The organism is Ekhidna sp. (genome assembly GCF_039960695.1).
In the GTDB taxonomy this organism is placed as follows: Bacteria; Bacteroidota; Bacteroidia; order Cytophagales; family Cyclobacteriaceae; genus Ekhidna.
Map to the genome: position 1 here is coordinate 1 of NZ_JBDVKP010000015.1, position 57,671 is coordinate 57,671.

Annotated in this window: 45 protein-coding genes (1 of these 45 running past the window's edge); 16 read left to right on the forward strand and 29 right to left on the reverse strand. The window is 40.7% G+C overall.

Annotated elements, in window-relative coordinates:
• Positions 1 to 248 precede the first annotated feature (248 nt).
• Positions 249 to 1,733 carry an NAD(P)/FAD-dependent oxidoreductase gene (locus ABJG98_RS09545; RefSeq protein ID WP_348279280.1) on the forward strand — a complete coding sequence of 495 codons (1,485 nt, stop codon included), beginning with the start codon at positions 249 to 251 and terminating at the stop codon, positions 1,731 to 1,733.
• Between the two features lie 52 nt (positions 1,734 to 1,785).
• Here the strand turns inward: ABJG98_RS09545 and ABJG98_RS09550 are convergent, their stop codons facing one another.
• Both ABJG98_RS09550 and ABJG98_RS09555 read right to left on the reverse strand, forming a co-directional pair.
• Complete coding sequence (locus ABJG98_RS09550) at positions 1,786 to 2,418, reverse strand: FMN-binding negative transcriptional regulator (protein ID WP_348279281.1); 633 nt, start codon at positions 2,416 to 2,418, stop codon at positions 1,786 to 1,788.
• Between the two features lie 84 nt (positions 2,419 to 2,502).
• Positions 2,503 to 3,078: a Crp/Fnr family transcriptional regulator gene (locus tag ABJG98_RS09555; protein WP_348279282.1), complete on the reverse strand. Its 576-nt coding sequence runs from the start codon at positions 3,076 to 3,078 to the stop codon at positions 2,503 to 2,505.
• Between the two features lie 152 nt (positions 3,079 to 3,230).
• Here ABJG98_RS09555 and ABJG98_RS09560 point away from each other — a divergent pair, with 152 nt between their 5' ends.
• The gene (locus ABJG98_RS09560) at positions 3,231 to 3,368 is read left to right on the forward strand and encodes a hypothetical protein (protein ID WP_348279283.1); all 138 of its coding nucleotides are present in this window, start codon (positions 3,231 to 3,233) and stop codon (positions 3,366 to 3,368) included.
• A gap of 133 nt (positions 3,369 to 3,501) precedes the next feature.
• Positions 3,502 to 4,551, forward strand: coding sequence for an endonuclease/exonuclease/phosphatase family protein (locus ABJG98_RS09565; RefSeq protein ID WP_348279284.1), 1,050 nt, complete (start codon positions 3,502 to 3,504; stop codon positions 4,549 to 4,551).
• Between the two features lie 84 nt (positions 4,552 to 4,635).
• Here the strand turns inward: ABJG98_RS09565 and ABJG98_RS09570 are convergent, their stop codons facing one another.
• The gene (locus ABJG98_RS09570) at positions 4,636 to 4,764 is read right to left on the reverse strand and encodes a hypothetical protein (RefSeq protein ID WP_348279285.1); all 129 of its coding nucleotides are present in this window, start codon (positions 4,762 to 4,764) and stop codon (positions 4,636 to 4,638) included.
• A 10-nt stretch (positions 4,765 to 4,774) separates the two neighbouring features.
• On the opposite strand from ABJG98_RS09570, the gene ABJG98_RS09575 reads away from it, so the two are divergent.
• Positions 4,775 to 9,142: a T9SS type A sorting domain-containing protein gene (locus tag ABJG98_RS09575; RefSeq protein ID WP_348279286.1), complete on the forward strand. Its 4,368-nt coding sequence runs from the start codon at positions 4,775 to 4,777 to the stop codon at positions 9,140 to 9,142.
• A gap of 8 nt (positions 9,143 to 9,150) precedes the next feature.
• On the opposite strand, the gene ABJG98_RS09580 is transcribed toward ABJG98_RS09575, so the two are convergent.
• The 6 genes from ABJG98_RS09580 to ABJG98_RS09605 form a co-directional block, all read right to left on the reverse strand.
• Complete coding sequence (locus ABJG98_RS09580) at positions 9,151 to 9,432, reverse strand: hypothetical protein (RefSeq protein ID WP_348279287.1); 282 nt, start codon at positions 9,430 to 9,432, stop codon at positions 9,151 to 9,153.
• Positions 9,433 to 9,466: 34 nt separating this feature from the next.
• Positions 9,467 to 10,807: a cell envelope integrity protein CreD gene (creD, locus tag ABJG98_RS09585; protein WP_348279288.1), complete on the reverse strand. Its 1,341-nt coding sequence runs from the start codon at positions 10,805 to 10,807 to the stop codon at positions 9,467 to 9,469.
• 49 nt (positions 10,808 to 10,856) lie between these two features.
• On the reverse strand, positions 10,857 to 11,147 hold the full coding sequence (locus ABJG98_RS09590; RefSeq protein ID WP_348279289.1) for a transcriptional regulator: 291 nt from the start codon (positions 11,145 to 11,147) through the stop codon (positions 10,857 to 10,859).
• The gene (locus tag ABJG98_RS09595; RefSeq protein ID WP_348279290.1) at positions 11,144 to 11,758 is read right to left on the reverse strand and encodes a hypothetical protein; all 615 of its coding nucleotides are present in this window, start codon (positions 11,756 to 11,758) and stop codon (positions 11,144 to 11,146) included. The genes ABJG98_RS09590 and ABJG98_RS09595 overlap by 4 nt, the downstream gene beginning before the upstream one ends.
• Before the next feature lie 129 nt (positions 11,759 to 11,887).
• On the reverse strand, positions 11,888 to 12,760 hold the full coding sequence (locus ABJG98_RS09600) for a hypothetical protein (RefSeq protein WP_348279291.1): 873 nt from the start codon (positions 12,758 to 12,760) through the stop codon (positions 11,888 to 11,890).
• A 39-nt stretch (positions 12,761 to 12,799) separates the two neighbouring features.
• The gene (locus ABJG98_RS09605; RefSeq protein WP_348279292.1) at positions 12,800 to 13,435 is read right to left on the reverse strand and encodes a CDGSH iron-sulfur domain-containing protein; all 636 of its coding nucleotides are present in this window, start codon (positions 13,433 to 13,435) and stop codon (positions 12,800 to 12,802) included.
• Positions 13,436 to 13,469: 34 nt separating this feature from the next.
• Here ABJG98_RS09605 and ABJG98_RS09610 point away from each other — a divergent pair, with 34 nt between their 5' ends.
• A complete protein-coding gene (locus ABJG98_RS09610) occupies positions 13,470 to 13,625 on the forward strand; it encodes a hypothetical protein (RefSeq protein WP_348279293.1) in 156 nt (51 codons plus the stop codon).
• 71 nt (positions 13,626 to 13,696) lie between these two features.
• On the opposite strand, the gene ABJG98_RS09615 is transcribed toward ABJG98_RS09610, so the two are convergent.
• Positions 13,697 to 16,351 (reverse strand): ABC transporter permease, encoded by a 2,655-nt coding sequence (locus ABJG98_RS09615; RefSeq protein WP_348279294.1) that lies wholly within the window; start codon positions 16,349 to 16,351, stop codon positions 13,697 to 13,699.
• The gene (locus ABJG98_RS09620) at positions 16,352 to 16,684 is read right to left on the reverse strand and encodes a PadR family transcriptional regulator (RefSeq protein WP_348279295.1); all 333 of its coding nucleotides are present in this window, start codon (positions 16,682 to 16,684) and stop codon (positions 16,352 to 16,354) included. It abuts the gene before it with no gap.
• 192 nt (positions 16,685 to 16,876) lie between these two features.
• On the opposite strand from ABJG98_RS09620, the gene mdh reads away from it, so the two are divergent.
• Positions 16,877 to 17,815 carry a malate dehydrogenase gene (gene mdh / locus ABJG98_RS09625; RefSeq protein ID WP_348279296.1) on the forward strand — a complete coding sequence of 313 codons (939 nt, stop codon included), beginning with the start codon at positions 16,877 to 16,879 and terminating at the stop codon, positions 17,813 to 17,815.
• Positions 17,816 to 17,926: 111 nt separating this feature from the next.
• Complete coding sequence (gene ppk1 / locus ABJG98_RS09630; protein ID WP_348279297.1) at positions 17,927 to 20,026, forward strand: polyphosphate kinase 1; 2,100 nt, start codon at positions 17,927 to 17,929, stop codon at positions 20,024 to 20,026.
• A 31-nt stretch (positions 20,027 to 20,057) separates the two neighbouring features.
• On the opposite strand, the gene ABJG98_RS09635 is transcribed toward ppk1, so the two are convergent.
• The 8 genes from ABJG98_RS09635 to ABJG98_RS09670 form a co-directional block, all read right to left on the reverse strand.
• Entirely contained in the window at positions 20,058 to 21,158 is a 1,101-nt protein-coding gene (locus tag ABJG98_RS09635; RefSeq protein WP_348279298.1) for an alkene reductase, read from the reverse strand.
• Between the two features lie 85 nt (positions 21,159 to 21,243).
• On the reverse strand, positions 21,244 to 21,627 hold the full coding sequence (locus tag ABJG98_RS09640) for a hypothetical protein (RefSeq protein ID WP_348279299.1): 384 nt from the start codon (positions 21,625 to 21,627) through the stop codon (positions 21,244 to 21,246).
• Positions 21,628 to 21,957 (reverse strand): PadR family transcriptional regulator, encoded by a 330-nt coding sequence (locus ABJG98_RS09645; protein ID WP_348279300.1) that lies wholly within the window; start codon positions 21,955 to 21,957, stop codon positions 21,628 to 21,630.
• 1 nt (position 21,958) lies between these two features.
• Entirely contained in the window at positions 21,959 to 24,577 is a 2,619-nt protein-coding gene (locus ABJG98_RS09650; protein ID WP_348279301.1) for an ABC transporter permease, read from the reverse strand.
• A 240-nt stretch (positions 24,578 to 24,817) separates the two neighbouring features.
• Entirely contained in the window at positions 24,818 to 25,828 is a 1,011-nt protein-coding gene (locus ABJG98_RS09655) for a hypothetical protein (protein ID WP_348279302.1), read from the reverse strand.
• A gap of 86 nt (positions 25,829 to 25,914) precedes the next feature.
• Positions 25,915 to 28,569 carry a carboxypeptidase-like regulatory domain-containing protein gene (locus ABJG98_RS09660; protein ID WP_348279303.1) on the reverse strand — a complete coding sequence of 885 codons (2,655 nt, stop codon included), beginning with the start codon at positions 28,567 to 28,569 and terminating at the stop codon, positions 25,915 to 25,917.
• A 6-nt stretch (positions 28,570 to 28,575) separates the two neighbouring features.
• On the reverse strand, positions 28,576 to 29,454 hold the full coding sequence (locus ABJG98_RS09665) for a FecR domain-containing protein (protein ID WP_348279304.1): 879 nt from the start codon (positions 29,452 to 29,454) through the stop codon (positions 28,576 to 28,578).
• A gap of 2 nt (positions 29,455 to 29,456) precedes the next feature.
• Positions 29,457 to 29,972 (reverse strand): RNA polymerase sigma-70 factor, encoded by a 516-nt coding sequence (locus ABJG98_RS09670; protein WP_348279305.1) that lies wholly within the window; start codon positions 29,970 to 29,972, stop codon positions 29,457 to 29,459.
• A 107-nt stretch (positions 29,973 to 30,079) separates the two neighbouring features.
• On the opposite strand from ABJG98_RS09670, the gene ABJG98_RS09675 reads away from it, so the two are divergent.
• A complete protein-coding gene (locus tag ABJG98_RS09675; protein ID WP_348279306.1) occupies positions 30,080 to 30,529 on the forward strand; it encodes a hypothetical protein in 450 nt (149 codons plus the stop codon).
• A 51-nt stretch (positions 30,530 to 30,580) separates the two neighbouring features.
• On the opposite strand, the gene ABJG98_RS09680 is transcribed toward ABJG98_RS09675, so the two are convergent.
• Positions 30,581 to 31,417, reverse strand: a complete 837-nt coding sequence (locus tag ABJG98_RS09680) for a M57 family metalloprotease (protein ID WP_348279307.1) — start codon at positions 31,415 to 31,417, stop codon at positions 30,581 to 30,583.
• Between the two features lie 248 nt (positions 31,418 to 31,665).
• Here ABJG98_RS09680 and ABJG98_RS09685 point away from each other — a divergent pair, with 248 nt between their 5' ends.
• From ABJG98_RS09685 to ABJG98_RS09700, 4 genes are all read left to right on the forward strand, one after another.
• The gene (locus ABJG98_RS09685; RefSeq protein ID WP_348279308.1) at positions 31,666 to 34,440 is read left to right on the forward strand and encodes a S8 family peptidase; all 2,775 of its coding nucleotides are present in this window, start codon (positions 31,666 to 31,668) and stop codon (positions 34,438 to 34,440) included.
• A 169-nt stretch (positions 34,441 to 34,609) separates the two neighbouring features.
• Positions 34,610 to 35,221: an RNA polymerase sigma factor gene (locus tag ABJG98_RS09690; protein WP_348279309.1), complete on the forward strand. Its 612-nt coding sequence runs from the start codon at positions 34,610 to 34,612 to the stop codon at positions 35,219 to 35,221.
• Positions 35,211 to 36,014 (forward strand): hypothetical protein, encoded by an 804-nt coding sequence (locus ABJG98_RS09695; protein ID WP_348279310.1) that lies wholly within the window; start codon positions 35,211 to 35,213, stop codon positions 36,012 to 36,014. The genes ABJG98_RS09690 and ABJG98_RS09695 overlap by 11 nt, the downstream gene beginning before the upstream one ends.
• Positions 36,015 to 36,045: 31 nt before the next feature.
• A complete protein-coding gene (locus ABJG98_RS09700; protein ID WP_348279311.1) occupies positions 36,046 to 37,179 on the forward strand; it encodes a hypothetical protein in 1,134 nt (377 codons plus the stop codon).
• Positions 37,180 to 37,236: 57 nt separating this feature from the next.
• Here the strand turns inward: ABJG98_RS09700 and ssb are convergent, their stop codons facing one another.
• Complete coding sequence (gene ssb, locus ABJG98_RS09705; protein WP_348279312.1) at positions 37,237 to 37,572, reverse strand: single-stranded DNA-binding protein; 336 nt, start codon at positions 37,570 to 37,572, stop codon at positions 37,237 to 37,239.
• Between the two features lie 289 nt (positions 37,573 to 37,861).
• Between ssb and ABJG98_RS09710 the strand changes: the two genes are divergently transcribed.
• Complete coding sequence (locus tag ABJG98_RS09710) at positions 37,862 to 38,101, forward strand: CDGSH iron-sulfur domain-containing protein (protein ID WP_348279313.1); 240 nt, start codon at positions 37,862 to 37,864, stop codon at positions 38,099 to 38,101.
• Here ABJG98_RS09710 and ABJG98_RS09715 read toward each other — a convergent pair whose 3' ends face one another.
• Positions 38,102 to 38,524, reverse strand: a complete 423-nt coding sequence (locus ABJG98_RS09715; protein ID WP_348279314.1) for a hypothetical protein — start codon at positions 38,522 to 38,524, stop codon at positions 38,102 to 38,104. It lies immediately after the preceding gene.
• Between the two features lie 302 nt (positions 38,525 to 38,826).
• Between ABJG98_RS09715 and ABJG98_RS09720 the strand changes: the two genes are divergently transcribed.
• The 3 genes from ABJG98_RS09720 to ABJG98_RS09730 all read left to right on the forward strand — a co-directional run bounded on the left by ABJG98_RS09720 (position 38,827) and on the right by ABJG98_RS09730 (position 44,463).
• A complete protein-coding gene (locus tag ABJG98_RS09720; RefSeq protein ID WP_348279315.1) occupies positions 38,827 to 42,672 on the forward strand; it encodes a S8 family serine peptidase in 3,846 nt (1,281 codons plus the stop codon).
• Between the two features lie 100 nt (positions 42,673 to 42,772).
• Positions 42,773 to 44,011 carry an amidohydrolase family protein gene (locus ABJG98_RS09725; RefSeq protein WP_348279316.1) on the forward strand — a complete coding sequence of 413 codons (1,239 nt, stop codon included), beginning with the start codon at positions 42,773 to 42,775 and terminating at the stop codon, positions 44,009 to 44,011.
• Entirely contained in the window at positions 44,011 to 44,463 is a 453-nt protein-coding gene (locus tag ABJG98_RS09730) for an isoprenylcysteine carboxylmethyltransferase family protein (protein ID WP_348279317.1), read from the forward strand. The genes ABJG98_RS09725 and ABJG98_RS09730 overlap by 1 nt, the downstream gene beginning before the upstream one ends.
• 405 nt (positions 44,464 to 44,868) lie before the next feature.
• Here ABJG98_RS09730 and ABJG98_RS09735 read toward each other — a convergent pair whose 3' ends face one another.
• The 7 genes from ABJG98_RS09735 to ABJG98_RS09765 all read right to left on the reverse strand — a co-directional run.
• A complete protein-coding gene (locus ABJG98_RS09735) occupies positions 44,869 to 46,305 on the reverse strand; it encodes an alpha-amylase (protein WP_348279318.1) in 1,437 nt (478 codons plus the stop codon).
• 190 nt (positions 46,306 to 46,495) lie between these two features.
• Complete coding sequence (locus ABJG98_RS09740) at positions 46,496 to 47,782, reverse strand: M20/M25/M40 family metallo-hydrolase (protein ID WP_348279319.1); 1,287 nt, start codon at positions 47,780 to 47,782, stop codon at positions 46,496 to 46,498.
• Positions 47,783 to 47,862: 80 nt separating this feature from the next.
• Positions 47,863 to 51,315, reverse strand: a complete 3,453-nt coding sequence (locus tag ABJG98_RS09745; protein ID WP_348279320.1) for an amidohydrolase family protein — start codon at positions 51,313 to 51,315, stop codon at positions 47,863 to 47,865.
• 195 nt (positions 51,316 to 51,510) lie between these two features.
• Positions 51,511 to 51,915 (reverse strand): TerB family tellurite resistance protein, encoded by a 405-nt coding sequence (locus tag ABJG98_RS09750; protein WP_348279321.1) that lies wholly within the window; start codon positions 51,913 to 51,915, stop codon positions 51,511 to 51,513.
• A gap of 118 nt (positions 51,916 to 52,033) precedes the next feature.
• Positions 52,034 to 53,884, reverse strand: a complete 1,851-nt coding sequence (locus ABJG98_RS09755) for a glycoside hydrolase family 13 protein (protein ID WP_348279322.1) — start codon at positions 53,882 to 53,884, stop codon at positions 52,034 to 52,036.
• A 62-nt stretch (positions 53,885 to 53,946) separates the two neighbouring features.
• Positions 53,947 to 55,563 carry a RagB/SusD family nutrient uptake outer membrane protein gene (locus ABJG98_RS09760; protein ID WP_348279323.1) on the reverse strand — a complete coding sequence of 539 codons (1,617 nt, stop codon included), beginning with the start codon at positions 55,561 to 55,563 and terminating at the stop codon, positions 53,947 to 53,949.
• A 10-nt stretch (positions 55,564 to 55,573) separates the two neighbouring features.
• Positions 55,574 to 57,671, reverse strand: the 3' portion of a protein-coding gene (locus ABJG98_RS09765; RefSeq protein ID WP_348279324.1) for a TonB-dependent receptor. It continues 938 nt past the right edge of the window; only the last 2,098 of its 3,036 coding nucleotides appear in the window; its start codon lies beyond the right edge, outside the window; the stop codon is at positions 55,574 to 55,576.

Genomic DNA, 57,671 nt, shown 5'->3' on the forward strand with positions numbered 1-57,671 from the left:
TGGCTTGGATCATCGAAGTTTGAATGACTGTAGCGGAAAGCGGGACAAAGGGGCAACTCTGCGAAAGCGCACCAAAGGGAGTCCGAACAGTAGTTTGAAGTATTGCAGTTGCTTCGGCAGTTGCAGTATTAAAAGGGTGAAAATCAATCATGATTCTTCACCCTTTTTGTTTTTTATACCATCTGTAAAAGTCCTGACTTAATAAATCCATCAAATTCTTATCTTTAGGGAAACAATCGCCTAGCCAAATGAAGAAATTTGACGTGTGTGTCATCGGTGGTGGTCCTGCCGGATACGCAGCAGCCATGAGAGCCATTGATTTCGGGAAAAGTGTAGCACTCATAGAAAAAGACAAACTCGGAGGAGCGGGAATCCATCAGGGAGCTTTATGGAGCAAGACCTGGTGGGAAATATCACGTGAAGCACGAATGATCAATCTGCATGGAAATGCACTGAATGTGGGAAGTACCGATTTCAGTTTTGAGAAAGTAAAAGGAGAAGTGTCTGCCGCTGTAGGTGAGCGAGTAAACCTACTCACACATCACATGGAAAATATTAATCTGGGATTCGGTGAAGATTTATTTGAATATATCCATGGTACAGCCAGTGTGAAAGGAAAAAACACAGTGGAGGTATCTGGAAATGGTCAGAATCAGACATTGGAAGCAGATTATATTGTTCTTGCCACAGGCAGTGTACCTAGGAAGCTTCCTCACTTACCCATTGATGAAGAAAACGTGTTTACTTCAGATGGTCTCAGCAATTTGACCAAATTCCCCAAGTCAATTGTAATCGTTGGCGCAGGAGTAATTGGATGTGAGTTTGCCACGATTTTCTCAAATTTTGGGCATACCAAGGTGCATTTAATCGATAAAGGCGATCGAATATTGCCGTTCGAAGACGTAGATGTAGTGAAAGTGATTGAGAAGAACCTTGAGAAAAAAGGTGTTCTTGTTCACAGAAACTCTAAGCTCATCGAAATGAAAGTAGATGAAGGTGAAGTCGTGTATATATTAGAATACAACGATGGAACCAAAGAAAGCTTCAGAGTTGAAAAAGGCCTGATTTCAATCGGGAGAGTACCTCAATACGATCAATTGCTGGATGAAAGCCTTGGAGTAGAAGTTGACAATAGGGGCATTAAGGATGACCTCACTCAAACTTCTGTTTCCAATATTTATGCCGTTGGAGATATTACAGCAGATATTTCCCTGGTCAATGTGGGTGAATTGGAAGGCAGATACGCCATCGAACGAATTTTTGGTAAGCCTGAGCAACCATTGATCTATAAAAACATCTCTACAATTATGTTTCTGGACCCGGAAGTTGCCGGAGTAGGAATGAATGAAATACAAGCACAGCAGGCAGGATTACAGTACAAGACTGTGAGCTTAAACTATGAGACGATCTCAAGAGCAATTGCCATGCGAAACACAGAAGGATTCATCAAAGTACTTGTTACCAATGATGATGAAATGAATATTCTGGGTATGCGTGTAGTAGGAGAGCATGCTTCAAGTGCCATTCAGGCAGTGGCGTTGCTTATTTCTCAAGATAAGAGCATAAAAGAACTGGCGGAGTTGATCCATCCGCATCCATCCATTATCGAAGGAATTCAGGAGTGTGGGAGAATATTAATGGGTAAGCCACTTTTTAAGCCTCGTGTACTCAGAGGTGCGATTAGATGTCAGGTATGGGATGGTAAGAGCTATAAGGATCTAGTGAGCGGCTAGGGTCTTTTTGGTTATTTCTAAATTCATCATGCCAGCCACCTGGTGGTTAGAATCAATGAAATAGCTCTTTTGTTCTTTTCTCCATCTCATGTGCAATAATGCGAGCATCCTCGTCTTGCTCTTTAAGCTTGTCAATAATGTTATGATAGCTTTGAGCATCCCTGTCTTGACTTAGCTTAAAAACATTATCTATTTCCTGCACATCAATTTCAAATGCCACAATTGCATTCATTACCAATTGCTTAAACTTCTTTGGAAGGTTGTCGAAGATTGTGGTTGAAGCCGTGTTGTTTTTTTCAAAGTGTAGAGAAGTTTTTCGAAGCATATCTTCAAGTGCTGCACCTTCAAGAAATCGAATACTACCTCGTGCATGAACACTCATATAATTCCATGTAGACGCCGTATACGGGTCACTATACCATGTGCCACTTACGTAGGTGTGCTTGCCATTGAAAACAACAAGTACATTGCTATTTTGTAAGAATGCCTTATGATGATCAGTATTTTTCATGATATGACCAGTTAACGTTTTGCGGCCATCTTTTTCTTCCATGAAAATAGGCACCTGTGTTGATATGGGTCTATTTTTACTGTCACAGCCCATCAGAAATGCAAATGGATACTGATTGACAAATTCTTTAATGATTTGTTCGTTCGGTTCTTTATGGTAGGGGAGGTCATACATATGTGCTTTGGGTTTAGTTTGAACAACTAATGGTCAGGGACAAAACTTGGGATGTTTTATTGGAAAAAAGTTATCCTATGGCAACTAATGATTTCTTGCAATTCGTTTGCGAATTCTGCTTAGAGATGTTGGCGTGATCCCTATAAATGAAGCAAGATATTTTTGTGGGATTTTTTTTAAATATTCAGGCTTGTCTAACAAATCCAAATATCGCTTCTCTGCTGAATCTTTTTGAAGTGCAGTGAACCTACTGATGAGGTTGAGGATTACATCTTCCCAAAAGTTCCTCATCATCTCCTGCATTTTAGGTTGTTTTTGGTAAAGTTGGTTGAGTTCTTGTTTCGAAAGGTATAGAACTTCACTGTCCTCGATTGCCTGGAGGGAGTATTCAGATGGACTTTCGTTGATGAAACTGTAGATTTCGATGGCTGAAGATTGTTCAAAAGCAAACCAAACAGATATTTCAACCCCATTTTTTAAATAATAAAGACGAAGACAGCCTTTTTGGACGAGCACAAGGTCTTTACAAATATCACCATGTCTAAATAGATAGCTATTTTTCCCAATTGTTTTGTTCCTAAACTTATTCGAAATATGTTCGAACTCATCATCCGTTAGGTTGACATACTGAGATATGAATTTTTTTAGGTAAGTACTCATAAATGCTTAAGAAAGGATATCCTTTCTTACAGTTCCAAGATTCAAACTAGCAAGTCAATTCAGGGATGTTTTGTACGCATTGGCTGCTTCAGATAAAAGTACTGCACATGATCCGAACACACAATTGGCATAAGTGAACTTAGTCTCATATAATGAAGAGGCAAAAGCTGCAAACTTACTTTAATGTAAGCCGATCAGAAGCAGGAAAAGAGAAGATATCTACCGATGTGAATGTTAGAAGCCGCTATTACCCGAAAGTACTTCATGAAGTGCGGGATAGTATCTTCTAAAATACCACGTTAGTATTTGGCAGCCAAAAACTTATAATCGTCTGATTATTAGCTAAATATGTGTAATAAATATTTGCTTTAGCGAATATGTATAAATGTAGAATATTGGGTCTCTTCGCTTAATTTCACATCAATGAAAATTCTCCTCATCACGCTCAGTATCATTTTTATAATTTCTGTAATGGCGCCTTTGTCCAAAAGGGAGCAGTGGTGGATTCGTGGATTTGATTTTCCATACGTTCAGTTTACTGTACTTGGATTTTTTTGTGTGATTGAGTGGAGCCTGATACACCAACCCTATGGGTGGTTAGAAGTGTTTATTTGTGGAATTACCTTCGTTCTATTTATATACAGATTGTCTGTCATCTATCCATATACCAAACTCAAACGTCCATCAATACCCTGGAGCCAAGATGGAAATGAAAAGATCCGAGTGGTTTCAGCTAATGTATTGATGTCCAAAAACAACTATGAAGGATGTATGGATGTAATTGAAACGCATGACCCGGATATACTTTTTCTCGTTGAAGTAGATGCTAAATGGAAAAATGCACTCAATGAAAAATTAGGCAAAACATTTCCGTTTCAAATTCTAAAACCATTGGACAATACGTATGGTATGATACTATATTCTAAATATAAGCTCACCGATTCTTCCATTCAGTTCTTAGTAGAAAAAGATGTGCCCTCCATTCATACTAAAGTAGAGTTGCCGGATGGAGATGTCATCCAATTTTATGGTTTGCATCCGAAACCACCAGCACCTGGAGAAAACGATGTATCAACTCCAAGGGATGCGGAGCTGGTAACGGTAGGTAAGTTGGCACAAAAATCTAAGCAACCTGTTATAGTTGCCGGTGACATGAATGACGTAGCTTGGTCCCATACCACACGACTGTTCATGCGGGTTAGTGGGTTACTTGACCCTCGAATGGGAAGGGGTTTTTTTAATACTTTTCACGCAGGTCGTCCATTGTTGAGATGGCCGCTGGATCACTTTTTCTTTAGTCATCATTTTAGGATAGCTAGATTGGAAAGACTAAAGAATTTTCACTCAGATCATTATCCTATTTTAGTAGATATTACACTAAATCCTTCTGTTCATGCATTGACTTCAAAGGAACATGCTACCCACGAAGATCTGACTGAAGCAAGAGAAAAATTGGATAAAGTTGATGACTGAAAATTAGATACCATTACGTTAATTCTGTTGTAAATTCTTATGTGTAGAAGTTTAATCTTCTGTCTGAATTTCAGTATTTTAACTTTATATAAACTCACCCACAGCTATGATTTCACTTAATTCCACCAGCTTAAGTGATGCATTTCCGTCCTTATCTACCGCATATTCGGTATTACGACTTGGATTTACATTGCTTTTTCTGACTCTTTTCAATCATTCCACTATGTCTCAGGTTCTTGTCAATGAGGTAATCACTGATCCTCAGATTGATTGGAGTACTAATGGCTTTGACGGAACGGATGGTAGTGCTACAATAGACACAAACGACGATTGGATCGAGTTGTATATCAATACAAATGGTATTGACCTCACAGGGTGGACCATTGAAATGAACGACGGGACCGATGCATCTGGCACAATTGCGGCTGGTGGAGCCTTCGTGACGATGAATTATATATCAGGAACAGGAGGCTTATTTACGGACACAGATGCTGGGGATTACATCGTTTTGGGCCAGCCCAATGGCAGCACGATGGATGAGACTGTAACCATCATTTTAAGAGATGATCTATCCGCAATCGTAGATCAGGTAATTATAGCCGCCGGATCAGGGACCATGTTTACTGGAGCAGCAACTGGCATAACTGACGAGTCTGTTTGTAGAATTCCAAATGGCCAGGACACTGACGTTGAAGCAGATGATTTTGTCCTTACCCAGGCAACTCTTGGTACAGACAATTCTCCAATAGGTACAGTCTTGGTAAATGAGGTAATTACAGACCCACAACAAGATTGGCAAGGAGGCGGATTTAGCACCACACCTGGCGTAATAGGAGGCAATACTCAAGGAACAGACGAATGGATTGAATTATATATTGGCACAACGGGTCTCAACCTAACCAAGTGGATAATTGATGTAAATGATGGAGCTTCATTTTCAGGAGATCTTACAAGTAGAGACGTGACGGGCAATGGAGCTTTTCAAGAAATCACCTATTCTGGTTCTGGATCATTCACAAGCACTGTAGCAGGCGACTACCTGGTGCTAGGAAACCCTCAGGGCAGCGAAGCAATGAATAATGAAGTTACCGTAACCCTTACTGATCCCTATGGAACGACTATCGATGTAATTGAAATTGCCAGCGGCTCGGGAACAGGTTTTGATGGGAACGCAAGCGGCTTGGACGATGAATCTGTCTGCCGGATTCCTAATGGCCAGGATACGGATGTAGAAGCAGATGACTTTGTACAAACACGCGCTACGATCGGAGCCAATAATTCTCCTCAAGGAACTGTGTTGATCAACGAGGTGGTTGCGCAGCCTCAGCAAGACTGGAGTGCAAGTGGATTTACAGATGCAGAGCCCGGGGGAACAGCAGGAACAAATGATGAGTGGATAGAGCTATACATAGGAAGCTCAGGATTAAACCTGATCAAATGGATTATTTCAGTGCAAGATGGTACAGATTTCAGTGGAGATTTGACTACTTCGGGTGCATTCACAGTAGTGAATTATGTAGGTGCTGGCAGCTTTAATAATACAGTTGCCGGAGATTACTTAATTCTTGGAAATCCAACAAGCACGGAATCTATCAATAACAATGTATACATCACATTGACTGATCCATATGGAACATTGGTTGATGATGTTGAAATTGGGGATGATGAAGAAGGAGACGGGAATGGAGATGGTGCTCCGGATGGAGTAGATGACGGTGGGTCTACAGATATTTCAGATGAATCGATTTTCCGTGTTCCGCTTGCGGAAGATACAGATAACGACATTGCAGATTTCAGAAAGGGGCTTGCCTCTTTAGGAACGGAAAATGGAATCATATATGTTGACGCTTCTGCACCGGATGATACGGGCTTTGGTCGGTCTGGAGATCCGAAACAACTCATTCAATCTGGAATAAACATTGTGGTTGAAGATGGACGTGTGATTGTAGCCTCTGGAACTTATAGCGAAAATTTAACCATCTCTAATCCACTATCGCTTGAAGGTGCAAATGTAGGCTTAGATGGCAATGATCCAACGCGTGGACCCGAATCCATTATCGAGCCTTCTTCTCAATCCAATGTCCTGGAGATTGATGCTGACAGTGTGACGATCGATGGTTTTCAAATAGGTACAAATAATGCTGATGCAGCTATTTATGCCGATGGCAATTCGTATCTGAATATTCAATTCAATGTGATAAATGCAGATTCTGTAGGTATTGGAGTAGCTACTTCAACAGCAGGATACTTGAACATCACAAGTAATCTTATAACAGCAGCCGATTTCACAACCGGATCTGCGAATCTAACCTCATCACTTACCCTGACCGGACTTACTGGTGATGTGGATGTGAACCTCAGTGATAATGAGCATAGTGGAAGTGCACTAGGCATCTTTATTTTTAATTGCCTGAGCACAAATGTGCTCAGCATCGCTAATGATACCACTACAAGTTCCATTCGTGGAATTTCAGTTTTTAGCTATGATGGAGCCTCTACACGCGCTTCCAGCTCGATTACGGTTGATGGCTTTTCAGTATCCAGTTTTTCAGAACCGGGTGGAGGCATTACTAATTTCCCTGAAACTGGTATCTATTTCTATTCAGATGGATCGAGCGACAATACACACTTGATTACTGCAACAATAAATAACTCCAGCTTTTCTGACGTTGAAAATACCACTTCAGATTATGCGGGAATCATATGTGGTGATTTTTCAAGCACAGACTATACTGAGTATCTGCAAGATATCACCATCACCGAGTGCACGTTTGATAGTAATGAAAATAGAGGTGTATTCGTCAGAGGTCAGAATGCAAGAGCCAACATTGCAAGATCTACTTTCACAAATAATGGACATGATCCCACTGGAACTGGTGGAAATTATGGATGGAATCTGGCTGTACGGAATGATGCAGAAGTTACGGTAACCAATACTTTTTTTACCAGCCCATCTACTCAGACCACTTCAGGAACAGCATTTGAGTTCAGAGGGATGCATTTGCAGACGGGTGGTTCATTGAGTATCACAGATTCAAATTTTGATAATAACAGCAACCCTAGAGGATTATTTGCAACGACTTCCGGTATTGATCTTTCGGGAAATTACTTTGGTACGACAGTCGCTGCAGACATTGACACCTTGGTACAGTCCAACGACTTCACGCCCTATCTGGAAAGTGGCACAGACACTAATCTGGGATTAGCTGGATTTCAGGGTGATTTTGATGCATTGACAGTAGTTTCGGATGAAATTGGAGCGAATCAGACATCCGGAGCTCGATTACAAGAAGGGCATGACTTATTGAATACAGGAGGAACACTAACTATTCTGCAAGATGATTATATCGAAACGCTAACTGTCTCGAAAAACCTGTTCGTAGATCCTGAAGCTTCCACCACCATCGATGATGTCACGCTTAATGGAGGAAATTTAGGCGTACTGGCTGACCTGGAGATCAACAACGTGCTAACGCTTACCAGTGGAAGATTGGATATTGACCTGGACGATGGAGACAAATCTGATGACCCTACTTTGACACTCAATAGTGCCGTGGCGGGTTCATTTGGAAGTAACACACATATTGAAGGAAAAACAGAAACGGCAATAGGAGCTGCTGGTACATATGTATTTCCAACAGGTGATGCTGGTGCCTACAGACCCACAACGCTGACGCCTACCAACGCAACTACTTTTTCTGTAGCGCACATTGCTGAAACAGCCCCAGTGGGAGGAGGGACATTTGGCGATATGGTAGACTTGCATGGAGAAGTAAGCGCTGAGTTAGGTGGCTCTATTGAAAGTACGCTTACCACTAGGTATTGGGAGATTGATGTGGTCACCGGAACACCAGGAAATACCGATGTGACACTCCAAATAAATAGTGGTGATGAAGCCTCTGATGCTTCCACATTAGGTATGCTACGATTTGATGGAACAGATTGGCTAGAAATGACCTATATCAGTTCTGCAGGTACAGATCCTTATACGATAACAGGCAGGACCAATACATTCAGTGAATTTTCCATTTATTCCACAGACGCTGCTGCAAATCCCTTACCTGTAGAGCTGGTTGAGTTTTTGGCCACTCTGGAAGATAGAGACATCAAGTTGTCATGGACTACTTTGTCTGAAGTGAATTCTGACTATTTTCAAATTGAGCATAGTATTGATGGAGTTCTGTTTGAAGCCATTGGAAGTGTGGATTCGCACGGCAATAGTAATGCAAGACACGATTATCAGTTCTTAGATATGAATGTGATTTCGGGCATTCATTATTACAGGCTTAAGATGGTAGATTTTGATGAAGCCTTTGAATATTCTCCAATTGTGCAGGTTGTGCCAGATTTTTCCAACTTCAATGTGATGATTTTCCCCAATCCTGCCAGCGATTTCATTCAAATAGAAGGAATAGAAGTCAGCTACTTAAAGCAGCTGACTTTCTATGATTTGAACGGAAAACTTCATCAAACTTTCATTTCTCCAGACACCTCTCAAATCCATATTTCAGACCTGCCGCATGGCCATTATCTCATGAGGTTAGAAATGATAGACGGAAGTTTTTTTGAGGGAAAAATCGTTAAAAAATAATCCATATGTCATCCCGTGATTTCTGGATAGTAACCTTCATTGATAGCACCAACAGCTAGGTTCACCCATATTATTAGCAATGCTAATATTATGCGAAGCATATAGTGAGGAGAGAGACCCGATAGCTTTTTGAGTAAATTGTATGTAGGAGGAAAGTAGACTGAAGATGCCAGGAGTAGTGCTACGCCAAAAAATGGATCATTTCCCCTTAAGATATTCATAATGCCTAAAGAAAGCACCAGAACGCCAAAGAGCCAGCTGATGATGGTTGCCAATTGATTTTGATTCATGATGATTGAGTTTTAATGTTAAAGTCGTAGTTGTTTATTCTGTTTCAATATTGAGTTTATACCAGTTTATGTTTCGTGTGAAATACATCGTCAACCCAAGTATGAACGTAAGTCCAACACTCCCCATTAAAAGTGCATAATCTGCTAACTGAAGAGTGACAAATAGAAATCCGTAAATCGCTGATATAGTTGTAATTAATAATAATGAAAGCTTGAGTTTTTTGAAAACGCTTAATGAATAGAGAGAAATCATCGCAACTATTGCAATGGTTGATATTCCGTACGCAAGGTTAAAATTTGAATGCTCAGATATAGCCACCAGAAGTACGTAAAAGAGGCAAAGCGCCAAACCCACTAATGCATATTGGAAGGGATGAATTTTACGCTTATTGAGTATCTCCACTAAGAAGAAAATCAAAAAGGTCAATGCGATAGTCATTGCAGCGTACTTCGCTGAACGATAAGATTTTTGATAATCGTCCAATGGCAAAATCAGATTGACTCCAAATGAAGCATCCTGCATTTTTTGCGCATGGCTATTGCCTATCCAGGCTTGTGGAAAATTCCTATTCAGCTGCAATACAGACCAGGAAGCTGTAAATCCATTTTCACTCAATTCACGGTTGTCTGGTAAAAAATTCCCATCGAAAGATGGAGACGGCCACGATGATTCCAGTGAGACACTTGTATTATTCCCCGTTGGGATAAACGACAAATTTTTACTTCCTTGAAGGTCCATGGAAAAATTAAAAGGTGTTTTCTTGTTGAGTTGCTCGCGGACATTAGGAAGCTCGATTGTGATGCCAGCATAAATGAGATCCGGTAGTTTAGAACCAGGTTTGACCTCTAATTCTTTTCCGCCCCAGTTAACGCTGATTTGATTTTTAATTCCTCTAAGATCACTGACACCTATCGTTAGAAATGCCTGATCATACCGTATCTCCTTCAAGTTTTGAGGATCGGGAGCAAGGGATATATTAAAGTCGCCTGAAATATCCAAAATTGATTTGTAAACCACCACTTCATAAATACCTCTTTTTAGTTTTTCCGGAGAGATTACTCCGTCTATGGTCAAGTTATCAGGAAGTACGTGTAGGTATTTAGTGGTTAAGAATTTCTTTTCCTCTGTTTCATATTCATAGATCAATGGAATGGTAAGTATTGGGCCGTTTACTTGCTGCCTATCGGCCCATTTCGAACTCACTTCATTGGCAGTTTGATTGTTGAGTTGTTCTCTCTCTTGTATAATCGATTGGATCATAGAAGCGGGAATAAGTAATAGTAACATCAGAATTGTAACGGTCACCAGTTTTAGGGTGACGGAATTTTTAATGAGATTATTCACTTTTTCTATTGGCGTGTTTTCAGTATTCATATTAATTATTTAAAAGTACTTTGAATTTCAAAGTACGAAGACAAAAAAATTAGTTTAATAGTTGTTCAATGGCTTGAATGTGTTTTTTAAAAGCTTCTTTTCCTTTAGGTGTTGCATGATATTTTGTATTGGGTTTACGATCTAAAAACTCCTTTTTGAAAGTCACATACTCCTTTTTTTCCAGTGACTTTAAATGACTGGCTAAATTCCCATCTGTTACATCCAGCAAATTCTTAAGCGTACTAAAATCCAGAAATTCATTTACCACCAAGGCTGACATGATGCCCAGGCGGATTTTATTTTCAAAGGCCTTATCTAAATCTTTGAGCAGTTCTTTCACGACTTATATTTCAATTGCATGATGATGCCGTAGATGATATGAAGGACACCAAATCCCAGCGACCAAAATAGCAGGCCGTAACCAATGAATTGAATGGCGATCAATCCTAAAATCACCTCTAGTATACCCAGACTTCTGATTTCGTTGAGCGTGTACTTGCTCGCATTGATCAATGCCAGTCCATAGAATACCAGTGTAAGAGGTGCGACGATACCAATGTATCCTTTGGCGAGTAGCATCAGGCAAAGGATGCCTCCGGTAGCTAGAGGAATGAGCAGGTTTATCAGCAATCGCTTGGTCTGTACATCCCAGATTTGCTGTTTCTGTTTCCGAGTCTGTCGGGTTGTAAAATAGACTCCCGTCCCGATTGCCAAAATCAACGTACCAATGGCAATCAGGAGTAGTTGCGTTAAGCTTTCCGTGGTAAGGAAAGCTCTGCGATAGCCTAAATAATTTTGCTCAAAGTAAACCGTTTGATAGGCAAAATAAGCACCAATGAGTGCGGAGACACCAGCTGCAATGCCGGAAAGACCACTTAGCGAGATGAACCGTGAGGATCGATTCATGATGTCTTTGATCTCCTTTAAATCCTCAATGTATTTTTCTTTCATTTAAAAGTACTTTGAAATACAAAGTAAATATACGAAAGATTTTTTTAAAGGTTCAAGTAATCAAAAGCACAATACGGTGTGGAAGTGTTCGTACAACGATATGCGTCTTATCCTATGTTGTTTTTAGTTCTACCTAAAGGTTTTAATTATTTGAGCATCAACCCAATAAACATCATCGTTTTTTATAAAAAACAAGTACTTCCGATCATGAGATAGTGATGGTAATGTTCCTTTGAGTCCCATGTTAACTGGTGTAGACCAGCTACCTTTATTGTCGCGGAAGCTTATATGCATTGGGCCAAAGAGATCGGGCCCGCCAGGGCTGAAAATCACATAACTTTCGTCAGGGGCTACAAACGGATCTTCTATTGAATATTTACTATTGAAAGATGCTTCGAAAAGCTTAGGTTTTTGGAATGCCCCATTCTTGTTTTCCGTGTAATAAATATTTTCTGGGCCTTCTAGGAAATTGCCTCCTTTAAAATATAGTGTTCCGTTGTCAGCAATACTTGGAAACCATTCTCCATCATCAGGAGTATTCACTTCGATGCCTAAAGGTTTTGGATCACCCCATGAATCTCCAGCTCTCTCCATCATCCATAAATTGGGTTCTCTTTTGATGTCATTTTCGTTTGTTGGTTCGATGGAACCATAATATAGCTTCTGACCATCTCTTGTGATAATTGGCACCATCCCGTCTCCGTCTAGCAGAGGCTGTGGTTTTGACCAAATTTCACCCTCCATCTTTGTGACCATTATGGTAAAAGCCTCAAATCTTCCCCCCAATATTGTGAAGTAAAATTCTTTTCCTCCCGGATGAAAAAAGGCCGAAACTTCCGAATACTCATTTGTTGAAATAAAACCTGGAGCAAATACCTTAGGTGTAAGGCCAGGTGCTTCCTGGCCCATATATTCACCTTTCAAGACGATAATTTGATCTTGAGCCTTTGTGTGTAATGTAATTGCAAAAAGAATTAAGGCAACAAAATGTTTTTTATTCATAATTGTAGGAGAAGATAACGATAAGTCAGCATTGGCTGCTCAATTCTTATCGTCTTTGAATCCGTTGTACCAGTGGCTGCCATCGCAAAATGGCTTGTTTTTAGAACCGCCGCATCTACACATGGTGAAATGTTCCTCCGACGCACCTTCGCCTTGTTTTGTGTTCATTAGCTCAGGGCCGCCTGAAACCACATAAGGACCATTCGGAGCAATGAAAATGGAAGGTGACCCATCACCGCTATGACCTTTGGTGTTCTCAATCGTATAGCTCAGTGCTCCAGATGGGCATTTTTTTATGGTGGAGATGATCTCCTCAGTTGTAGCTGAATCCGGGTGAATCCAGGGCTCTTCTTTTAGATGAAAAACTGAAGCCAACCCATCGGTACATCGACCGGCATGAGCGCAGATGCCTCGGTTGTCATGAATGGTGATCTTTTTGCCTCCGTAGTGATCCAGCTGATCTTCTACTCTTCCTTCCAATTTAGCCGAAGAAAATCCATTGGTTTTATGAGTTCCATCACAAAAAGGTTTGTTATTAGATCCACCACAGCGACAAAGAGCCATGCTTTCCTTGGGAGCTATGGGTCCGTTCTGGTTAGCGAAATTTATGAGGCCTTTGACAAGATATGGCCCATTTTCCGTGGGTGTTATTTCCGGTTTGTTTGGTGAACTCATAGAGATTGTCTTTTTCTAAAGATAGCTCGTTAAAATGGAGAATACACGGAAAGAGCTGAGTAATGGATCGATCAAATACGTACATAAAGTCAAAATAACGGTAAAGACTGATTCCAAACTGCTATTATTTGTAGTTGTAAGAAAGGCTTATTTAATCTATGTGAGTGAAGACTTGAGTGTGCACCTCTAACCGTAGAAAGAGTACGTTCTCCATTCATATAATTGGTAAATACCCAAGCTGTTTTTTTAATGATGTCTAGTTTATTCCATCCGCAAGGCTTCGGATGGATTGATATTCGAGATTTTCAGTGATTGAATACTTATCGATACGAATGTGACCACTATTACGGCAAATCCAGAAAGGATAAAAACAACAGGGCTCAAATCAACTTTGTAAGCAAAACTTTCTAGCCAATCCTGGAGAAGCCACCAGGCAATAGGAGAGGCAAGGAGCGTTGCCACACCGATCAATAGAATGAATTTCCTGGCTACTAATAAAATGATGTTCAACGAGGATGAGCCAAGTACTTTTCGGATGCCCATTTCCTTAAAACGCTTCTGAATTACCAACCGAGTCAATGCCAGCAATCCCAGCCATGCGATGAATAAGGAGAAGCCTGCCGCGTAGTTGATAATAGCGCTATATCTCTTTTCTTCTTTATATTTTTCATTCAAAATGTCATCGACATACTTCATCTCAAATGGCAAAGCACCCATTGTCTCTTTCCAGGTAGTTTCTATAAAGTCTGCGGTTTCAGCAGCGTTTCCAGGTGCTACTTTTATCATGACTGTAAAGTACTGAGGTGGCCATACATACGATGATATGCCTGTCAACCCTTCGCGCATGTAATCAACTTCGGTTGCCATTATCAATGGTGACACTTCATTGTGGAGGGAATTGAAGTTGAAGTCTTTTACTACGCCAATGATTTCATGACTCCTCTCGAAATTTTTCCCTGGGATTTGCTGTCCCAGCGGATTTTCCCACCCCATTTCTTTTACCATTGACTCATTTATAATTATCGCTTTTCCAGTGTCGTCTTCTCTAAAATCTCTTCCAGCGATGAGCTCAATACCCATCGTATTTACGTAATCAGGAGATACTAAATTGAAGTTGGCACTAAACTTAGAATCATCTTCCTGATCAAACCTGAAAATGGTCCATTGCACAGACATGGTGGTCATGGTAGCCGCAGTATTCAGGATGTCCGGATGATTTCTGAGTTTGGTTTTGAATAACTCATAAGCTTTTTTAGCACCAGTCTCATCCAAATTACCCGGAAGTTCCACTTCCACTAGCTGATCTTTTTCAAATCCCAGTGACTTATTACTCACATAATTCATTTGATTTTTAAAGGCAATGGTGCCGATAATCAGCCCTACACAAAAGGTAAATTGAACGACCACCATGAGGTTTTTTGTGAAGCTACTGCCCCCAAGAGATAGTGTGCCTTTGAGCGCGCTTGTTGTTTTTAAACGTAAAATTACACTTGAGGAAATCGCACTTGATATAACTGAAATAATCCCAATAAGAAGAAAAATGAAACCAACAAGTTCTGAGCTCAATTGAAACTTAAGTGTAGCATTTGCCAGATTGTTAAATACAGGAATAAACTGATGTGTTGAAATAAGTGCCAAAAGACCAGCCATCATTGCTAAAATGAAAACCTCTAAAAGGAGCTGAGCAGATAATTGCCGTTTAAAAGCACCCATGGTTTTTCTAATTCCAAACTCTTTAATTCTATTCAAAGACTGGCTACTGGTAAGCATGATGAAGTTGAGCACTGCGATGACTAATACCAGCAAGCAAAGACCTATGAGTATGTAAACATAGTCTGGGTTGTAGGTTTTGGCTTCGCCTTCTTGGGGAAACCTATTGCTCCACCAGTAAAGCGTACTTATTGGCTGAAGTCTTACAAATGTCTTTTCGGGCTCATCTTCAGTTTGAGCAAACCGCTCATACGATTCTGTAAGAAGCTCCTCCATAGCTTTCACGTTTTCACTTGGGTCAAGTTTGATATACGTTTCCATAAAGGAGACTTCATATCCGGTGAGAAATGAAGGACTCGGTACCAGATTTTTCAGGTGATCAATATGGACGACCATATCAAACGGAATACTATTGAGTTCTTCAATGGGATCAGCCACAGCGGATACGATGAAAGTAAATGGGTCATTTCCCACCACAAGTTCCAATTCCTTCCCAACCGGATCAGCCAGTCCGAAGTACTTCTCTACCATCGCTGGACTGATGACTACTTGCGAAATGTTCTCAAGTGGCTGAGTGAAATTTCCTTCAAGGACAGGGAAAGAAAACATTCGAAAGAAGTCTGGATCTACCAGCATGATTTTTTCTGAAAATGTCTCACTTCCTTTTTTTACATAACCAGATCCAGAGATAAGCCGCGAAATGTATTGAATAGACGGGATCTCGTTACGTAGATCAGAAGCCAGCTGATTTCCTTCGGTGTTGTTGCGGCTAATCAATTCATTGGTTTCTCGATTTCTATTCTCTTTCGTAAATCGAAAAATAGATTGGTGTTCAGCGTGAAATGAGTCATGCTGGATGGCGTTTTGTACATAGAAGAAAACAAGCAAACCGAACATGATGCTCAATGCCAGTCCCAAGACATTGATCAATGAGTAAAACTTGTATTTGCGCATGTTGCGCAGTGCTAATAGTAAATTGATTCGTAACATAGCCCTGTTAATTAGTTGTGTTTTTGAGTTTCGTAGGAGTATCCCTGGTCGGAAGAATCTAAGCGCATTCCATAGCAATCGTCTTCCTGCCCTACTTTTTGAAAGACGTTCCTTATCATTCAGGTACTGCTCCCATACATCCCCGATCACACTTTCGGCAAGTTGTGGCGGGCAGTAAAGGTTAATAAGTTTGATGATCCATTTTGGAGGTTCCATTTAGATAGTAGAGAATTTCAGATCAGGAATGAATGACCATAATTGCTGCCGTTGCTCTTTTAGCGATTGCAGCATTTGCATACCAACATTAGTTACAGTAAAAATTCGTTTTCTCCGCCCGCCTCGCATATTGGAAGCTCCACCCATTTCAGAGGTTACAAAGCCCTTATCTTCCATGCGATAGAGTGTAACGTGCACCGCACTAAGGTTTACCTCTCTTCCAATCTTTTCACTGATCTCGTCAACAATGGCATTACCATAGGCATTTTCCGCAAGCATGGCCACCATGGTGAGTACCAGTTCTTCAAATTCTCCCAGATATTCTTTCTTCATTTCTATACATTTTGTCAAAGTTATACGCATTTGTATATACTTTGTTATAGTAATAAAATAATTATTGATGATTAGTCATTGGATGTACCCATTAAAATCCTTAATTCAATCGTTACAAACGTCCATTTCTCCCATCAAATCACTACTTTTGCGCTTGAAAATTTTAATCGCAATTCATAAATAAAATAGATCATGAAAGTAACCGTAGTGGGCGCAGGAGCCGTAGGTGCTAGTTGTGCCGAATACATCGCAATCAAAGATTTTGCAGCTGAAGTTGTACTCATAGATATCAAAGAAGGTTTTGCTGAAGGTAAAGCCATGGATTTGATGCAAACAGCATCATTGAACGGATTTGATACCAAAATCACTGGTACCACGAATGATTACTCAAAGACAGCCAATAGTGATGTTGCGGTTATTACTTCAGGTATTCCTCGTAAGCCAGGAATGACTCGCGAAGAGTTGATTTCAACAAACGCTGGAATCGTTAAGTCTGTGGCTGAGAACTTAATCAAGCATTCTCCTAATGTGATCATCATTGTGGTATCAAACCCAATGGATACCATGACTTATTTGGCACACAAAGCTCTTGGACTCCCTAAGCACCGAATCATCGGTATGGGCGGAGCGTTGGATTCTGCACGATTCAAGTACAGACTTTCTGAAGCACTCGATTGCCCGGCATCTGATGTAGACGGAATGGTCATTGGAGGTCACAGCGATACCGGCATGATTCCATTGACTCGACTAGCTACTAGAAACAGTGTGCCGGTCTCTAAATTCTTGAGTGAAGACAAGCTTAACTACGTATTGGAAGAAACGAAGGTGGGAGGAGCCACTCTTACCAAATTACTAGGAACATCTGCGTGGTATGCACCAGGCGCCGCAGTTTCGGCTATGGTTCAGGCGATTGCTTGTGATACGAAGAAAATGTTTCCGTGCTCATGTATGCTTGAAGGTGAATACGGGTTGAACGACCTAGCTATTGGAGTACCAGCGATCATTGGCAAAAATGGAGTGGAGCAGATCGTTGAGATCGAACTAGATGGTGCAGAGAAAGCTAAATTAGAGGAAAGTGCAGCTGCTGTTAGCAAAACCAATGGTGTGCTTTCTGAGATGAACATTATTTAAATTCCATATTTAAATGTGGTAACGAAAAGAAAAACGTTACGTCATATTCGTGCTTCTCACGCAGAAATGACGCTATACCGTTTTTCTTTTCAGTTTTAGGACAAAATTCAAATGCAACACTTACAAGAACATATCAGTAAAAGCGACCTGATTAGTCGGGATTTGAGCTGGCTGCAGTTCAACAAACGTGTGCTTGATCAGGCCAGGAAGGAAAAGCGAAACTTGTTCGAGAAGCTCAAGTTTTTGGCCATCACTTCGAGCAATGCAGATGAGTTTAACATGATTCGTGTCGGCAGTTTGTACAACTACCTGGACTATGGAAATGATCGGATAGATTATTCCGGCCTTCAAGTCATTCCTTTTAAAAATGAGCTGCTTTCTGGACTAAAGGAATTTGGGAAACAGCAAAATCAACTTTTTTTAGATCTGAAACCTGCCTTTAAAGAGCATCACTTCGAGATCAAAGGATATGACGAGCTAGACGAAAAACAGCAAAAGTCAGCAAGTAAGCATTTTGAGAAGACGGTTTTTCCGATGCTCACACCTATGGTTTTTGATCCTTACCATTCGTTTCCTATTCTGATGAACAACATCCTGATCTTCGGTGTGGTTACCAAAACTGCAAAATCGAAGGAAAAGAAGAAGATGTCCTTCATTCAGCTACCACAGAACCTTCCTCGATTCTATGAAATCATTGAAAAAGAGAAGGTCATCTTTGTGCCAATAGAAAAGATCGTTCAGCAGCACTTTGATCGGGTCTTTAAGAATGTGGATATCATCTCAAGTTCACTTTTCAGAGTGACTCGAAATGGAGATTTTACTTTGGAAGAATCTGAAGATATAGAAGCTAACTTCCTGGAGGAGATGAAGAAAAAACTCAAAACCCGTAAGACTGGAAGGGTAGTGAGAATGGAAGTTGCAGAAGGTTCCGATCCTTGGCTGATCAAGCATTTAAAGAAGAGGTATGAGATCGGAAATGAAAATGTAATCATTTCACCAGAAGGTTCATTGGTTGATTATACCTGCTTGTGGCAGATTGTGAATCACGAAGAATTCAACTCCTTTAAGCCAACCAGACCCAAGCCTGTGCCACCGGTAAGTATGTCTGACGTTGAGCATCAGGATATGTTTAAGATTCTTAAGGATAGAGATATTCTTTTGCATCATCCTTACAATACTATTGAGCCTCTTTTGGATCTGCTGGAACAAGCGGCAGATGATCCACACGTCCTATCAATTAAGCTTACCATTTACAGGTTGGCCAAAGACAGTAGGGTCGTAGAGGCCTTACTTAAGGCGGCTGAGAATGGAAAACACGTTTCTGTATTGTTTGAGGTAAAAGCGCGCTTCGATGAGGAAAACAATATGAAGCAAGCGCAAAAGCTTCAAAAAGCTGGCTGCTTTGTGATCTATGGTGTTGGTTCTTTAAAAACACATACCAAACTTTTACTTATCGTTCGCAAGGAAAAAGAAAAGGTAACACGATTTGTACACATGAGTAGCGGAAACTACAATGAGGCTACATCTAAGTTGTACACGGACATGAGTTTACTCACATCAGATGAGTCATATGCAAATGACGTTCAGGAATTCTTCAATGTAATCACCGGTCATTCCATGCCGGAAGATTACGATAACCTGATCACAGCACCAACACGTATGCGACGTGATCTCATTGCTTTAATTAATAACGAGCGTGAAAATGCAGTTGCAGGAAAATCAAGCGGAATATTAATCAAGCTCAATTCACTCCAGGATAAGGACGCCATTTATGCCTTGTATGAAGCATCTAAGGCTGGTGTACCCATCAAACTCATCGTGCGAGGCATATGCAGTCTACGCCCTGGAAGAGAAGGGTTAAGTGAAAACATTACGGTACGTTCAATTGTAGGAGAGTACCTGGAGCACTCACGAATATTCTATTTCCATAACGCAGGAGAACCTAAAGTTTATTGTGGAAGTGCAGATATGATGGTTCGCTCGTTTGATAGGAGATTGGAATCTCTTTTCATCATCAGCGATCCGTTATTGAAACAACAGGCAATTAACATTTTAGTGTATAATCTCAAGGATAATGTGAATACTTATGAGATGAAAGAGGATGGATCGTATGTTCATCTGGAGCCAAATGGTCACTCAACTTTCGACATCCATCAGGAATTTTATAAAGTGAAGCGAGAGATAATCATGAAAGCTAAATTGTTCGAATAAAAAAGACCCACCTTTCGGCGGGCCTACTTCACTAACCAACACTACTATTTTCTAACTTTGGATAATCTGTGTACCCTTTTTCCCCTGGTGTATAAAACGTGTCAAAATCAGGATCACTCAAATCTGTCCCTTCCTTCATTCGCTCAACTAAATCGGGATTTGAAATAAATGGCCGACCAAATGCCACTAGGTGACCTAAACGTTCATTTAAGTCAGCTTCTGCTTTAGTACGATCATAACCACCCGAGATGATAATTGTTTGGCCAAATGCATCCCTTATTCCTTCTTTCAAGGCACGTGGTACTTCGGGTGTTCCCATGGCCGAGTGATCCACAAGGTGGACATAAGCCAAGTCAAGTTGTCCTAATTTTTCAGCCAGGAATAGAAAGGTTTCATCTTGCCCATCAAATGGATTGATATCATTGAATGCCCCTCCGGGAGAAAGCCTTATACCTACCCGATCAGGGCCGATGGCATTTGCAGTTTGAGATGCGACATCAAGCGCAAACTTTACTCGTCCTTCAATAGTAGCACCATATTCATCCGTCCGTCTGTTACTATCTGGATTAATAAACTGCTCGATAAGGTAGCCATTAGCACCGTGAATCTCCACTCCGTCAAATCCTGCTTCAACCGCATTCTTTGCGGCCTGAACAAACTCTTCGATGGCTTGCTCTATGTCGGTTTTGGTCATCTCTTTTGGTGTAGGAAGATCTTTCGGTCCCTCCTGATCAGTGTACATCTTTGTTGTAGCTGCCGCAATAGCTGAGGGAGCCAATACATCAGTTCCCTCAGGCATATTCAAGGGGTGAGATACCCGTCCGGTGTGCATCAATTGCATGAAGATTCTTCCATTTTCATCGTGTACGGCTTTTGCAACTGGCTTCCAGGCATCTACTTGCTCTTTGTTGTAGATGCCTGGGATTCGTGGGTATCCTGCTCCATTTGGAGAAGGAGCGGTTCCTTCGGTTATAATCAATCCAGCGCCGGCTCTTTGCCTATAATATTCTACCATGATTGGTGTTGGGACATGCTGAGCATCTGCTCTGCTTCTGGTCATAGGAGCCATCACTGCCTTGTTGGCAAGTGTTACTGATCCTAATTTGTATGCTTCGAATAAGGTTGAACTCATTTGGTTTAATTTTAAAGTATTTACATTAAATGTATATACATACATATAATGAACTTGGTTCCCATTGTTTGAGTAAAACTTAAAATTATTTTGAACGCGCGATCATCCGCTCAATGAAGCGCTGATTGCCAGGATCATTAAAGGTGATGAATCTGTCTCGTGATCGAAGTGTTAAAATCCTATCAAACTCAATCGATAGACTGTTATAAGGCATAATCCATGAGTAGGCTTGCAGTTTATGCCGGAAGTGTAAAATGATGCCTTTTGGGCGCAACTCTATGTTTGCTGAGGAGATGTAGTGATCAGCATTCATGTACTCTTTGTACTCTTCGCTGATTCCATGAATGGTCATGCGTTTAGAACCAATACCGCCCATTTTCCATCGCTCTTTCCATGAATAAGGCAGGCCTAAGGCATTATCAATTTTTCGAGTTGTTTCTCTATCTGAATAAGAAGTGTCGAATATCATCTATTTGTTAAATGCCACCTCTGGTATTTCATTCCAGATGGCATTGCGTTGTTCTTTCACTTGCTCCAACACTTTTTGTCCTGACTTTGTTACCCGAAAGAGATGCTTTCTCCTTCCCCCACGCTCGGAAGTAGCTCCATCGTAGCGAGAATCAACATATCCTTTGGATTGCAGACGGGCAAGCGCAGCATGAACAGTGCTTATAGTAATGGATCGATTACACCTTCCTTTGATTTCTTTCATGACCGCTACACCATAAGCTTCATCATAAAGTACAGCTACAGTAAGCATTATTAATTCTTCGAGTTCGCCAAGGTTAGTTCCCTTCATTTTATTCGTTACTTAGTGTTTTAGATGGATTAGTATTAGCGGTTCGTATGGAAAGCCCACTTATGATACTCACACTTATTAGAAGCGTAATTACTCCTGCTATGATAAATGCGAACAAATCCATTGAAATCTTATAAACAAAAGCATCTAACCATTGAGTGATGAGATAGTACGCCAGGGGAGCTGCGATGACAAAACTTATCAAAATGATCAATACAAACTGACGATTTATTAAAGACACTATGGACGATACCGAAGCACCAAGAACTTTTCGGATGCTTATTTCTTTTTGTTTTTGCTGTAAGAGGAGAGCTGTCAATCCATACAGGCCTAAAGCACACAGCAATATGCTAATGATCGAATAGATAGTCGACATGCCTAACAACTGTGTCTCTTTTTGATATTGCCTGTCAAACCACTCATCGACAAAGTAAAAATCAATTGGTGTTCGACTGGCAAGATTGTCCCATACATCTAAAATATAGGCAATCGTTTCTCGCTGATTGGTACCAGATATCTTAACCGATGAATTCCATATTGAGGTAGTATTCAAATACAAAATGGTGGGTTCGATTGTAGCGGTTGCCAATGAACCATAGTGAAAATCATCAACCACACCTATGATGATTGCTGGTTCACCATCTTCACTGAATCGAATGTGTTTACCAATTGGATCTTCCCAGCCGAGGTAATCTACCATAGCCTGATTGATCACCAGGTTATTAGAATCAGCTAATGACTTTTTGAAAAACGTACGACCGTAATTAAGTTCCATTCCATAGGTGTCAAAGAAGTCCTGATCTACTCCAAAAATTCGTGTGGTTACCTCATCTGCATATCCTTCCGGAATGACAGTTGTAGAGAAGATGCCGGAGCCAACAGCTGATCGCGATGTAGAAATCATTTGAATGTTGGGATTCTTCAATAATTCTGTTTCAAACACATCAATTTTTTGATCTACCTCATTGTTCACATCGATCACCATCACCTGTTCTTTATCGAAGCCCAAAGGTTTGTTTTTTAAGTAGTCCGTTTGCCTGATAACAACAATGGTGCAGACAATGAGGAAAATTGAAATGGCGTATTGCAAAGTCAGCAAAACCTTTCTAAACCAGCCGGTAGAACCAACCGGGGATGAGCCTTGCAAAATGGAAGAAATAGGAGGTGAGGAAAGGACGATTGCAGGATACAACCCAACAAAAAAGCTGATAGTCAGGATAAAAGAGACGGCTGTACCAATCACTATCGGTTGGAATAAAGCAGAGATAGCCAGCTCTTTGCCAAGCAATGGATTGGTTTGCGGAATGATGAAGACCAAAAGCATAAAACTCGCAACGGTTGCGATTAATGTGCTAATAAACGTCTCCGCAACAAATCGACCCATTAGCTGACTTCTTGTAGATCCCATGACCTTTCGGACACCCACTTCCGTATGCGTTTCAGTAGCTCTGGACAGCATGATGTTGACATAATTGACACTGGCAATAAGAAAGACGAGTAATGCAGAAAAGCTAAGTGTGTAAACGAAAGTGATACTGCCAGCTTTCATTCGACGACCGTCTCGAATATTGTCACCGTACAGGTACATTTTTTTTAATGGCATCAGTTGGAGGAAGTATTTGTCTGCTCGTTCTTCAAAATGCCTGTTCATCATATCAGGCAGTTTTTCCACGACACTTTCCGGACGGGTTCCTTCTGATAATTTCACAAAGGTGAAGATCCCTTGAGCCAGCCAATTGTTCATCCAGGTATAGGCAAGAGGGCCCACATTTGGAACGGTGGTGCTCCAGGAAACCAGCGCGTCAAATTGTAGCGAAGATCTTCTGTCCACATCGGCAAAAACACCGGTAACCGTGTAGTTCAGGTCATGAAGACCAACAACTACTTGCCCAATAGGATTTTGATCTTCGAAAATTGCTTTGGCTAGTGATTCACTAATTACAATAGAAGAAGGAGCGGTCAGTACTGTGGCTGGATCGCCTTTAAGAAGCGAAAAGTCAAAAAATTGAAAAAAAGTTGAATCTGCAAAATATAGGTTCTCGGTCCCGAAATTATGCTGATCGAATGAAATGATGGCCTTAGAAAACCATGGACACACTCTTACATATTCTTGCACTTCGGCATATTCGTCCGTCATGGTTGGCCCCATCATACCGGACGTTTCGTATGTGAGGTGATCAATGTTCTCCGCTGGGTTTATGTAATGCTTGTAAAGTCGATAGGTTTTATCTATTTCGCTGTGCTGCTTATCAAATTGCAATTCATCAAGCACATAAATCAATGCAAATAATGCGCATGTAATGGCCGTAATCAAACCGACAAGATTGATGGCGAAGAAGGATTTATGCCTTTTCAATGAACGAAAAGAAGTGAGGAGGTAGTTGTGCCAGATCGCTTTCATATTTGAAACTCTTTTAGATTGTTTTTTGAATCGCATCCTAAAAAAGCCAATCGCTTGAAACAAGTAAATAACTTTGGCTTTTCTTGGACCTTTCAATTCTACATTTTCAAAGAATAACTCTTCCAGATCACCGGAAATACCTTCAAATAGAAAAGGCTCGCAGTATCGACTTACTAGTTTCTGAATCCAACCAGGTGGTTTGATTTTGTCTTCGCTCATGTCGTGATTAACTCCATGTTGTTGGTAAGGTTACTAAATCTTTCGTATTTGTAGAAATTGAATGATAAAATGTTAGAACGGAGGTTTATTTAATATGTTTCGTTTTTGTAGAAATTGATTCAAAAAAACTCTTGGAGATATTGAAGAGGGTCTTAAAATACCACTAAGCAAAAAACAAAGAGCCCCGGAGAAACTCCGCGGGCTCTTTTTAAAATTAACCTGAGTATTACCTTTTAATTCTTAGCTTTCTCCACACTCATCTTCCCACTCATCCCAGATCTCACCAAGATCAACTTCTTCGGAAATCCCATTTTCTGTTACAGTCACTATGTTGTCGCAATCTCCACCGCCATAGTTGATACTGTAAGTTCCGGTTTGATCACCTACTGTATAGCTTCCTGATTCTTGTCCACTGACATAAATCCAGGTTCCTTCTTCCTCACAGTCAAAATCATAATACAGTGGAATATCTACCTGGGCATTGAATGATTCACCGGTACTCACCGAAATAGACTCTGATCTGCTCTTCACTGTGTAACCATCCTGATCGACTTCTTCTGATCCCTGAGCTACATAGTCAACTTCTACAAGTCGCTCGCCGGTAGATACTTCAACAGTACTGTCGTGACCATATTCCATGTAGCTAGTTTTTAAGTCAGCGCTAAACTGGTAGCTCGCATTGTAATAGTACTGAGTAGAATCTGTAGGCTCTGATGTATCACTGATTTCTTCCCATGTACCGCTGTAGCTATGCGTACCATCTATGGTCCAGTCGTGACCTCCGAAATTTGTGTATGTAGCCGTAGCGCTAAAACTAGATTCTGAGTATGACCCTGTTTCTACCAGCTTACCTTTTAGGAATTGACCGTAGTAATCACAGCCATCACCAAAGTCGAGTGTGTAGGTATAATTTCCATTGCCATCATCTTCCCATGTTTGCACGAGACATGAAGGAGGTTCAGAATCTGTAGAGTCAGTTGATGTCCTTCCTGAATTTCTAAACATCGCCAAAGGAGATTTAGCAGACCTGCCGCTTCTTCCGTTTTGGAAGTTTCCAAAAAGTGCTCCCATTGGACCACCGATTCCATTACTTCTTAATTTGTCAAGTGCTGAGTTTGAATTAACTAGCAAGTTCTGAGCAACGATATTTTCTTGATCTGGATTGATAGCTTCTGAATCTTCACTACAAGACCATGCCAGTACAGCTATAACAATCCAAAGTTTAGCAATAATTGATTTCTTAGTTTTCATGCGTTTCGAATTTTTGTGTTCGATAGTGGTACATGCGCTAAGAAAATTACCCTACCGAAAAATTCGATTTTTTTAGAAAAGCGCCTTTAGAAGCGAATATTAAAGAAAAAGTTCGGAGTAAATCCTAGCAAATAAGTATCAAGCGGAACAACTTCCAATTCATCTGTAGCGCCAGCAACATCACTTTGTTCACCAAAAACGTATCGCACGGTAAACTTTCTTGATTTAATGTTTCTGTGATTTAAAACATTGAAAAATGTGACACCCGATTCACAGGTGAGACTACCGATTTTGAAGTTGTACTTTGCTGAAAGATCCAGTCTCTTATAGCCAGGAAGCCGAGCTTTATTGATTCGGGTGAGATCGTAAAAAGACACAGAGTCATTATTGATGTTGTATTCAGGATTTGATGGCGTATAGGATTGACCAGAACCTAGCAATAGCACACTAGATAATTCCCATTTACCTAGCTTCAAGATATTGGTAAAGTTTAGCTCATGACGCTGGTCTTGAACCGAAGGATATGGATTGTTTTGATTTCTATACCAGAAGGAATTCTCAGACCTTCCCAGTGAGTAGCTGATCCAGGAGGTGAATGTCCTATTTCTATATTTAAGAAAAACATCGAGTCCTTCGGAGTTATTCTCTCCCGCTAGATTAAGTTCCTGCATTCTAAGTGCGTCTATTAACTCTGGCGGAAGTACCAAAAATTGGCTTTCTATGATGCCTTCTGTACGCTTGCTATAATACTCCATATCCAGGGACCATTTGTCCCATCGGTATGTACCGCCAAAAATAAAATGTGTACTTCGCTGGACGGGAATGATTTTATCATCAGCCAAAATCCAATAAAACTGATCGGAGTTTTGTAGAATGGATAATGAAGTTTGAGTGATGTACTGATGATGGAAAGAAGCCGCACCTTTCAGCGCAAATCGATCGGTAACCTTAATTCCAAGATCAAACCTTGGCTCTAAGTACCATTTATCGGTTGGTTCATAAAAGGAAGATCGCAATCCAAGATTAGCGGTAATGTCATCTTTCTTGAATTGATAGTTTCCGTATAAACTAAAAATGCTAGCTTCTATTTCAAGCGTATCACTATATCCGGCAGCCACGGAGAGCTCTTCAAAAAATCCTTGTTTAGTTTGATATTTTGTTGTGATAGAATTTAACTCAACTCCTCCCGAAAGCGTATTTTGATTATCTATGTCAATTTCATTGTGAGACTTTATGGTTACGTCACCAACAGAGCTACCAACTGTATAGTTAAAATAGGTGAGGGCCGAATTAGCTTCAATGCTATCTGCACCAAATGCCACATCTTGAAAGAATGTTTGAGTAATAGATAACGACTCTTCCTCTTTATATTCTGAGGCACTTAAGGTGGTGCTGTTGAACCACTTTGGGCTGAACTGGCTCTTCAAGTTCATGCTTATTCCGGCGTTTGACCAATCGGATCGATCAAATACGGAATACTCCGCAAAATCATCTCCTTCCATATAGCTTGCCTCATAGTTGTCTTCACTTACATAAAAGTTTACATCAAAGACAGATCCTCCATTGAAGCGATGCTGAACTTTGGCATTGATATCGTAAAATTTGAGTGAGGGAGAAAGTCCGATGCTGTTGAGTTCCGGACTTATGGATTCAAGATAATTTTGTCTGCTGGAGGTAAGAAATTCTTCGTAGAGATCAGAATTAATGACATCCGTAAAAGATTGCCTAAAGGCCAATAATGCTGATGTTTTTCTTCCAAACGGAATATTAAGTGTGGTATTAAAAGAAAGCATGTTGAGACCTGCACTTCCATTAAATCCATCTACGCCTCCATTCTTGCCAGCCACATCTACTACTGAAGAGACGCGCCCACCATATTTAGGACCGAACCCCCCTTTATATATGCTTACATTGTTGATCGCATTCGGGTTGAGTGTACTGAAAATGCCGAAGAAGTGATCTAAATTGTAAAGTGTAAATCCATCCATCAATACCAGGTTTTGTGATGGAAGTCCACCTCTGACAACCAGTCCGGAAGATGTTTCATCCGTTGCTCTTACACCAGGTAGCAATTGAAGGGATTTGAAAACATCTGTTTCTCCAAGCATAGGCAGTGAACTAAATTTCTGGGGATTTAGACTGAAAAATGAAGGGTTGGGATTGAAATTATCAACCTCTGCTGTAAGCACTACTTCAGGCAATTCCTGCGGATTTTGATTGAGTTTGATGGTCAGGTTTTCCTGATTTGGAGGCACCTTTAGTTCCACGTTTTTATAGCCAATATAGCTTACCGTTAAGGTAACGGTATCTTTAGTAGGAGGTAAATTAAATCGACCATTCTGTGAGCTGAGTGTACCTTTTGTGTCCGCTTGAACATGTGCAAAGGCTAGAGGTTCACCGCTTTTTTCATCAAACACTTGTCCGATTATCGGCGCACTTTTAGGTTTGATTTTGTCTTTGTTTGGAATAATTAGATAGATGCCGTCTGTTAGTTTTAAATCGAAAGGAAGATCTTCAAATATTTCACTAATGAGCTCCGCTTGCGAACTCGCTTTAATGTTTTTGGTGACAGTATGTTTTGAAAGTGCACGTGGACTGTACGAAAATTTCAAATTATATTTCTTGGAAAGTGACTTCACCACACTTGTCAGTGATTCATTTTCCACTGACATATCAAAATTTTGCTGCGCAAATAAAGCTGCAGTAGCTAAGAGTAAAAGGGTGGTAATAAGCGTTCGCATGCGGATCTATTCCGGTTCCTTAATAGCGTAAACGTTTTGTGAGGTTTTCTCATAAGCGAGACCAAGTGGAAGACACACCATCTCCAACGCGCTCTCAATATTTTTATTTGTAAAATAACCATTGAACATATAATCAATGGTGTCTGGAAGCGTCACTTCCACATCAAATTGTCTTTCAACTTCCCGTAATACGTCAGATAGTCTTTGATCACTAAAATAAAAGACGCCAGCTTGCCATCTACCGACCAGCTCTTTATCCATTGTTGTTTTACGGACGGTGTCTGCATCAAGTCGTATGGATTGGCCAGGGGTAATAAGTTCACTTACTGATTTGGTTGGGATGTCAACTTTAACCTTGCCCGTCTTGCATGCTACTTCAAAGATTGAATCACGGGAGAAGACATTGAAGGAAGTTCCCAGTACTTCTACAGATCCAATGGAGGTTTTCACAAGAAATTTACCTCCCTCAACTACCTCAAAAAATGCCTCTCCATCAAGGTTTACTTCTCGGTTCCACTCTTCGTTGTAGCTAATGCTTGAATTGGCATTAAGAATGACCTGAGAGCCGTCAGGAAGATCAATGGATTTTGATTCCGCTACCAATGTGTTTGTACTGATAATTGTGGGCGGACGAGTATCATTTAATAGAAAAACGAAAGTTGCTATCAATAGGAGAGATGCTGCGATGCTTATATAGGTCCAAAGCGGAATTGAAGCTTTCTTTTCCTTTGAGATTTCTTCATCAATGTTATTCCAAATATCTTCTTTGGTCTTGCTGTGAGGCACGCGTGCATGAGAAGCTTTCTTCAGGAAATCCCCAAGCTCGTCATTCACGTTATTTGATTCGTGATTTAGTAAGTCTTTATATTTATCTAAATCATCCATATTTAAATCTTCATCCCCAAACTCTCCCTAATTATACCTAGTGTCTTGCTCATTCGTTTTTCTATTGCTTTGACGCTGAGACCCAGCCTCTCTGCAATTTCTGCGTATTTCAATTTATCTATCCTGTTCATTAAAAACACTTCCCTACAGTCAGCAGGTAGGCTTTCAATTACATCATTCAGTTTTTTTTCAAATTCAGCTTCTTCCATTTGAAATTGGGGTGAAGTAGAATTTGATGACAATTCAACATTGGCTGATTTTTGATGCTCTCTTACTACTTTCTCATGATTGAAGTGATTCATTAGCAAGTTATTAGCAATAGTATATAACAAGCTTTTGACTGTCTCCACTTGTATGTCATCCCTTCTGTTCCAAACTTTAATGAAAGTTTCCTGCACCAAATCATTTGCCACATCTATATCTCCACATTTGTAATATAAAAAACCACGCAAGCTCTCGAAATATTCTTCGTAGAGCCTTTTCAGGTCATTTTTATTGAATGGATGGGTGACTTTCATGAGTAGTAATACTACTCAAATATACATGTGCGCCCACAGCATTCCTTTATCTCTACAGATCAAATGAATTTTACCCTACTGTTTTTTAGAATTAAGTTTGATCTTCCATGATTTTAAAAAGCAAAATCCGTGATGCCTTTGTCGACTTGTTGCATAAAAAAATTGCTGACATTAACGTAGAATTGGAGGCGGTGAGAGAGTCCGCAACTGCCGAAACGAAAAGCAGCATGGGAGATAAATATGAGACAAGTCGGGAGATGATGATGCAGGAAAGAAATAGGTTAGGATCTCAGATAGATGTATTTACCAATCAACTAGCGGCTTTAAATACCATTGACACGGAAAAAAAATATACAGCAGTCTCATATGGCGCAATAGTTAAGACTGACGGAGCTACCTTTTTCATTAGTGCAGCTGTAGGGCAGCTATCCGCTGATGGTATCTCTGTGTTTGCAATATCGGGCGAAGCACCAATTGCAAAGGCAATGTTAGGGAAGCAAATTGGAGACACCATTTCTTTCAACAGCAAACCATTTACGATAAAGGATATAGCATAAAAAAAGCCGACATGATTGCCGGCTTTTTTTAAACGAGGGCGATTATTTGTATTAATACAAATATTCCAGAGCAGTTACATCATAGCTTCCAAACTCTCCATCTTCATTTGCACTGAAGCAAGAAAGCATCACAGAGTTCGCGTCGAAACCTGTAGGAGTTCCTGGAATGTGGATTGCTCCAACACCTCCGCTACCTTCGTTTCCTCCAGATCCACAAGAAAGAGATCTGTTGAAATAATCCGTGTGACGAAGACCTAAGCAGTGACCCATTTCGTGAGTGATCACGTGCTCAGTTGTATTAGTACCATAGCTACTAGTACCTGATTGGATTTGAATAAACTTGTAAGGGTTTCCACCTGATGGGAATCCTGCTGATCCACCACCTCCACCGCTTACTTTGTAAACGACCATGTCATAAGACTGGTAGTTAGTTCCGAAAGCGAGTGTAAAATTCAAACCGATATTAATTCTATTATAGTTGTTCACTGCCCACTGTAGTGCAGTTCTCATCGTATTATCAAGTGCGTTAGATCCTCCAGTATAACCAATGACGCTGATCGTTTGGTTATTACTCACAAGGTTGCTGGTTCTGTACTGCTCTTGCAGTTGACCGAGCTCAAACGTACTTTCCAACATCTCTCGCATTTGATGCTCAGGAATCAAGATATCGCCCTCCAGCTGATATTGCTTACTTGATACTCCTGTTAAAGGATTACGATGGTTGATCATTTGGATATCACTCACGTCGAATCCAAGATCTGAAAACTGAGCTAAAACTTCATCTGAAATCTCGTCAGCTTGTGGCTCATCCTCTGTCGAACAAGAGGTGAAACCGAATGCTAGAAACATGACTAGCACGCTCCATAGCGCTAAATTTAATCTTCTCATAATAATATTAGGTTAAACATTTACTGCCAATATAAAAATTCTGTATCTGGAAATAAAAACAATATTCTATTTTTTTATCAACATTATCAGTTGATAAACAGAATAATATTCTTCATTACATAACTATAATCCAATTTTTATTTCAATGAATGCAATCAATGGATTATAATATTTGAAAAATACATTTAATCAACTAATAATATTTTTTCATCGAAGATATCTAGTGTTTTATCTAATTTGGCAAACTTATGAGAGGGATAGTTTTGAATGTCTTCATGATTGTTTTGTCAGTCATGGTTATGGCACAAGAAAAGGATGGATGGAAGAAGTATGCTCTGGATGAATTGTCAGTTGAAGAAAGTATTGTTGAGCAAATATTTCTGATGGAGGGTTCCTTGATTGATATTAGAAATTCCTTTAATAAATTTCGAGTCCTACGATCAGTCGATGAAAATCATCACGTTATAAAAGGAAAAATCACGGACGGCCACCGTAAGGTGTGGCGTGTGAAGAGCGAATGGAAACTTAACCTTCTCAATGATTTTTCTACTTCGCTTTATTATATAGTTACTCTTCACTCGTTTGATGAATCAAAGCTTGACCGATTACAAGTTGTAATACGGTATCCAGAATCAAATACGTACTTAATAAATACTTCGTACGATCTAATTGAGGAAGTTTTACTCAATGATCTCAATGTGATTCATATTACCAATAAGATATTTAGGCCAACGGTAGAAAGTCGGGTTATCGACATGAACCTGAATCCTAATCGTTTGAACAGAATACATCATACTTATCCACTCTTGAATGGATCTACAGAAACAATTTCTATCCAGGAAAATAGCTTTGATTTTGAAGATATTGACTTATTGAGCCGTGGCTTAACCTCAGGTCTGGAAAGTGAGGTTGTAGATAATCACGCAACAGAAATGGCAACAATCATTGCTGGTGCAGGCAATTCATTCATTACCGGAAGTGGAGTAGCAAAAAAGGCGACAATAATGTCATCGGATTTTTTCGATGCAATGCCAGACTCGGACCAAGACTATACCACCTTCGGAATAACTACTCAGAATCATTCGTATGGAATAGTCCGAGCAAGCGAATATGGAGTGGAGGCTAGAGCTTTCGATCAAAGTGCATTTCAAAATAGAAACTTACTACATGTTTTTTCAAGTGGTAATGAAGGATTGGAGGTATCATCTGATGGTTTATATGAAGGGATTGAGGGATTTGCTAACCTCACCGGGAATATTAAGATGACCAAAAATTCTTTGGTTGTAGGATCAGTTGATACTGTAGGCAACGTGCCTTCTTTTGTATCCAGAGGACCTGCTTATGATGGTAGAGTGAAACCCGAAGTAGTAGCATATAGTGTAGTTGGTAGTTCCAATTCTGCGGCACTTGTTTCTGGAGTAGCGACTTTGCTTCAGCAACAATATAGAGAAGACAATTCAGGAGATATGCCATCGGCTCTAGTAAAGGCTTTACTAATAAATGGTGCAATGGATGTTGGATCGCCAGGATTGGATTTTGTTACCGGATACGGAAGTGTAAATGCGTGGAGAAGTTTGCAGAGCCTAAGAAACAATCAGTATTACGTAGGATCGGTAAGTAATGGAACGGTAGATTCATTCACGCTGAATTTACCGGCAGAAGCATTGAACCTAAAGGTTACGCTATGTTGGACTGACCCACCAGCTAATGTCAACGATTTTACTGCTTTAATCAATAACGTGGATTTACGCTTAGTAAATGGCCCAAACACCACCTTACCCTGGGTGCTGGATGCCAATCCGGATGCTAATGATTTAGCAAAAGAAGCGTCAAGAGGTATTGATGCAACGAATAATGTGGAGCAAATAACCATTGCCAATCCAGAAATTAGTTATACCGTAGAAATAGCAGGTAGCATTGTTTCTGGCAGTCAGGAATTTTATGTGGTTTGGCAATATGATGTTGAAGATACCTTCGAATGGGATTTTCCAACAGGAAGTGATAATATGCCTTATAATGGTGAGACTGGATCTTACTTTCGATGGACAACAACCAAAAGTGGAACCGCAGAACTATCATATACTACTGACGATACTAATTGGATCATTTTAGATTCAAATGTAGATGTGGAGCAAGGATATTGGAGATGGAATAGCCCGCCGAATGAAGAAAATGAGGTACGCGCCAGACTGGAGGTTGGAGGTGAAATATTTGAGACCGAATTATTTACAGTTTCTGAACCACTCTCGATCGGCGTTGGATTTAATTGTGGAGACTCGCTAATGCTAAAGTGGGATCCTTCTCCTAATGCGGCTAGCTATACAATCAGAAACCTGGGAGATGAAGTTCTGGAAGACTATGCGATTACTGCGGACACGTTTTTGATTGTGCCGAACAAAGCAACCTTCAATAATCGATTTTTCTCGATTCAACCAAATTTACCTGGTGGTAAAGATCTAATGCCATCGCCATCATTTGATTATGCCTTTCAGGGAATAGATTGTTATATTTTTTCCTTTTTCCAGACAGTGGCATTAGATACTGGAATCTATCTCAATTTATCACTTGGTACTACCTATGGCATTGACCGAATTGAATTGGAGCGAAACGATCTCTCGTCTTTCGAAGCAATCGCAACACTTACGAATTTGAATAAAGAAACTTACTCGGTGTTGGATGATTCACCCAATCAAGGATATAACGAGCATAGGGCTATTATCTATTTTATTAATGGAGAGGAGTTAACTCTTTCGGCGGGCACATCCTATTATCTAACTCAAGAACCATTACGAATATTCCCTAATCCTATTCAAGCGGGAGAGCCATTCTCGATCATTACACGAGAGTTTGAGGATAGAACACCAATTTTAGAATTAATTGATGATAAGGGAGCACTTGTGCACAGGCAAGAAGTGCTAGGAAGTCAGGATATCATTCCTACCGGAAGCCTAAGATCTGGAATTTACTTCTATCGCCTTCATGCTGATGGTGAAATTTATTCAGGTCGCGTTTTGATCCGTTAGAAATCAGCTATCTTAATGTCTGAAAAACAGATAGTTATAAATTTTTTTTCATTTTTTTCTGTTCAGCTAAAACTATTTTGCTTGCTGGATCATCCTTGAATAAACCTAGCAGTATGAGAAAGAATTTTAGGGAAATTAATCAGAAGTTATGCATGCTAATCAAGTAAGAATGGCAATAGCATCCGCAGAAACTCTGATTGAAAAAGCAATGACGGGTGATGAAGCATCTTTCAATCAGTTGGTGAATTTGTGGTATAAACGCATTTACAATTATGCGCTAAAGCAATGTTCTCATCAAGATTTGGCTGCAGACATCACGCAAAGAACATTCATTGCCGTATTCAAAAATCTAAAAAAGCTGAAAGATGTAGGGAGTTTTAAACCTTGGATTTATCGGATTGCCACCAATTTTTGCCATCAGGAAGGAAGGAAGTTAGCCAAGGCTAAAACAGTACCCTTCACTGTTACCACAAACGATGAAGGTGAGTCCACTATCAAAGAAGAAGGAGAAGCAGAAGGGGTATTTTTTAATCCAGAACTTAGCTACAGGCAGCAAGAATTAGAAAATATTTTATTTGGCTGCTTACAAGAGTTACCGAAAGATCAAAGAAGCGTGATCATCATGAAAGAGTATGAGGGAATGAAATTTAGAGAAATAGCGGAAATATTAAAGACCTCCGAAAACACAGTTAAGACCTGGTTGTACAGAGGGTTGAAAATATTGAAGCAGCAGTTAGATGAAAGAAGTATAACGAAAGAAACATTGAGTTATGAACTATAAACCAGAAGAATCGACATTGATATCTTACCTCTACGGTGAGCTATCAGCAGAAGAGAACAGAAAGGTAGAAGAATATCTGTCTGGGAATGATGAAGCTGCAAGTGAACTTGAGGAGCTGAAGTCTACGCTTTCCATCATGGGTCAACTGAAAGACAAAGAAGTTGATGTTCCCACTTTTACATTTGATCATTCAGCTAAAGTTGTTGTGGCCAATGGATCAGCTTCACTTTTTTGGAGACAGTCAATGGCTATTGCTGCAAGCATTGCTCTATTGCTCTTTATTGGTTATCTCACAAGATTCAATGTATCAGTTGGGGAAGATGGATTTCAGCTTGCATTTGGAGAGCAGAATAAAGGATTCTCTCAAGTAGCAGTTCAATCCATGATAGCGGAAGCAATCTCGGAAAACAATAACAACCTGAATCAAAAATTAGCGACTACTGAGGCCGGTATCAAAGAATACGTAAAAGATAATAATCAATCGCTGCAGTCTAAGTTTGTCAGCCAGGTGAGTGAGCAGCCAATGTCAGAGTCGGATTTTGAACATGAGCGACAGCAATATCTTTCATATCTGAAGCAGCTCATAGAAGACTCTGAACAATCACATAAAGTATATACGGATCAGATAATGACTGATTTTGCCATCTTTCTTGATATCCAAAGACAAAATGATATGCAAGTAATTCAAACCAGGTTTAACAACCTTGAAGACAATACTGAATTAAACGCATTCAAAACAGATCAGATTCTTTCGAATCTAGGTTCAACCCTTGAAAACCCTAACCAATATTGATTAAAAGGACTAAAAAAATAAAACAATGAAAATGACTATTAAAACCATAATTGCAATCATAATTCTCGCCTTGAGTTTTACCGTTTCATTAGGTCAATCGATCGATGAAAAGCGAATGGATCGTGACCTCAAGATCGCGGAGAATATCCTAAATACTTTATCTAGCGGTGACAGTCGTCTGAGGTTTAGCAGCAATATTGAAAGCAATTACATGCCTGATTACGGAGTGATCTTCAGCATACCCAAAGTGAATTATATCTATGCGACTCGTGCTTCCGGCACCACTATATATAGCGGTAGTGGAAACTATGTGATAGCTACAGCGGATGACGAAGACTCGGACGATGGTGATGGTGTAGCGGTTGTAGTAGATGATGCTAAAAAACTTGACAAGAATAAAGAAAAGATGGAGGAGGAAGCAAAGAAACAGTTAGAGGAGCAAATGACTGTCTTCCTTGTTGACTATGCGGATCTGATCGGGCAATTGAAGCCGTCCGATAGAATCGTTGTTCAATCAAGGGGAAATGATAACCGTATCTTTTATTCTGGAAGTAATTCAGGAAGTAAGCAAAGCACCTTCACAGCGCAAATTTTTAAAAGCGATCTGATTGCGTATAAGCAAGGAAAAATGAATCGCGAAGATGTGATTAAAAAGATCACATTTACTACACCAGAAGAAAGTAAGGAAATCGCAAAAGACCTTGAACTTTTTGCTACGATATTCGCTCGTTTGTACGAACCTGATCTGTCTTCTACTTATTACATCTCATCTCGTACATTGGGCTATACAAGCCTGGAAGGTTACGGGGTTACATTCAATATGAAACTTTATTCATCTACCAGCGATAAGGGCCTGCATACCATTCGCACAACTGGAGAAAGTGGCTTGACACAAGAAGCAAGAAATGAGAAAGTCAATGCCATGTATCCAGAGTTTGAGAAAGCTTTTAAGGAGAATTTGATGGATTACGGTCGTACCATTAAAAGCCTAAAGGCGGACGAAACGTTGGTCATGAAAGTGAAGTTGACAGAATGCAGAGGCTGTGATATGCCAGAGGAAATTGAAGTAAGCGTTAAAGGAAAAACACTGCAGAGTTATGATAGAGGATCTATATCAAGAGATGAAGCAGTCAAGCAAATCATTGTAAAGAGAAAGGATAGATAGCAACCAGTTTTGTTATAAAATGTAAACCCATCAGTTCTCTGATGGGTTTTTTATAAGTCAATCTTTCTTCCCCATCATAAGAAGCTCATTTAGGCTAATCTCTGTGATGTACTTTTTTTCACCTTCTTTCTCGTAAGAGCGATTGATAAGTTTACCTTCCAGAGCAATTTCACTCCCCTTGTTCAAATAGTTTTCCACCACATCAGCTTTCTTCCCCCATACTACTACATTGTGCCATTGCGTATCTGTTACTTTTTCACCTTTATTGTTATAGTAGGTCTCATTTGTAGCCAATGAAAAACTCGCCATCTTTTTCCCGCTATCAAATGTTCTTACCTCTGGATCGTTACCTAATCTACCAATTAGTTGAACGCTGTTCTTTAGACTTTTCATAAATCATGAATTTAAAATAGTAATAATTCATCTGGTTGGGTAGATGAATGCGTCGTTTGACGGAAGCAAAGATTTAATAGTATTTCAGAGCTGGTCGGTTTTTAATTAATAATCGGTGCTTGTATACCATTTGTAGTCGTTCGTGCTTGAATTTGTTGCTACCTAATCAGTGAGGTGAAGGAAATTTCTTAGATCTGGAAAGTCGAATAGGGTGTATTCTTTTAAAAAAATCAAAACAATTATCAGCTTAATACACTTATGTACCCTGTAACCAAAAAAAATCACGGCCATGCCTCAACCAAAAGCTGCTGATAAGCAGCCAAAACCAATAGAACTTGAAGAAGGTAAAACCTATGCATGGTGCTCATGTGGGCAATCAACCAACCAACCTTTCTGTGATGGATCTCATGCAGGAACAGAATTTTCTCCAAAAGTTTTCCGAGCAGAAGAGACAAAAACTGCTTTCATGTGCATGTGTAAGCGTACAGGTAATCCAGGCTTTTGTGATGGATCACATAAAGCACTTTAGCTACCAGGTAGCGTGATCCAGGTTGGCGTCTACAACTGTTGTGGAATCAGCTACTATAGTAAATGGCTGGCAGATGCAAGTGTCTGGACATTGAATCAATGTGCAGACGACTTGACTCTCGTCCATAAGGAAAAAACTGTAATTGCCCGCTGGCAATCGAATCTCATATTTCCCTTCATCATCAGAAGAGAGCCTTTCAATTAGAAGGTCTACATTAAATTCCTTAGCAAGTGTGGTAATGAGTAAAGTAGTCGAGATTGGTCGAGGTTCGCAAGGTTTTACTCCGGGTCCTGGCATGCAATTGCCTTCATAAACTCCAATCGATCCCTTAAGAATTCCTGTGGCCTCATTTACTTGTTGTGCCACACAAGATGAGAGTAGCAAAATGGTTAAAAATGAGGACTTTATAGCTTTGATGTACATACTGTTATTGTGCGAAAAGATCGCTTAATATTTCTTAATTTATCAAAATTCGTCTATTAAATTCTGTATTTCATCGATAGAATGAAACAAATATTATCATATGATAATCCAGTTTGTTCTCTCTTTAATACAAATTCTCAATTGCTAATGTTGTTATTTTAAAATCAACATAATAATATTTTGTATATATTTTAATTGTAAAATAATATTTCAATTACGTATTTTTACAGCAAAGGTTATTGGAAGTCCCTGAAAAATACCTTTATATTCGTCGGATTAATTAAAAACCTAATCGTATTATTATGAGAAGAAACAAGCGACTTGTAAAGGCGTTGTTGCTAGCCTTTGCATTGTCCACTACTACTTCTTTTGCTCAGACCCAACAACAGAAGCAAGAGATCAGCAGCAAGTATGACAAATCAAAACTAACCCAACTACAGCGCGACTTTGCTCAAAAGGAAAATAGCCGAAGAGCGCAAGCCATAAACATGGCATCCCTACGTGGATGGGAAATTCTAAAAGCTAATAGTGATGGATCCGTAGATGAACTAATTGCAGTTTCAGCAGATGGTCAGCCAATCTATTATACGATCTATAATGAAGATGCGGCACGCTCAACACGAGCAGATCATCTGAATATTGGTGGTTCCTTAGGATTAAGCCTGGATGGTCAAAACATGACCGCTCATGTGTGGGACGGAGGTCCGACACGAGTAACTCACCAGGAATTTGATGGTCCGGGTGGAAACAACCGTGTTACAATTAATGACGGTGTGACAGGCTTGAATGGTAATAGCTTCCATGCGCAGCATGTAACAGGTACTATTGTAGCTTCAGGTGTACAAGCTGCAGCTAAAGGGATGGCTCCTCAGGCGGACGCACTTACCCATGATTGGAACAATGACTTATCAGAAGCAACTGCAGAAGCATCTGCAGGTATGCTACTTTCCAATCACTCTTACGGCTACAGAGCAGACCTGGTACCTGATTGGTACTTTGGCGCTTATCTGGATGAATCAAGAGACTGGGATAATCTGATGTACAACTCACCATTCTACTTAATGGTAGTTGCAGCAGGTAATGATGGTAACGACAATTCATCGAATGGAAATCCGCTCGCCGGACAATCAGCTTATGATAAGCTGACAGGTCATTCTACCTCAAAAAACAACATGGTGGTAGCTAATGGTCAGGATGCCAACGTAAACAATGATGGTACTTTCAACTCTGTAGTAATAAACAGCAGTAGTAGTGAAGGGCCAACAGATGATTACAGAATCAAACCAGATATCACCGGAAATGGCACAGGTGTTTACTCAACCTATGACAATGCTGACAATGCCTACAATTCTATCAGTGGAACTTCCATGGCCTCTCCCAATGTGACTGGTACTTTATTGCTATTACAGCAACACTACAACAATGTAAACGGTAGCTTCATGAGAGCTGCGACACTTAAAGGTGTGGCTCTTCATACAGCTGATGATGCAGGTATCTCTGGACCAGATGTTGTTTTTGGTTGGGGACTACTAAATGCGAAAGCAGCAGCGGAAGCCATCTCCGACAATGGAAATGGATCTGTAGTTGACGAACTATCACTTTCAAATGGTGGATCTTACACACTCAATGTAGATTCCGATGGAAGCAGTCCACTTTTAGCTTCAATATCATGGACAGATCCTGCAGGAACTGCAAATACTGGAACTGCTAATCAGACAACACCAGTATTGGTAAATGACCTGGACATTCGTGTAACACAAGGTGGAACCACTTACAGTCCTTACAGACTTACGGGCATCAACTCAAATGGAACTGGTGATAACGATGTGGATCCATATGAGCGAGTGGATATCTCTGGGGCTTCGGGATCTTATACGATCACTGTAACTCATAAAGGATCACTTTCAAGTGGAAGCCAAAACTTCTCCCTTGTAGTAACTGGCGTAACCGGAACTCCTCCTGTTTGTAATGCGACTACACCTACTGGATTGGGATCATCAAGTGTTGGAACATCTACAGCTACACTTAGCTGGAACGCGGTAGCTAATGCTACTTACGATGTGAGATACAGACCTACAGGTGGAACATGGACAACTACTTCTGTAAGCGGAACAACTACAAACCTTACAGGTCTTGCTAGTGGCACTGCATATGAAGCCCAAGTTCGAAGCAAGTGTCCTGATACTTCTACATCAGCATACAGCTCATCTACCAACTTTACAACAGGAACTGTTAGTCTTTCTTGTACGACAACTATCAGTTCATTCCCATATTCAGAAGGCTTTGAGTCAAACGATGGATGGAATCAGCTAGGTGGAGATGATGGAAACTGGGTAAGAGATTCAGGCGGAACCCCTTCATCAAACACAGGACCAGGCTCAGCTATTGAAGGATCATTCTATATGTTCCTTGAGGCTTCAACCAACGGAAGTGCAGGCCAAATTGGAAACAATGCAACTGCAATTCTTGAAAGTGATTGCTTCGATTTATCAGGTGCTACGGGAGCGACGTTCTCTTTTCAGCATCACATGTATGGTTCAAACGTTGGATCGATTACGATTCAGGCATCTAACGATGGAGATGTTTGGACTAACCTTTACTCATTATCAGGAAATCAGGGTAATCAATGGAACGCCATTGACGTTGATCTGAATGCTTATGTTGGGGGAGATGTGAAAATTAGAATTGTAGGAACGACAGGAAATGGATGGTCTAGTGATATCGCAGTAGATGACCTTTCAGTAACTACAAGTGGTGGTGCTGATACTCAAGCGCCTACTGCACCAACTAATCTATCTGCTTCGAGTGTAACTCAGACAACTTTAACTCTTAACTGGGATGCTTCTACAGACAATGTAGGTGTAACTGGTTATGATGTTTATCAGGGAGCTTCAAACCTAGGAACTGTAACAGGCACAAGTGCTAACATTACTGGACTTACAGCAAATACATCTTACTCGTTTACAGTACGTGCTAAAGATGCAGCAGGTAACGAATCTGCGGCAAGTGCAGCCTTGAATGTTACTACACTATCCGATGGAATGACATGTTCTTCTACGGAAACACTTCCATATGCTGAAGGTTTTGAAGCAAATGATGGATGGACTCAGGTAACCGGTGACGATGGAAACTGGGTAAGAGACGCTAATGGAACACCTTCATCAAACACAGGACCTGGTTCTGCTGCAGAAGGATCTTACTATATGTTCCTGGAAGCCTCTACTAATGGAAGTACCGGACAGATTGGAAGTAATGCAACTGCTATTCTTGAAAGCGCATGCTTTGATCTCTCAGGAGAATCTTCTGCTACATTCTCATTCCAGTATCACATGTATGGAAGCAATGTAGGATCACTGACAGCACAAGCATCTACCGATGGTACTAGCTGGACAAACCTTTGGACACTTTCTGGGAATCAGGGTAACTCCTGGCAAACAGTGAATGTTGATCTTGCGGCTTATCTGGGAGGAAATGTGAAATTGAGAATGGTCGGAACCACTGGAAACGGCTGGTCTAGTGATATCGCAATTGATGACCTATCTGTAAGTGCAGGCACAACTGGAGGTAATACAGATGTAACCTTGACTATCGTTCTTGATAACTATCCAGAAGAAACTAGCTGGGAGATCAGAGACGGCGCAACTGTTGTAGCTTCAGGTGGTACGTATGGTTCACAACCGGACGGATCTACAGTAGTAGAAGTAGCGTCACTGGCTACAGGATGCTATGATTTTGTAATCAATGATACATATGGAGATGGTATTTGCTGCTCGTACGGTAATGGCTCTTACAGCCTTACTGATGGTAGCACAACGCTAGCTTCTGGGGGCGCATTTGGATCAAGTGAAACGACCAACTTCTGCGTTGGAGGAGCTACAACGTCTTATGCTGTACAGTCCTCTTCTACAGTGGGAACTGCAGTAAGCGTGAGCATGTATCCAAACTACCGAGTAGCAGATAGATTAACAATCACTTCTACAAGAAATGAAGTGTCTTACTCAATCACGAACCTCAATGGTCAAGTTGTTGACCAAGGTCAAATGGTTGGAGGAAGAGTATATGTTGGTGACTTGAATGCCGGCATGTACATGATCAATATGATGGACGAAGGTGGTAAGTCAATCACCAAGAAGTTTGTTAAAGAATAACCTAACTTAACCTAATCGAAAGCCCTGTCTGCAATGCGGATGGGGCTTTTTGTTTTTAGATGAAATGATTGGAGCTATCTTAGATTGAAATTATTGAGCAATGCAAAAATTGATACTTACACTCCTCATCCTCTTTTCCTTTGAAGGAACATCTCAACGTACAAAGATTACTGCCGAACGACTATTCGATGGAGAACAAATGAAGTCGAATTGGGGTGTAATTATTGAAGGTAATGTGATTGTAGAAGCAGGTCCAATCAATCGACTTGGCGAGGCGGATGAAACCTTCGATTACCCAGGAGGAACGATCATGCCTGGGATGATAGAAGGACATTCGCACGTATTGCTGTACCCTTACAATGAAACAGGATGGAATGATCAGGTGCTGAAAGAGTCGCGCAGCTTGCGGGCCATTCGTGGAGCTAAGATGGCTACAAAAAATCTGTACGCGGGGTTCACAACCATTCGTGATCTCGGATCGGAAGGAGCGGGCTATGCCGATGTAGCGATTAAGCAAAGCATTGAAGAAGGTATCATTGAAGGTCCGCGTATGTTGGTAGCGGGGAGAGCAATAGTTGCAACAGGTAGCTACGGGCCTAAAGGCTTTCATTCAGACTTTGATGTACCACTAGGCGCAGAACCAGCTGATGGTCAAAATTTGATTACTGTAACCCGAGATCAGGTTGGTAAAGGAGCGGATTTCATCAAAGTATATGCGGACTATCGCTGGGGCCCTAATAAGACAGCCATGCCTACTTTCTCTATAGAAGAACTTAAGCTAATTGTTGAAACTGCGGCTAGCAGTGGGAGATATGTGGTAGCACATGCTGCTACAGAAGAGGGAATGCGAAGAGCGACCCTCGCAGGAGTAAAAACAATTGAGCATGGCTCAGCGGCAACGGCAGAAGTATTGAATCTGATGAAAGAAAGAAATGTAGCACTATGTCCGACTCTTGCTGCTACCCACGCTGTGACTCAATACTTTGATGGATGGAATGGGAAAGATCCTGAACCAGAAAAAATTCTCAATAAACGCCGGATGATGAGGGTAGCAATTGAAAGTGGAGTAACCATTGTAGCTGGTGGCGATGTTGGTGTTTTCCCCCACGGAGAAAATGTAAGAGAACTGGAGCTGATGGTGAATTATGGAATGAAAAAAATCGATGTATTAAAATCGGTAACCACTATAAATGCAGAGGTTTTCGGTCTCAAAAAATTAGGTAAGTTAAAGTCAGGATTTCTCGCAGATATTATCATTGTGGAAGGAGATCCTACTGAAAATATTTCTGCGCTTTATGAAGTTCAAATGGTAATGAAAGACGGTAAACGATATAAGTGATGCAATTAAAGATTCCACCAGTAGTTATATTTTTTTTAAGCCTTGGTATAACCTTCGCTGCTTACTACCTATTTCCAGCCTTGATCTATAAGTTCGAGTATCAAACATTGATTTCAAGGATTTTTCTATCCTTAGGTGTATTGATAGCTTTCTCAGGAATCATTTCTTTTCGTCTAAAAGGGACAACTGTAGATCCCACAAAGCCCGATAAGGCTTCATCTCTTGTGACTGTAGGAATATACAAATACACGCGGAACCCAATGTATTTGGGAATGGGATTGGTGCTTTTAGGTGGGATTATCCGCATTGGTAGTCCACTAGCCTTTTCCGGACTGATCTTTTTTGTGTGGTACATTACCACCTTTCAGATTAAACCTGAAGAGCAAGCGTTGCTTAAAATTTTCGAAAAAGATTATGATGACTATTGTGAAAGAGTAAGACGATGGTTGTGATCAGATAACCAATCAAAAGATAATAGCACTTTTATAGTTTGTAAGAATTAAAATTAGAATAGGATGTTAGAATTGAGAACAACCTGTGAGCATTGTGCAAAGTCACTTCCACCAGAAAGCAATGACGCAATGATCTGTTCATATGAATGTACATTTTGCGAAGATTGTGTAAGTAACATTTTACATAATGTTTGCCCTAATTGTACAGGAGGATTTCAAAAACGACCGGTTCGGCCCAGCGGGCAGCTTAAAAAGTATCCAGCTTCTCAAAAAGTTATACATCAGCCTGTTGATTTATTAAAACAAAAGAAGCTTATACGGCTTTTTGAAAAAGTACCAGCTGAATCTAGATAACAAAAAAAACCGAACCTGAAGGCTCGGTTTTTTTCCAATCCAATTATCTACTTAAATGTTTGGAGACCAAACACTGTAGCTGTTTGGCGGGCATTGGATTTTAACCCACCCACCGCTTTGTGTAGTAGGGTACCAGCCTGAATGCCCTGTGAAGTCTTTGATTTGAGTACTGTACCAGTTGGTAGGCACCCAGCGCTCAAGCCATGAGTTGGAGTTGTTTATGTAAACAATCAATCCTGGGTTGCCATTGTATCCGTTTCGTCTGGCTATATACTCATCGTTATCAGTATATAGAATGCTGGTATTCCCTGTTGCCTTGTTGTTATGAATCCATATCAGGTTATTCAACTTGTTTTTATCCAACCATTCTTCATAGTCTCGATAAAAGACGGTTGGAAATCCTTCGTGTGTGAGAATATATGCGTAGGCTAGCATCTTTTTCGATATCTCATCTGTGTCATGATTAGTTACGAAAGTCACAGCTTTGTAAGAATTACGTTTCCACATCATATCATCATTCAAGACGTTGAGGTTGTTACCATCGAAGGCATCATTCATTTTATAATATGCCGCAAAGTCAAATACGGAACTGTTTGCTTCATTGGCCCACCAGTTGAGATAATCAACGTTTGAATCCCAAAGCTCACCTACAGAAAACCCACCAACCGCATTGTTCCAGGCGGACACAACCCACGGTTCAAAGCCCTTGACATAATCAAATCTCCAGCCATCAAAGCCCATTACATTTTTGTAATACTTGGCGACACCATCGGAGCGATTCCAAAGCCAATCTTGCACGTAAGGTACATCATGGCAGAGGTCCGGAAATCCACCAAAGTAGCCAAGGTCATTGCTATGCACCCAATTGGGGTGGAAGTCGTGCTGAGAGCGCGGAAACTTACCCGAGGCAACACCTGTATAATCGGTATAGGTATTGGTGCCTGTATATTGATTGGCTTCTAACTGACCGCCACTGTTGTGATTGAGTACAATGTCGGCATATACTTCCATGTTTTCTGCGTGTGCTGCTGAGATCAAAGCTTCCAGTTCCGTTCTGGATCCGAAGCGTGTTTCAATTGTTCCATTTTGATTGAAATCTCCAAAATCGAAATAGTCAGTCGGGTCGTATCCCATGCTAAAGGGTCCATTCTGAGCTTTTGATGCAGGCGGAAGCCATATGGCCTGAACACCAGCATTTGACCAGTCTGTCACTTTTGATTGGACTGTGTTCCACCACGTTCCTCCGGAAGGTACGTCCCAGTAAAATCCTTGCATCATCACACCTCCTCCGGGTCCTGCTGTGAATGATCCTCTAATGTCTGTCGATTCGGGTTGGGTGCTAAAAGGTTGGCCATCGTGGTTGGTAACCTGAATTACATCTGAAGTTTGTTGAGCTAGTTCAAGCTCAGTAGAAACCCGTTCCTCAGAACAAGCGGATGCCAGTAGGATCAATGTACTTCCTGCCAGCCATTTACTAATTTTTCTCATAATTAAATAATAGTTGATTCTAGTATTTAAGCTACTAATATCAAGTGCTGGATTTATGAAATTGAAGGTATATGTGGTGCCTTGAGGGCAAAAATTACATTTCATTTAACACGCAAACGTTTCCGTTTTGCGAAATTTTCAATGATATTTTTGAGAATAGACAAAAAGTAAGACACAGTCCGCTCAGACTTTATCTGGTCAATCGGTAGATAAGAAGAGCCGCTCTTTGAGTGAGTGCTTCAAAAGTTCGTAAGTCCAGGTATTCATCTGGTGTATGAGCACCACGCCCCATTGTTCCTAATCCATCAACTCCATCAACATATTGTGCAACAAATGAGATGTCGGCTGCTCCACGTCTTCCAGGATCCCACGCTGCTACCTTACCGTGCCCCATGTCTTCACTAACCTCGCTCAAGGTATTGAGTATAGCTTCATTTCCCTCAGTTGGAGGCATGGCTGGGTAACTGTCAATAAACGTTATTTCAGCTGACGTATTAGGTAGATTGTTGGCTACAATTGCTTTCATTTTTTCCCGTGCTCGTTCTTTTTGATCCTCGGAAATAAACCTTAAACCACCTTCCACAATCACTTCCTGAGCGACTACATTGGTTTTACCAAATGCTGCCCCGCGTGTTAAAACCTTGTCAAAATCGACCTTAGTTCCTCCTAAAATCACTCCAGGATTGAACGTAAGATATTCTTCGCCTTTCACTTCGGTGTAAAATTGATGTAATATTCTGGCTGTTTCAAAGATTGCGCCGGCACCAACATTCTCATTGAATATTCCTGATGAATGAGCCCGCTTGCCATTGACTTTCAATGACCATCCACTGGAACCCCTTCGTGCTACTGTGGCATTGTTAAAACCTGTAGATGTTTCGAATCCCAAGGCAATGTCACTTCTTTTGGCAGCTTCAATGATGTGCTTTCTACTTTCGCTAATTGGCTTGCCTGAAGCTTCTTCGTCTCCATGAAGTGCGACAACAATCTGAGCATTTTTTAATACCCCGGCTTCTTGCAGAGCTTTTAATGCATAGAGCATAACCACATTACCACCTTTCATATCATTGGCTCCCGGGCCCATCACAATACTGTCTTGTTGCACCCATTTTTGAAAAGGGCTGTCTTTTGGAAATACGGTATCCAGATGACCGATTAGCAATAGTCTTTTGCCTTTGTTGCCCTTGTTTTCTGCAAATAAATGACCGGCTCGGTTAACCTCTTTCGGCATATCATACCATGTGGTTGTCATTCCGATTTCCTGAAAAGCCTTTTCCATCTGATCGGCAGTTGCTTTGATACCTTCAAAGTTCATCGTGCCGCTGTTGATATTGACATTGGTTTCAAGAAATTCCAGTGCTTCTTTGTTGTTTTCAGAAACGATGGAAATAATTTGCTTTTCTTTTTTGGAGAGCTGTGCGTCAAGCATGCAAACACTAAAAAGTAAGGACAAGGAAAGGGTTATTCGATTGTTCACAGGTCGTAGGTTTTTTATTAAAAATAGCAAAGCCGGATCAAACGGATCCGGCTTTCAGGATAAGTTGATACCTGAAAAGGTTATTCCTCTCCAGGGAGATTCATGTTGTCAGGACCTTTCTTTATCCAATAAAAATCTGGTGCTTTTTTCTCACGCGGATATACTTCATCGAGCGTATTCCCATTGTAAAGGCGTCCATTTTTCATTACATGGGAGATGGTATTGGTATTTCGGATATTGTCCAGGGGATTTTCATCCATGATTACCAAATCAGCTAGTTTGCCGGCTTCTATCGACCCAATGTCTTTACTTAAACCAATGGCTTTTGCTCCCAGAATAGTTGCAACTTTTAGAGCATCAAGTTCTGGCATGCCACCACTCTGGACAGACCAAAGTTCCCAATGATAGCCAAGACCCTGAAGCTGACCGTGAGATCCAACTCCAGCAATACCACCCGCTTTCACCAGGTCACCAACAAATTCACTATGGCGTGGGAAAATGTGTTCTTCCTTAATGAACCAAGCTCTTCTTCTTCTGGATTTCTGATCCAGCTCACGCTTTGGCGTGAAGAAGTTGATCTTAGTGTCATTCTGAACATCTTCTGTAGAATAGTAATATTCTTCAGCCCAGGGCCCACCGTATGAAACCAGTAGGGTAGGTGTATATGCCATCTGAGCTTCAGCCGTCAAGGACAACACATCATCGTATATTGGATGGATTGGGAATGAATGTTCATGCCCCGGATAACCGTCAATCAGTTGAGTCAGGTTGAGCTTCATGTCAAGCGCACCTTCTGTAGTGGGCATTAGCTTTTGTTCTTTGGCCGCCTGAATGATCCACTGTCTATGCTGACGATTGCCAGTGATATACATTTTGATCGTTTTGGTATTGAAATATTCTGAATACTGTTTCAGCACATTCTGTGCATTCTCCAAGCTTTTCATGTTGTAGTACCAGAAGCCAACACCTGGTCCTGTTGAGTAAACTCTTGGCCCCAGAAGATCGCCGGTCTCCACCATATCTGAATAGGTTAACACATCAGTTGTAGCTGTTTGTGGATCACGAGTGGTGGTTACTCCATAAGCAAGATTTGCTGCATATACCCATACTTGATTTTTGTGAAGCCCCCAATTTGGCCACATGTGAGCGTGTGTATCTACAAATCCAGGCGTGATTGTCTTCCCACTCATATCCATCACTTTTGCGTTGCCAGCATCGAGACTTCCAGAAGGACCGACAGCTTTGATTCGCGCATTTTCAATAAGGATATCTCCATTTTCTATTACCTCATCTCCATTCATGGTAATGATGCGTGCACCTTTTAAAAGAACGGTTCCCTTAGGTACGTCCTTCTTTACTTCAACTTTAATTCTTATTTCATTTGCCTTGTATCCTTCATCTTCTTTCTCCTCTTCCTTTCCGTCTTCATCACTACCACTATCCGCATCCTCATCTTCTTCGCCTTCAGAATCATCGTCGTCTCCTTCCTCTTCAGACTTTTCTTCGTCTTTTTTCTCTTCCTCCTTCTTTTTCTTTTCTTCAGCTTCTTTCTTCTTCTTCTCTTCCAATTCCTTTTTCACGCGTTGGGCTTCTGCTAAATCATAGGCAAAGTAGGCATTGCCAAGTGTGAAGTTTACGGTGTTTCCATCTTTATTCCAATGTGCAAACTCACCACCGAATGTGGTCAGCTTCCAGCTAGGAAATGCAGCATTGGCCGGATTAGATACAGAAATTTTTACTGTTTCAGCTCCAATTGGAGGTACAGTTACGACAAATACATTGTTGTTGATTTTTGCCAATGCTTTATCTCCTTTTGGCGCCATTAAGACATATTCTGCGTTGCTTGGTTGTCGTTGAGGTTCGCTTGGTCCACCTTCCATATACATGGCATGATCATGGCTGAGAGCAGGATAAGTCATAATTCCAGAAACTTTTAAATGCTCTTTTTCATCTGTGCCATCCCAACGCATGGAGATGAGTCCTTTGCCCCCGTGATACATGTAGATGCGGTCGTCTTTTTCTACAAAGTGAGGTAGATCACGTCCACCAGAGGCCTTAATCTTATTGATCTTACCACCGTCAGCGCTGATCCACCCAATATTTTCCTGTGCTCTAAAAGCAAATGGTCCGATCGCGTCATCATACGCTTTTGCTGTTCCATACAGGAACGCAATTCGGTTGGATTTTTTGTCCCAGGCCAGGCTGGTGTAAACCCCACCTTGATTGGTAAGTTTTGTCATTCTCCCCCCCGAGGACCGCACCTTGTAAATGTGACCTTCATTGCCTTCCCATGTAGAGAATGCCAGCATCGACCCATCTGGAGACCATGCAGGCATTGCTTCAGTGAAGTTGTTTTTCGTTACGCGTTTTGGCGTCCCGTTTGGATAATCCATCACGTAAAGTCGGTTCAATACGGTGAAGGCAATTTGACTGCCATCGGGGGATCTTTTTGCGTCTCTGATTTGATTAGCAATCATCTTTGTGCTGTCATAGATTGGATAATCGAACTGAACCATGGGTCCAAAATCCAATTCTTCGTCTACCTCAAATGGTATTTCAGTTGCTTGACCTCCATTGATTGGAATTCTCCAGATTTTACCTCCATAAGAAGCAATCACCGATTGATTGTCGGGTGTAAATGACATTGCCGGATAAACACCCAGTCTTGCTCTTGATTCCTGATCGTCTCTTCTTACTGGATAAGCCAGCCAATCCTCTTGACCCGTTTGTAGATTTCTTTTTCTCAGACCTGTCTCCGTATTGTATCTGGAAGCATATACCAACCATTTCCCATCTGAGGAGAGCGTAGGAGCAAAGGCTGAGCCGTATTGATTCGTTTGGCCAGCTATTTCCCCTGTTTCTCTGTCATAAGTAGCTATCTGATATTGAGGCATTTGCGCATTGTAGTTCCATGCACCAAATCTTCTTGAAAACCATAGGTATCTATCGTCTTGTCCGAAAGCGGGTTCTATCGCTTGTAGAGCGTCTGGTTTTTTAATAATCTGTATGCCGCCGCCACCATCTTTGTGGTACATGTGCACTTTTAGTGTTCTTATTCCTTTGGAAGCAAAGATGTAGTTTCCGTCGTTGGACCACTCTGCAGCCTGATAGTATTTATCTCTATCCTTGGTGATTTGTTTTGGCTCGGCATCTTCATTTGTGAGGTCTAATGTCCAGATGTTCTCAGAGCCACTTCTGTCCGAGGAGAATGCAATGGATTTTCCATCTGGGCTGTATCTTGGATGGTCATCGAATGCCATACCAGAAGTAATTTGTTTTGCTTTGCCTCCCGCGATCGGTAACGTGTACAAGTCTCCCATCATGTCGAAGATTATTTCCTGACCGTTGGGATTCACATCAAGTGAAATCCATGTTCCCTCTTTGGTGTTTAACCGGATTTTTCTCTCAGGTTCTAATGGCAGTTCCTTGGTTGCCTTTTTTTCTTTAGTACTGTCTGCATCAGCTTTTTTATCTTCCTGTGCAAACACTGTAATGCTCATTAGTGCGAGCAGTGCTAGAATTAGGTTTCGCATATTACTTAACTTATGGTTTATGTGATTGCCAATTTATCCTAAAATATCAGGAAGGACGAAGGAAGTTACATGAATGGATTGCAGAGCAATGTTGCTGATGTGCCGATCTGTAAGTGGTAGGTTGTTTGATCGAACGGGGTATTGAAAGGGAAAGAAAGGGGGGTGGTACCCCAATAGATGCAATAATATTAGGTTTTAGCTTTTTAGTTTTTGCATTTTGTCCTTTAATACCGGCCAATCTGCAGAGCCATTGTCCTTTAACATTTTAGATAGCATGCCTATAGATTTCTCTTTGAAGCCGAATATCTTTGCTATCATCTCACAAAATTTAATCTCACTGAGATACACTTTTCCGTCTGACTTCATAACTCGTACCATATCAGCCAAAATCTCAATTTTAGCATCAAAGCCCAAGTCAGTGTTTAAGTCCATTTCAAAGGTTTTCTTCTTCAATTCTTCGGTAATTATTTCTTCAAGTTCCTCAGAAGAAATGTTGCTTTGCTTAGCTAAGTCGCAAATAAATTTACGCTCTGTTTCTTCGAATTGATTATCAACCAGAGCCAGTTGAATCATGATCCTGAATTTCTCTTTGTCATTCATAATATTACTTTTTTTGTTTGATACAAACTGAGGTAAACTCAGTGAATATTATATGAAGGACATTACTTATATGTTAGCTAGAGATTTACCTAGCCACATCTAATCCGTCGGATGGATACTATTTTTGTAAGTCGAAGATTGCTGTTTGCTTGGGGCCTACCTCAAAGTCATTTTTTACGTCTATGATGTTTCCATCTAATACATTGACACCAGTTTTATAGAAATCCAATATCTCAGCTAAGCGATCACGTTGGATTGTTTTGGCATCATCATTACGGTTCATTATGACCATCACTGCCTCTTTGTCGGTGTGTCTGAAATAGATGTACGTATTGTCTTCAGGAATAAAATGAGTCATTTTCCCATCATGGATGGCATTAGCAGTTTTCCTCCAATTGGTAATTCGTTTCACAAATTCAAATGCATCTTGCTCCTTTGGAGTTCGGCCCTCTTTAGTAAATACTGAACGCTCATCTTCTAGCCAACCACCAATCATGTCGGCACGTTTACGACCGTCTCCATTTACAGGTGCATTGGCTAGCATAAGTTCAGTGCCGTAGTAAACCTGGGGGATACCTCTGGTGGTCATTAGATAGGCATATCCCATTTTAAAGAGGTCTGCATCTTCATCCATCTTAGTGTAGAAACGCTCAATGTCATGATTGTCAATGAAGATGACATTCTGATTTGGATTGGAATATAATCGATCTTGGGAGACAACATAATAGAGCTCTGAAAGGCCATTTTTCCATCCGAAATCATCTTTAAGCGCACGATCCAACGCAAACATTATTTGAAAATCAGTGACAGTCGGTAGTTTTGAATTATATCCATCATCTTGTCCAGCATCATCTGCTTGCCAATACGATTCATGTGAGACCCGTTCCACCCAGGCTTCCCCTACAATATTAAAAGTTGGGTAGGAGGCCATTACTTCAGTGACCCATCGGCTGAGATAATCTTTATATGGATAGACGTAGGTGTCCATCCGGATACCATCAACGCCTGAGTATTCAATCCACCAGAGCGAATTTTGAATCAGATAAGTAGCTAAAATAGGATTCCGTTGATCTAAGTCAGCGAGCTCTCGCACAAACCATCCCTTTTGTAATTTGTCAAGATCATACTGTGATGCATGCGGATCGGACTGAACCTCTCCCCGAAAATTGGTTGTTCCATATTGCTCGATATCATGAAACCAGTCTTTTGTCGGTTGGTCTTTTAACCACCAATGTTGATCTCCTACATGATTATGTATCATATCCATGATCACTTTGATTCCGTTATCGTGGCACTTCTGAACGAATGATCTAAACTCATCATTTGTCCCAAATCGACGGTCCATCTTATAAAGGTCTGTAGCTGCATATCCATGATAGGCGCCATATTCGGGCTTCATGTCATTCTCGAAGGTGGGAGTGAGCCAAACGGCAGTCATTCCTAGTTCTTTTATGTAATCAAGTCGATCGCTTACGCCTTTTAAGTCACCACCATGTCTTCCGTTTGGATTCGATCTGTCCGCTGACTCCAACATACCCTCCACTGTATCATTTGCAGGATTGCCATTGGCAAAACGATCGGGCATAAGTAGGTAGATTACATCACTACTATTGAATCCCAGATTTCGGTTTGTATCACTAGTTCTTTCTTTTATCTCATAATCAAACTTAATTTTCGTCTTCTTTCCAGCTTTGAGTTGAATTTCAAAAATACCGGGTTTTGTTGCTTTGGATAGTAATAGGTTGAGTACTAAATAGTTCGGATTTTCTAACCGCTGTATCTCGTCTATTGTAATGCCTTCGTAATTCAATTCAGGAGTTAATACACCAATGTTCTTTCCGTGCAACATGAGCTGCATAGAGGAGACAGGCATATCCGACCACCAAAAGGGGGGATCTATGTGTTGTAGTTTTTGACCGCTACTGGCCATGCAGTAAAGAAGGAAGAGAAGGAAAATAATCTTTTTCATATTGGATGATTAAAATAAAAAAAGCGACGTGATGTCGCTTTCTTTTTCAAACAAATAATTAATTAATAACCGTCATTTTGTTCAAGCTTAGGGTTTGCTATCAGGTCAGAAGCAGGAATAGGGAAGATGTCGAGGTGTGCTGGCGATGATACGCCTTCTTCCACTCCACCTTTCCATGGCCAGACATAAGTTCCACCAGAGAATTTGCCGTGCCTTACTAAATCGGTTCTACGTGTAGCTTCAAGGTATAATTCTCGTCCCCGTTCATCCAAAATCCAATCCATATCTACATCGCCGATTGCAACATCACCACTATTATCTCCATAGGCTCTTTGTCTTAGTTGATTCAAAAAGCCCAGTGTTGTTGCGCTAATGGAACCATTTTCTTGCACTTCTGCTTCCGCAAGAATCAAATACGCTTCGGCTAGCCTGAAGACTGGAAAATCGGTGCTTACTTGATCTACGCCGGGTGCTCGTTGGCCAGTCGAAGCTTCTATGTTTGTAAATTTAGGCACAGCCCAACCATCTGTAAATTCACCAATATCAGTGATTTCAAGCGATTGGCCTTCAGTGAAAAATATGCCTCTACCATCTGCGCTTGCCCCATCAGGATCAGTTGCAGCACCAGGAAATAGATTTACCAAGGCGCTTGTGGTACGATAACCTGCCCATCCACTGGGTACACCATAGTCACTTTCTGCTTCATTAGAGAATGGAGCTCCGTTTTTTTCATCATCAGACATAGCACCTCCTATTCCACCTCTAATGATGGTAGTGGTGCCACCCCATGTTTGTGAAACCAGTCCATCATGAACAATAGGCCAGATGATTTCATCAGTTCTCATATGGTTGTCGCCCATGAATAGTTCCTGGTAGTTAGCTGCAATGCTGTATTGATTTGAATTAATTATTTTGTTTACCTCAGTGATGCAATCAGCGTTTCGATCCGTGCCTGTATAAACTTGTGCATTGAGGTACAATCTTGCTTTTAGCATCCAGGCTGCAGCCTGATCCAATCTTCCGTAATCATGAGTGCCTTGACCGGGAGTTAGTAGTTGATCTTCTATATCATTTAACTCGCTTTCAATAAAATCGAAAACTACTTGAGATGTTGATTGGGATGGAAGATCAGAAGTGATGGATGTTATCAATGTAACGTTTCTAAAATGATCCAGTGCATGCCAATAAGAGAACGCTCGGATAAATCTGGCTTCAGCGACAAAACGGTCAATTTCGGAAATTTCTGCTGCACTTAGTCCTGCGGGAAGATCACTAGCAACGCGCAAAAAATCATTGGCTAGTGAGATGGTAAAGAATATTCTGTAATAAAGCACTCGTACAAATTGGTTGTCAGCTCCCCATGTATGATTATGCAAGTCTCTAATGCCGGAATCAGTCCAGGCAATAATTGCTTCATCTGTGGTCAGCTCTTGAGCTTTCCACCATACACGGAGATAGCTCGAAAATCCTTCATCATTAATAATGGTCAGATCTGGCTGTCCTGCGGCACCTTGCTGTCCTGTCAGCGTTAGTGACGCATATAGCTTGGCTATGTACGATTGATATCCGTCAAAATTGGTAAAAGCAACAGATTCTACCAGTCCATTTTTAGGTTCAAGCTCTAGGTCAGTACATCCTGCAAGTGCAACGATAACCAGTATAGAAAGTATTTTTTTCATGATTCTCTAATTAAAAAGTAAGGTTTAATCCTGCAAGAAATGTTCGCGATCGTGGATATAGATTGTTATCAATTCCGCCGATTCCAGCTTCCGGGTCTACACCTGAATACCCCGTTATGGTCATAAGATTAGATGCCGTAAGGTATACCCGGGCATTTACCTTCTTAATTTGATTGATTTTATAGCCAACCGTTATATTGTCAAGTTTTACAAAAGAAGCATTTTCTATATAAATATCAGACAGCAGCTGTCTTTCAGTAAAGTCATTGTCATAAGCTGACAGATGGATATTATTTGGTGCGAATGTATTATCAACCCCTTCGAAAGCGCCGTATTGTGATTGAACGTTATTATATACATAACCCCCAATTTGGCCTCTGAATGTAAATGCTAAATCAAATTGTTTGTAAGATACGTTGCCAGTCAGACCAAGTATCAAGTCAGGAGCTGGCTTTTTATAAGGTCTCAGGTCATCTTCATTGATGAGTCCATCTTCATTTTGATCCACATACATGTCTAGGTCATTTCGTGAACCGTCCTGATTGGCGTCTACTCCATCAGGTATAGGTTGACCATTTGCGTCTGTTTTGTGCTGATATACAAAGAAGGAGTTAGCAGGGTACCCTACCTTCAGAATCTGAATAGACTGGCCTACATCTCCAGATATTCCACCTGTTGTGTATCCTTGAAAATCCGGAAGGTTGGAGTTGTCTAATTTTAAAATTTCATTTTTATTATAGGATATATTGAAACCTAGGTCAAACTTCAAGTCTGCTTTGTCCATGAGCACTCCGTTCACTTGAAGTTCTATGCCTTTGTTTTCCATTTCTCCAATATTGGTAACGGCTCTGTCTCCTGTGAGGGTTCCAATTGGAAATGCAATATTGAATAGTAGGTCGGTCGTTAACTTTCGATACAAATCAATCGATCCATATAATCTTCCTTCCAGGAATCCATAATCGATTCCAAAGTTTAATGATCTCGTTTCCTCCCATTTTATACCTGGGTCTACAGCGTTTGGTCTGAAAGTATTGATGGTGTCCTGACCAAAAATATAAGTGGATCTATCATCACTGAGCTGATAAAGGTTTACATAGAGGTAGTCTCCAATCTCTTCATTTCCGGTAATTCCGTAGCTCGCTCTCACCTTTAAATTTGACATTACATTCTGTATGCCCTTGGCGAATGGCTCGTCTATCACTCTCCACGCAAAAGCTAGCGATGGAAATAGTCCCCATCGGTTGGCTTCGCCAAATCGTGTACTACCATCTCTTCGGACAGTAGCAGTAATCAAATACTTATCTTGAATAGAAAGATTCGCACGACCCCAGAAAGAGATAAGTCTGTTTTCCAACTCAAAAATGAGTGGCTCATCTAGAAACCCGCGAATTTCGCTGAGTTTACCTTCGCTTATGAAGCTGGTAGGATCGGAAATATTTAGTGCATTCAGGGATACAGTATCTCTTTTAAACAATGAACGATCTACGCTTTTTTGAAAATCCTGGTAGGAATACCCGGCGATTAAATCCAATTTTCCAAAAGAAAGTTCAGTATTGTAATTGAGATAAGTCTCAAGCAAATTACTTGTTCTGGAATCTTCAAACGTGGAGAATGAGCCATTTTGAACACCTGCTTTCTCATTAATTAATCGTGTGACCTGGCTCTTTCCTTCCGATACATCATAGGCATAATTAACTTTTACTGATAGACCTTCTAAAAATGGAAGCTTATAGTTGACGTTTGCTCCGATAAGATTTCGGGCTGTTCTACCAATATTAAATGTTTGATCAATTTGAGCGACAGGATTACCAGGAGCCAATGGACTTGACCACTCAAAATATCCTCCTGTAGTTGGATCATCTGCTAAAACTGCCTGGGTCGGGTCAAAAACAAGTGCCGATCCTATTACATTAGGTGCAAATCGGTTTTTAATGATGCTGTGTTTAGTATTGATACCTATGGTGAGATCTTTATTAAGCAGATCCTGGTTGAAATTTATAGAACCGGAGATTCTTTGAAGGTTATCTGATTTAATCAAACCATCTACATCTTGATAGTTTAGCGATACTCTTGCATTGTTTGTTTTACCACCAAAAGATGCGCTTAGA

What these genes read in the sequence shown, in the direction of transcription:
- ABJG98_RS09545 (WP_348279280.1), top strand. Translation starts at nt 249, where the DNA reads ATGAAGAAATTTGACGTGTGTGTCATCGGTGGTGGTCCTGCCGGATAC.
- ABJG98_RS09550 (WP_348279281.1), bottom strand. Translation starts at nt 2,418, where the DNA reads ATGTATGACCTCCCCTACCATAAAGAACCGAACGAACAAATCATTAAA.
- ABJG98_RS09555 (WP_348279282.1), bottom strand. Translation starts at nt 3,078, where the DNA reads ATGAGTACTTACCTAAAAAAATTCATATCTCAGTATGTCAACCTAACG.
- ABJG98_RS09560 (WP_348279283.1), top strand. Translation starts at nt 3,231, where the DNA reads ATGAAGAGGCAAAAGCTGCAAACTTACTTTAATGTAAGCCGATCAGAA.
- ABJG98_RS09565 (WP_348279284.1), top strand. Translation starts at nt 3,502, where the DNA reads ATGAAAATTCTCCTCATCACGCTCAGTATCATTTTTATAATTTCTGTA.
- ABJG98_RS09575 (WP_348279286.1), top strand. Translation starts at nt 4,775, where the DNA reads ATGTCTCAGGTTCTTGTCAATGAGGTAATCACTGATCCTCAGATTGAT.
- ABJG98_RS09580 (WP_348279287.1), bottom strand. Translation starts at nt 9,432, where the DNA reads ATGAATCAAAATCAATTGGCAACCATCATCAGCTGGCTCTTTGGCGTT.
- creD (WP_348279288.1), bottom strand. Translation starts at nt 10,807, where the DNA reads ATGAATACTGAAAACACGCCAATAGAAAAAGTGAATAATCTCATTAAA.
- ABJG98_RS09595 (WP_348279290.1), bottom strand. Translation starts at nt 11,758, where the DNA reads ATGAAAGAAAAATACATTGAGGATTTAAAGGAGATCAAAGACATCATG.
- ABJG98_RS09600 (WP_348279291.1), bottom strand. Translation starts at nt 12,760, where the DNA reads ATGAATAAAAAACATTTTGTTGCCTTAATTCTTTTTGCAATTACATTA.
- ABJG98_RS09605 (WP_348279292.1), bottom strand. Translation starts at nt 13,435, where the DNA reads ATGAGTTCACCAAACAAACCGGAAATAACACCCACGGAAAATGGGCCA.
- ABJG98_RS09610 (WP_348279293.1), top strand. Translation starts at nt 13,470, where the DNA reads ATGGAGAATACACGGAAAGAGCTGAGTAATGGATCGATCAAATACGTA.
- ABJG98_RS09615 (WP_348279294.1), bottom strand. Translation starts at nt 16,351, where the DNA reads ATGGAACCTCCAAAATGGATCATCAAACTTATTAACCTTTACTGCCCG.
- ABJG98_RS09620 (WP_348279295.1), bottom strand. Translation starts at nt 16,684, where the DNA reads ATGAAGAAAGAATATCTGGGAGAATTTGAAGAACTGGTACTCACCATG.
- mdh (WP_348279296.1), top strand. Translation starts at nt 16,877, where the DNA reads ATGAAAGTAACCGTAGTGGGCGCAGGAGCCGTAGGTGCTAGTTGTGCC.
- ppk1 (WP_348279297.1), top strand. Translation starts at nt 17,927, where the DNA reads ATGCAACACTTACAAGAACATATCAGTAAAAGCGACCTGATTAGTCGG.
- ABJG98_RS09635 (WP_348279298.1), bottom strand. Translation starts at nt 21,158, where the DNA reads ATGAGTTCAACCTTATTCGAAGCATACAAATTAGGATCAGTAACACTT.
- ABJG98_RS09640 (WP_348279299.1), bottom strand. Translation starts at nt 21,627, where the DNA reads ATGATATTCGACACTTCTTATTCAGATAGAGAAACAACTCGAAAAATT.
- ABJG98_RS09645 (WP_348279300.1), bottom strand. Translation starts at nt 21,957, where the DNA reads ATGAAGGGAACTAACCTTGGCGAACTCGAAGAATTAATAATGCTTACT.
- ABJG98_RS09650 (WP_348279301.1), bottom strand. Translation starts at nt 24,577, where the DNA reads ATGAGCGAAGACAAAATCAAACCACCTGGTTGGATTCAGAAACTAGTA.
- ABJG98_RS09655 (WP_348279302.1), bottom strand. Translation starts at nt 25,828, where the DNA reads ATGAAAACTAAGAAATCAATTATTGCTAAACTTTGGATTGTTATAGCT.
- ABJG98_RS09660 (WP_348279303.1), bottom strand. Translation starts at nt 28,569, where the DNA reads ATGCGAACGCTTATTACCACCCTTTTACTCTTAGCTACTGCAGCTTTA.
- ABJG98_RS09665 (WP_348279304.1), bottom strand. Translation starts at nt 29,454, where the DNA reads ATGGATGATTTAGATAAATATAAAGACTTACTAAATCACGAATCAAAT.
- ABJG98_RS09670 (WP_348279305.1), bottom strand. Translation starts at nt 29,972, where the DNA reads ATGAAAGTCACCCATCCATTCAATAAAAATGACCTGAAAAGGCTCTAC.
- ABJG98_RS09675 (WP_348279306.1), top strand. Translation starts at nt 30,080, where the DNA reads ATGATTTTAAAAAGCAAAATCCGTGATGCCTTTGTCGACTTGTTGCAT.
- ABJG98_RS09680 (WP_348279307.1), bottom strand. Translation starts at nt 31,417, where the DNA reads ATGAGAAGATTAAATTTAGCGCTATGGAGCGTGCTAGTCATGTTTCTA.
- ABJG98_RS09685 (WP_348279308.1), top strand. Translation starts at nt 31,666, where the DNA reads ATGAGAGGGATAGTTTTGAATGTCTTCATGATTGTTTTGTCAGTCATG.
- ABJG98_RS09690 (WP_348279309.1), top strand. Translation starts at nt 34,610, where the DNA reads ATGGCAATAGCATCCGCAGAAACTCTGATTGAAAAAGCAATGACGGGT.
- ABJG98_RS09695 (WP_348279310.1), top strand. Translation starts at nt 35,211, where the DNA reads ATGAACTATAAACCAGAAGAATCGACATTGATATCTTACCTCTACGGT.
- ABJG98_RS09700 (WP_348279311.1), top strand. Translation starts at nt 36,046, where the DNA reads ATGACTATTAAAACCATAATTGCAATCATAATTCTCGCCTTGAGTTTT.
- ssb (WP_348279312.1), bottom strand. Translation starts at nt 37,572, where the DNA reads ATGAAAAGTCTAAAGAACAGCGTTCAACTAATTGGTAGATTAGGTAAC.
- ABJG98_RS09710 (WP_348279313.1), top strand. Translation starts at nt 37,862, where the DNA reads ATGCCTCAACCAAAAGCTGCTGATAAGCAGCCAAAACCAATAGAACTT.
- ABJG98_RS09715 (WP_348279314.1), bottom strand. Translation starts at nt 38,524, where the DNA reads ATGTACATCAAAGCTATAAAGTCCTCATTTTTAACCATTTTGCTACTC.
- ABJG98_RS09720 (WP_348279315.1), top strand. Translation starts at nt 38,827, where the DNA reads ATGAGAAGAAACAAGCGACTTGTAAAGGCGTTGTTGCTAGCCTTTGCA.
- ABJG98_RS09725 (WP_348279316.1), top strand. Translation starts at nt 42,773, where the DNA reads ATGCAAAAATTGATACTTACACTCCTCATCCTCTTTTCCTTTGAAGGA.
- ABJG98_RS09730 (WP_348279317.1), top strand. Translation starts at nt 44,011, where the DNA reads ATGCAATTAAAGATTCCACCAGTAGTTATATTTTTTTTAAGCCTTGGT.
- ABJG98_RS09735 (WP_348279318.1), bottom strand. Translation starts at nt 46,305, where the DNA reads ATGAGAAAAATTAGTAAATGGCTGGCAGGAAGTACATTGATCCTACTG.
- ABJG98_RS09745 (WP_348279320.1), bottom strand. Translation starts at nt 51,315, where the DNA reads ATGCGAAACCTAATTCTAGCACTGCTCGCACTAATGAGCATTACAGTG.
- ABJG98_RS09750 (WP_348279321.1), bottom strand. Translation starts at nt 51,915, where the DNA reads ATGAATGACAAAGAGAAATTCAGGATCATGATTCAACTGGCTCTGGTT.
- ABJG98_RS09755 (WP_348279322.1), bottom strand. Translation starts at nt 53,884, where the DNA reads ATGAAAAAGATTATTTTCCTTCTCTTCCTTCTTTACTGCATGGCCAGT.
- ABJG98_RS09760 (WP_348279323.1), bottom strand. Translation starts at nt 55,563, where the DNA reads ATGAAAAAAATACTTTCTATACTGGTTATCGTTGCACTTGCAGGATGT.